This is a genomic window from Bradyrhizobium valentinum (assembly GCF_001440405.1).
In the GTDB taxonomy this organism is placed as follows: Bacteria; Pseudomonadota; Alphaproteobacteria; order Rhizobiales; family Xanthobacteraceae; genus Bradyrhizobium; species Bradyrhizobium valentinum.
Window position 1 is genome coordinate 101,040 of the sequence record NZ_LLXX01000029.1, and the last position, 54,005, is coordinate 155,044.

At 61.7% G+C, this 54,005-nt stretch carries 53 protein-coding genes and 3 tRNA genes; 25 read left to right on the forward strand and 31 right to left on the reverse strand.

Annotation, left to right across the window (positions count from 1 at the left end; genetic code table 11):
- Positions 1-109: 109 nt before the first annotated feature.
- Positions 110-1,069: a Bug family tripartite tricarboxylate transporter substrate binding protein gene (locus tag CP49_RS04985; protein ID WP_057849185.1), complete on the reverse strand. Its 960-nt coding sequence runs from the start codon at positions 1,067-1,069 to the stop codon at positions 110-112.
- Between the two features lie 123 nt (positions 1,070-1,192).
- Here CP49_RS04985 and CP49_RS04990 point away from each other — a divergent pair, with 123 nt between their 5' ends.
- A complete protein-coding gene (locus CP49_RS04990) occupies positions 1,193-2,152 on the forward strand; it encodes a LysR family transcriptional regulator (RefSeq protein ID WP_063791631.1) in 960 nt (319 codons plus the stop codon).
- Between the two features lie 22 nt (positions 2,153-2,174).
- Here CP49_RS04990 and CP49_RS48560 read toward each other — a convergent pair whose 3' ends face one another.
- Entirely contained in the window at positions 2,175-3,485 is a 1,311-nt protein-coding gene (locus CP49_RS48560) for a CAP domain-containing protein (protein ID WP_057849187.1), read from the reverse strand.
- A gap of 373 nt (positions 3,486-3,858) precedes the next feature.
- Here CP49_RS48560 and CP49_RS05000 point away from each other — a divergent pair, with 373 nt between their 5' ends.
- Positions 3,859-4,185, forward strand: coding sequence for an antibiotic biosynthesis monooxygenase family protein (locus tag CP49_RS05000; RefSeq protein ID WP_057849188.1), 327 nt, complete (start codon positions 3,859-3,861; stop codon positions 4,183-4,185).
- A gap of 190 nt (positions 4,186-4,375) precedes the next feature.
- On the opposite strand, the gene CP49_RS05005 is transcribed toward CP49_RS05000, so the two are convergent.
- The 4 genes from CP49_RS05005 to CP49_RS05020 form a co-directional block, all read right to left on the reverse strand.
- Positions 4,376-5,602 carry a CaiB/BaiF CoA transferase family protein gene (locus CP49_RS05005; protein WP_057849189.1) on the reverse strand — a complete coding sequence of 409 codons (1,227 nt, stop codon included), beginning with the start codon at positions 5,600-5,602 and terminating at the stop codon, positions 4,376-4,378.
- 270 nt (positions 5,603-5,872) lie between these two features.
- Entirely contained in the window at positions 5,873-8,191 is a 2,319-nt protein-coding gene (locus CP49_RS05010; protein ID WP_057849190.1) for an ABC transporter substrate-binding protein, read from the reverse strand.
- A 362-nt stretch (positions 8,192-8,553) separates the two neighbouring features.
- A tRNA-Gly gene (locus tag CP49_RS05015) sits at positions 8,554-8,627 on the reverse strand.
- 367 nt (positions 8,628-8,994) lie between these two features.
- The gene (locus CP49_RS05020) at positions 8,995-9,183 is read right to left on the reverse strand and encodes a hypothetical protein (protein ID WP_057849232.1); all 189 of its coding nucleotides are present in this window, start codon (positions 9,181-9,183) and stop codon (positions 8,995-8,997) included.
- A 190-nt stretch (positions 9,184-9,373) separates the two neighbouring features.
- Here CP49_RS05020 and CP49_RS05025 point away from each other — a divergent pair, with 190 nt between their 5' ends.
- Both CP49_RS05025 and CP49_RS05030 read left to right on the forward strand, forming a co-directional pair.
- Positions 9,374-9,769 (forward strand): YciI family protein, encoded by a 396-nt coding sequence (locus CP49_RS05025; protein WP_057849191.1) that lies wholly within the window; start codon positions 9,374-9,376, stop codon positions 9,767-9,769.
- Positions 9,770-10,107: 338 nt separating this feature from the next.
- The gene (locus tag CP49_RS05030; RefSeq protein WP_057849192.1) at positions 10,108-11,331 is read left to right on the forward strand and encodes an ABC transporter substrate-binding protein; all 1,224 of its coding nucleotides are present in this window, start codon (positions 10,108-10,110) and stop codon (positions 11,329-11,331) included.
- A 163-nt stretch (positions 11,332-11,494) separates the two neighbouring features.
- On the opposite strand, the gene CP49_RS05035 is transcribed toward CP49_RS05030, so the two are convergent.
- Positions 11,495-11,580 (reverse strand) — tRNA-Tyr (locus CP49_RS05035).
- A gap of 202 nt (positions 11,581-11,782) precedes the next feature.
- On the opposite strand from CP49_RS05035, the gene rlmB reads away from it, so the two are divergent.
- Positions 11,783-12,610, forward strand: a complete 828-nt coding sequence (rlmB, locus tag CP49_RS05040) for a 23S rRNA (guanosine(2251)-2'-O)-methyltransferase RlmB (protein WP_057849193.1) — start codon at positions 11,783-11,785, stop codon at positions 12,608-12,610.
- Positions 12,611-12,668: 58 nt separating this feature from the next.
- On the opposite strand, the gene CP49_RS05045 is transcribed toward rlmB, so the two are convergent.
- Together CP49_RS05045 and CP49_RS05050 are read right to left on the reverse strand one after the other, a co-directional pair.
- Entirely contained in the window at positions 12,669-13,040 is a 372-nt protein-coding gene (locus tag CP49_RS05045) for a hypothetical protein (RefSeq protein WP_063791627.1), read from the reverse strand.
- 31 nt (positions 13,041-13,071) lie between these two features.
- Positions 13,072-13,518 carry a hypothetical protein gene (locus tag CP49_RS05050; RefSeq protein ID WP_057849194.1) on the reverse strand — a complete coding sequence of 149 codons (447 nt, stop codon included), beginning with the start codon at positions 13,516-13,518 and terminating at the stop codon, positions 13,072-13,074.
- A 309-nt stretch (positions 13,519-13,827) separates the two neighbouring features.
- On the opposite strand from CP49_RS05050, the gene CP49_RS05055 reads away from it, so the two are divergent.
- From CP49_RS05055 to CP49_RS05065, 3 genes are all read left to right on the forward strand, one after another.
- A complete protein-coding gene (locus CP49_RS05055) occupies positions 13,828-15,465 on the forward strand; it encodes an alkaline phosphatase family protein (RefSeq protein ID WP_057849195.1) in 1,638 nt (545 codons plus the stop codon).
- Between the two features lie 149 nt (positions 15,466-15,614).
- Positions 15,615-16,367 carry a hypothetical protein gene (locus tag CP49_RS05060; protein WP_245310502.1) on the forward strand — a complete coding sequence of 251 codons (753 nt, stop codon included), beginning with the start codon at positions 15,615-15,617 and terminating at the stop codon, positions 16,365-16,367.
- 106 nt (positions 16,368-16,473) lie between these two features.
- A complete protein-coding gene (locus CP49_RS05065) occupies positions 16,474-17,463 on the forward strand; it encodes an alpha/beta fold hydrolase (RefSeq protein WP_245310504.1) in 990 nt (329 codons plus the stop codon).
- A 21-nt stretch (positions 17,464-17,484) separates the two neighbouring features.
- On the opposite strand, the gene CP49_RS05070 is transcribed toward CP49_RS05065, so the two are convergent.
- The 4 genes from CP49_RS05070 to CP49_RS05085 form a co-directional block, all read right to left on the reverse strand.
- The gene (locus CP49_RS05070) at positions 17,485-18,111 is read right to left on the reverse strand and encodes a methyltransferase family protein (protein ID WP_057849196.1); all 627 of its coding nucleotides are present in this window, start codon (positions 18,109-18,111) and stop codon (positions 17,485-17,487) included.
- A gap of 26 nt (positions 18,112-18,137) precedes the next feature.
- A complete protein-coding gene (locus CP49_RS05075; protein WP_063791628.1) occupies positions 18,138-19,187 on the reverse strand; it encodes an NAD-dependent epimerase/dehydratase family protein in 1,050 nt (349 codons plus the stop codon).
- Between the two features lie 33 nt (positions 19,188-19,220).
- Positions 19,221-19,733, reverse strand: a complete 513-nt coding sequence (locus tag CP49_RS05080; protein WP_057849197.1) for an Mpo1 family 2-hydroxy fatty acid dioxygenase — start codon at positions 19,731-19,733, stop codon at positions 19,221-19,223.
- Between the two features lie 437 nt (positions 19,734-20,170).
- Positions 20,171-21,148, reverse strand: a complete 978-nt coding sequence (locus CP49_RS05085; RefSeq protein WP_057849198.1) for an AraC family transcriptional regulator — start codon at positions 21,146-21,148, stop codon at positions 20,171-20,173.
- Positions 21,149-21,300: 152 nt separating this feature from the next.
- On the opposite strand from CP49_RS05085, the gene CP49_RS05090 reads away from it, so the two are divergent.
- The gene (locus CP49_RS05090) at positions 21,301-22,374 is read left to right on the forward strand and encodes a class I SAM-dependent methyltransferase (protein ID WP_082645872.1); all 1,074 of its coding nucleotides are present in this window, start codon (positions 21,301-21,303) and stop codon (positions 22,372-22,374) included.
- Positions 22,375-22,823: 449 nt separating this feature from the next.
- Here the strand turns inward: CP49_RS05090 and CP49_RS05095 are convergent, their stop codons facing one another.
- The 3 genes from CP49_RS05095 to CP49_RS05105 form a co-directional block, all read right to left on the reverse strand.
- A complete protein-coding gene (locus tag CP49_RS05095) occupies positions 22,824-23,801 on the reverse strand; it encodes a Bug family tripartite tricarboxylate transporter substrate binding protein (protein WP_057849200.1) in 978 nt (325 codons plus the stop codon).
- Positions 23,802-23,858: 57 nt separating this feature from the next.
- On the reverse strand, positions 23,859-24,554 hold the full coding sequence (locus CP49_RS05100) for a sulfite exporter TauE/SafE family protein (RefSeq protein ID WP_057849201.1): 696 nt from the start codon (positions 24,552-24,554) through the stop codon (positions 23,859-23,861).
- 147 nt (positions 24,555-24,701) lie between these two features.
- Complete coding sequence (locus tag CP49_RS05105; RefSeq protein ID WP_057849202.1) at positions 24,702-25,418, reverse strand: dienelactone hydrolase family protein; 717 nt, start codon at positions 25,416-25,418, stop codon at positions 24,702-24,704.
- 390 nt (positions 25,419-25,808) lie between these two features.
- On the opposite strand from CP49_RS05105, the gene CP49_RS05110 reads away from it, so the two are divergent.
- A tRNA-Thr gene (locus tag CP49_RS05110) sits at positions 25,809-25,883 on the forward strand.
- A gap of 51 nt (positions 25,884-25,934) precedes the next feature.
- On the opposite strand, the gene CP49_RS05115 is transcribed toward CP49_RS05110, so the two are convergent.
- The 3 genes from CP49_RS05115 to CP49_RS05125 form a co-directional block, all read right to left on the reverse strand.
- Entirely contained in the window at positions 25,935-26,621 is a 687-nt protein-coding gene (locus CP49_RS05115) for an addiction module antidote protein (protein ID WP_057849203.1), read from the reverse strand.
- 364 nt (positions 26,622-26,985) lie between these two features.
- Positions 26,986-27,630: a helix-turn-helix domain-containing protein gene (locus tag CP49_RS05120; RefSeq protein WP_057849204.1), complete on the reverse strand. Its 645-nt coding sequence runs from the start codon at positions 27,628-27,630 to the stop codon at positions 26,986-26,988.
- A 121-nt stretch (positions 27,631-27,751) separates the two neighbouring features.
- Complete coding sequence (locus CP49_RS05125) at positions 27,752-29,272, reverse strand: porin (RefSeq protein WP_057849205.1); 1,521 nt, start codon at positions 29,270-29,272, stop codon at positions 27,752-27,754.
- 373 nt (positions 29,273-29,645) lie between these two features.
- Here CP49_RS05125 and CP49_RS05130 point away from each other — a divergent pair, with 373 nt between their 5' ends.
- Complete coding sequence (locus CP49_RS05130; RefSeq protein WP_245310507.1) at positions 29,646-30,197, forward strand: MarR family winged helix-turn-helix transcriptional regulator; 552 nt, start codon at positions 29,646-29,648, stop codon at positions 30,195-30,197.
- Between the two features lie 17 nt (positions 30,198-30,214).
- Here the strand turns inward: CP49_RS05130 and CP49_RS05135 are convergent, their stop codons facing one another.
- A complete protein-coding gene (locus CP49_RS05135; RefSeq protein WP_057849206.1) occupies positions 30,215-31,324 on the reverse strand; it encodes an alpha/beta hydrolase family protein in 1,110 nt (369 codons plus the stop codon).
- 402 nt (positions 31,325-31,726) lie between these two features.
- On the opposite strand from CP49_RS05135, the gene CP49_RS05140 reads away from it, so the two are divergent.
- Entirely contained in the window at positions 31,727-31,978 is a 252-nt protein-coding gene (locus tag CP49_RS05140; protein WP_063791629.1) for a hypothetical protein, read from the forward strand.
- 183 nt (positions 31,979-32,161) lie between these two features.
- Positions 32,162-32,596 (forward strand): hypothetical protein, encoded by a 435-nt coding sequence (locus tag CP49_RS05145; RefSeq protein ID WP_063791630.1) that lies wholly within the window; start codon positions 32,162-32,164, stop codon positions 32,594-32,596.
- Positions 32,597-32,634: 38 nt separating this feature from the next.
- Here CP49_RS05145 and CP49_RS45765 read toward each other — a convergent pair whose 3' ends face one another.
- On the reverse strand, positions 32,635-32,742 hold the full coding sequence (locus CP49_RS45765; RefSeq protein ID WP_190241878.1) for a glucose transporter: 108 nt from the start codon (positions 32,740-32,742) through the stop codon (positions 32,635-32,637).
- Between the two features lie 206 nt (positions 32,743-32,948).
- Here CP49_RS45765 and CP49_RS05150 point away from each other — a divergent pair, with 206 nt between their 5' ends.
- Together CP49_RS05150 and CP49_RS05155 are read left to right on the forward strand one after the other, a co-directional pair.
- Positions 32,949-33,203 (forward strand): hypothetical protein, encoded by a 255-nt coding sequence (locus tag CP49_RS05150; protein ID WP_057849209.1) that lies wholly within the window; start codon positions 32,949-32,951, stop codon positions 33,201-33,203.
- 134 nt (positions 33,204-33,337) lie between these two features.
- The gene (locus CP49_RS05155) at positions 33,338-33,691 is read left to right on the forward strand and encodes a cupin domain-containing protein (RefSeq protein WP_057849210.1); all 354 of its coding nucleotides are present in this window, start codon (positions 33,338-33,340) and stop codon (positions 33,689-33,691) included.
- A 207-nt stretch (positions 33,692-33,898) separates the two neighbouring features.
- On the opposite strand, the gene CP49_RS05160 is transcribed toward CP49_RS05155, so the two are convergent.
- The 5 genes from CP49_RS05160 to CP49_RS05180 form a co-directional block, all read right to left on the reverse strand.
- On the reverse strand, positions 33,899-34,264 hold the full coding sequence (locus tag CP49_RS05160; RefSeq protein ID WP_245310508.1) for a hypothetical protein: 366 nt from the start codon (positions 34,262-34,264) through the stop codon (positions 33,899-33,901).
- Positions 34,265-34,318: 54 nt separating this feature from the next.
- Entirely contained in the window at positions 34,319-35,035 is a 717-nt protein-coding gene (locus CP49_RS05165) for an outer membrane protein (RefSeq protein WP_057849211.1), read from the reverse strand.
- Between the two features lie 324 nt (positions 35,036-35,359).
- Positions 35,360-36,406: an alpha/beta fold hydrolase gene (locus tag CP49_RS05170; RefSeq protein WP_057849238.1), complete on the reverse strand. Its 1,047-nt coding sequence runs from the start codon at positions 36,404-36,406 to the stop codon at positions 35,360-35,362.
- A 226-nt stretch (positions 36,407-36,632) separates the two neighbouring features.
- Positions 36,633-37,175: a hypothetical protein gene (locus CP49_RS05175; RefSeq protein WP_338060329.1), complete on the reverse strand. Its 543-nt coding sequence runs from the start codon at positions 37,173-37,175 to the stop codon at positions 36,633-36,635.
- Between the two features lie 84 nt (positions 37,176-37,259).
- Complete coding sequence (locus tag CP49_RS05180; RefSeq protein ID WP_063791633.1) at positions 37,260-37,514, reverse strand: His-rich protein BRANT; 255 nt, start codon at positions 37,512-37,514, stop codon at positions 37,260-37,262.
- 281 nt (positions 37,515-37,795) lie between these two features.
- On the opposite strand from CP49_RS05180, the gene CP49_RS05185 reads away from it, so the two are divergent.
- Positions 37,796-38,332, forward strand: coding sequence for a tetratricopeptide repeat protein (locus CP49_RS05185; RefSeq protein WP_057849214.1), 537 nt, complete (start codon positions 37,796-37,798; stop codon positions 38,330-38,332).
- Between the two features lie 157 nt (positions 38,333-38,489).
- Here the strand turns inward: CP49_RS05185 and CP49_RS05190 are convergent, their stop codons facing one another.
- Positions 38,490-40,073: a S10 family peptidase gene (locus tag CP49_RS05190; protein WP_082645873.1), complete on the reverse strand. Its 1,584-nt coding sequence runs from the start codon at positions 40,071-40,073 to the stop codon at positions 38,490-38,492.
- Between the two features lie 285 nt (positions 40,074-40,358).
- On the opposite strand from CP49_RS05190, the gene CP49_RS05195 reads away from it, so the two are divergent.
- From CP49_RS05195 to CP49_RS05215, 5 genes are all read left to right on the forward strand, one after another.
- Complete coding sequence (locus CP49_RS05195; protein ID WP_057849215.1) at positions 40,359-41,030, forward strand: hypothetical protein; 672 nt, start codon at positions 40,359-40,361, stop codon at positions 41,028-41,030.
- 49 nt (positions 41,031-41,079) lie between these two features.
- On the forward strand, positions 41,080-43,209 hold the full coding sequence (locus CP49_RS05200; RefSeq protein WP_197423017.1) for an adenylate/guanylate cyclase domain-containing protein: 2,130 nt from the start codon (positions 41,080-41,082) through the stop codon (positions 43,207-43,209).
- A 139-nt stretch (positions 43,210-43,348) separates the two neighbouring features.
- A complete protein-coding gene (locus tag CP49_RS05205; protein WP_057849216.1) occupies positions 43,349-44,128 on the forward strand; it encodes an NAD kinase in 780 nt (259 codons plus the stop codon).
- Positions 44,129-44,267: 139 nt separating this feature from the next.
- The gene (locus tag CP49_RS05210; RefSeq protein ID WP_057849217.1) at positions 44,268-44,813 is read left to right on the forward strand and encodes a response regulator; all 546 of its coding nucleotides are present in this window, start codon (positions 44,268-44,270) and stop codon (positions 44,811-44,813) included.
- 38 nt (positions 44,814-44,851) lie between these two features.
- Positions 44,852-45,430 (forward strand): Hpt domain-containing protein, encoded by a 579-nt coding sequence (locus CP49_RS05215; protein ID WP_057849218.1) that lies wholly within the window; start codon positions 44,852-44,854, stop codon positions 45,428-45,430.
- Between the two features lie 171 nt (positions 45,431-45,601).
- On the opposite strand, the gene CP49_RS05220 is transcribed toward CP49_RS05215, so the two are convergent.
- The gene (locus tag CP49_RS05220) at positions 45,602-46,777 is read right to left on the reverse strand and encodes a DUF2336 domain-containing protein (protein ID WP_057849219.1); all 1,176 of its coding nucleotides are present in this window, start codon (positions 46,775-46,777) and stop codon (positions 45,602-45,604) included.
- Between the two features lie 284 nt (positions 46,778-47,061).
- Positions 47,062-48,123: a transglycosylase SLT domain-containing protein gene (locus tag CP49_RS05225; protein ID WP_057849220.1), complete on the reverse strand. Its 1,062-nt coding sequence runs from the start codon at positions 48,121-48,123 to the stop codon at positions 47,062-47,064.
- A gap of 283 nt (positions 48,124-48,406) precedes the next feature.
- Here CP49_RS05225 and mddA point away from each other — a divergent pair, with 283 nt between their 5' ends.
- The 3 genes from mddA to CP49_RS05240 all read left to right on the forward strand — a co-directional run bounded on the left by mddA (position 48,407) and on the right by CP49_RS05240 (position 52,071).
- Positions 48,407-49,192, forward strand: coding sequence for a methanethiol S-methyltransferase (mddA, locus tag CP49_RS05230; RefSeq protein WP_057849221.1), 786 nt, complete (start codon positions 48,407-48,409; stop codon positions 49,190-49,192).
- Between the two features lie 139 nt (positions 49,193-49,331).
- Entirely contained in the window at positions 49,332-49,949 is a 618-nt protein-coding gene (locus CP49_RS05235) for a TetR/AcrR family transcriptional regulator (protein WP_057849222.1), read from the forward strand.
- A gap of 4 nt (positions 49,950-49,953) precedes the next feature.
- Positions 49,954-52,071 (forward strand): alpha/beta hydrolase, encoded by a 2,118-nt coding sequence (locus CP49_RS05240; protein WP_057849223.1) that lies wholly within the window; start codon positions 49,954-49,956, stop codon positions 52,069-52,071.
- Between the two features lie 18 nt (positions 52,072-52,089).
- Here the strand turns inward: CP49_RS05240 and hisI are convergent, their stop codons facing one another.
- Positions 52,090-52,503: a phosphoribosyl-AMP cyclohydrolase gene (gene hisI / locus CP49_RS05245; RefSeq protein WP_057849241.1), complete on the reverse strand. Its 414-nt coding sequence runs from the start codon at positions 52,501-52,503 to the stop codon at positions 52,090-52,092.
- Positions 52,504-52,536: 33 nt separating this feature from the next.
- Positions 52,537-53,259 (reverse strand): GTP cyclohydrolase I FolE, encoded by a 723-nt coding sequence (gene folE / locus CP49_RS05250; protein ID WP_057849224.1) that lies wholly within the window; start codon positions 53,257-53,259, stop codon positions 52,537-52,539.
- A 234-nt stretch (positions 53,260-53,493) separates the two neighbouring features.
- On the opposite strand from folE, the gene CP49_RS05255 reads away from it, so the two are divergent.
- Entirely contained in the window at positions 53,494-53,943 is a 450-nt protein-coding gene (locus CP49_RS05255; protein WP_057849225.1) for an iron-sulfur cluster assembly scaffold protein, read from the forward strand.
- The last annotated feature ends 62 nt before the right edge of the window (positions 53,944-54,005 follow it).

Here is a 54,005-nt window from a genome sequence, read left to right on the forward strand (position 1 = left end):
AAGATGCGCGCTTGACGATAGATGGTCGGCACGTCGCTACGCTCCTTTGCCGACCCTACGCTGCGGTGCGCATCGATTAGGAATCCCGCGAACCGTTTAGGCCCGTAAGTTATTCAGGCTTGAAGCCGGATGCCTTCACCACCGGTCCCCATAGTTCGGAGTCGGATTTCTGAATCCTTGAAAATTCCTCAGCAGAAGTGCCGGTCGGTTGAACGCCCAAGGCTGTCAGGCGCTTGCCGAACTCTGGAGTGTCTACCGCATGACGCACGGCCCGGTTCAATTGCGTGATCAGTGCGGCCGGTGTTGCGGCAGGAGCGTAGATGCCATACCAGCCCTCACCGCGAATGCCGTAGCCGCCTTCGGTAAACGTCGGCACTTCCGGCAGCACCGGTGATCGCGCCCGGCCCGACGTCGCAAGCACGCGGATACGTCCGGCCTTGTGGGCCTCGACGAGGTCCTGCGTCGAGGTAAAGAACAGCGGCAGGTGACCACCGATCAGGTCGGTGATGGCTTGCGGATTGCCTTTGTAGGCGACGTGACGAAGTTCGAGATTGGCTTGGCGCGCAAAGAGCACCGCAAAGAAGTGCGGCAACGATCCTGCGGCGGGCGTTCCATAAGCCGCCTGATCGGGATGACTCTTCAACCAGTCAACCAATTCCTGCAGGTTCTTGGCGGGCACGTTCGCGCCCACCGCGACGCCAAGGTCGAAGGTCCCAACCTGCGAGATCGGCTGAAAGTCCTGGACCGGATCATAGGCCAAATTGTCGTAGACGTGCGGGAAGAGCACCATCGGCGCGATCGGCGTGAACAGCAGGACCGTACCGTCAGCCGGCGCACCCTTCACCGACTGGATGCCGAGGCGTCCCGCCGCGCCAGGCCTGCTCTCGACGATGACCGTCCGATTGAGCTGCACGCGCATCGACTCCGCGATCATCCGCAAAGCCGTATCGCCGACACCGCCGGCCGGAAACGGCAGTACAATCCGGATCGGGGATTCGCCCGTCTGCGCCCCGGCATGATCCGCCATCAGGCCGAGCACCATTGCCAATGCAATTCGGATCATGCGCATGGACGCCCTCGCTGTTGGCAGATGGTCGTTATGATCTTGACCACTCGACCCTCTGCCTTGATGATCCATAAAGGAAGTCTTATTTTTCTTATATGGCGATAAAATCCATTGATGGAGGCTTACATGGACCGAAGCCCTGCTCTCGACGGACGCATCAAGCTTCGCGATCTTCATGTGCTTCAGACTGCGGCCCAAACCGGCAGCATGGCCAAAGCGGCGGCTCATCTGGCCATAACCCAGCCCGCCGTTTCCTATGCGATTTCAGAGCTGGAGCATGCCGTGGGCGTGCCGCTGCTCGAGCGTTCGTCGCAGGGCGTCACACCGACGGTCTATGGACGGGCGCTGCTGGCGCGCAGCGCCATCGTGTTCAACGAGTTGCGGCACGGCATCAGCGAGATTGCATCGCTCGCCGACCCCGAGGTCGGCGAATTGCGAATCGGCACGACCCCACCGATGTCGGCGGTCGCCTCGGCCGTGTTCAACCACCTGGTGCCGCGCTATCCGCGAATGCGGTTTGATCTGACCGTGGGCCCGACTGACGTGCTGCTCCGCCAGTTGCGCCAGCGCGATGTGGAGATCGTCATCAGCCGGCTCGCGTCGATGGCCGGCAACGATGATCTATGCGTCGAGACGTTGTTTCGCGACGAACTGGTGGTCCTCTGCAGCAAGCACAGCAAGTGGGCCCGGCGCCGCAACGTGTCCCTGGCCGAACTCGTCGGCGAGTCGTGGGTGCTCCCTCCCCCAACAGGCTTCCTCACCGGAATCATGCGCAGCGCATTCGAAGCGCAAGGCCTGGCCTTTCCCCGTGCGACGGTGACGACGTCGTGCACGTATTCGCTGAGCGTGCTGGTGGGCAACGGCAATTTCCTCGGCATTCATCCCCGAGCGATGTTGACGACGCCGAACGAACATCCGCAACTGACCGCGGTCGACGTGCGGTTGCCAACCACAAACGGCGCGATCGGCCTGATCGCGCTGAAGGATCGCTCGCTCAGTCCGGTGGCGAAACTGTTCGCACAGTCGGTCGCTCCGGTCGTGCAGAACATCGAGCCGAAGCGGACATCGAGCGCCATGCGCAGATAGTCCGTTTTCCGGGCGTTCCCGATCAGACGATCAGGAAATCCTGATTGGTGAGCGCCAGCTTGGTCGAGAGCTCCGCGAACTGGACTGCGGCCGCCGAGCCTGTCCCGTCCGGATCGTAGCTAAGAGCGCCGGTATCGCTGTTGTAGATAATCCGGTCGGTCGAATCATGGGCGGCCGCACCGATATGGAACGCCGAAGAGGACATCGTGCCGTTCCATCCAAACGCCGTGAATACCGCGTTGTCCAGCCGGACCGTGTCGTCCACGGCCGAGAAGTCCGTGATCTTGTCGATGTTCGAAGCACCGAGACTCGTATCGAAGACGAAGCTGTCCTGGTTCGCGCCGCCAGTCAGGACATCGCGGCCGGCTCCGCCATAGAGACGATCGTTTCCGTCGCCGCCGAGCAGTGTGTCGTCTCCCGTGCTGCCGTACAGGTAGTCTCTCCCGGAGCCGCCCTCGAGCCGGTCATTGCCATTCTGCCCGTAGAGCCGGTCGTCGCCGCCGAGGCCCTGGATCGTATCGGCGCCGGCCGTACCATTGAGGGTCTCGCTTGATGCCGTCCCGGCGATCACGTTCGACGAAGGCGGAGGTGGTTCGGACGGCGGCGGCTGGGAGCCGCCGCTTGTGGCGGGATCGATCAGGTCGAGCTTGACATTCTTGCTGCCGATCGTCGTCTGCATGGTGGTGCTTTGAATGCCCGCCCCTGAGAACGTGACCGTGTAGGTCGCCGGCGGCAGCACGAGATCATAGCCGCCGGAGCCGTATGTGGTCGTGGTGTAGGTTGCGCCGGTGCTGCTCACGGCGGTTAGCGTCAGACCGCCGAGCTCCTCGCCCACATCGTAGAAGCGGTCGCCATCCTTGTCGTCGAACGCTACGCCGGTGAGGAACACGCCCGAGCCGGACCGCGCGAAGTCTTCGGTAATGAACGCGCTGTCGCGGCCGCCGTAATCGCCTGTCTCGAAGCCAAGCCCGACTTCGCGATAATTGTCATTGAGGATGTTGGCCCGATGACCCGACGAATTCATCAGGTTCGTGTGCAGCAGCAGCACCTCGTCCTGCAGCCCGGCGGGCGATCGCGTCGTTGCCCACGCGATGTTCTCACCCCAGCTCCAGGAACCGCTAAACGCATAGCCCGCGGCAGCCATGCGCTGACCCGCGCTCGATCCGCCTGAGCCTGTATGCGAGAACGTGTCTGTTCCGATCATCCATTGGCTGTGGCCTTCACTGGCCTCGTTGAGATCTCCATCGAAGGCGAGCGGCTGAGCGCCCACCTTGGCACGCTCGACATTGATCAGTTCAAGCAAATACTGCTCATAGGTACTCGGCTGCGCCATGACGATGTCCTCGCAGGGTGATGACTGATGACGATGTGCTGAAGGACCATTCGCGATCGATCTGATTTGCTGCTATTGGCCGAGTGTGATCAGTCGTTGACCCAATCGTGACCATTTATGGGATAATGGTCATGCTCGATGGAGCGACCTTCGGAGTTCCAATCATCCGAGGCGCGGCGAGCGCGCGCCAATTTCTACTTCGCAAAGACAGCATGAGATCGTTCGACGAGGACCTCGTCACAACAGCGCTTCCATCTTCGGATCTTCGCCGCGGAACGCGCGGGCCGGCAATGCCGTTGTGGGTCAGGCCTTGCAAAAGTGCTGCAACACAAGACGACACTCTGGTCGAGGAACACACAGAACGGAGGAATCGATGCCGACCGAGCCGACGATTGCCCGCATCTGGCGCGGCCGTACGCGACCTGAAAATGCTGACAGCTATGAAGCCTATATCAAAGCGGAAGGAATCCCGCCGCTGGAGAAGACGGCGCTCGGCGTTCAGCTATTTCGGGAAGACCGTGAACAAGAGAGCTGGTTCACGACCATCTCCTATTGGAGCGACCTTCAGTCGATGACCGCCTTCACCAAGGGTGAGCCGACCAAGGTGCACCATCTCGATCGCGATCCAGAGTTTCTGATCGAGCTGCCCGCGTTCATCCAGATCCATCGGATCCTGATAAACCGTCAGGGCTTGCGCTGAACTGGAAGGCGCCTACGTCACCGCACTAATCCGACGTCGACCCAGTTGTCATTCCGGGGCTCGCGAAGCGAGAGCCCGGAATCTATCTCACCGCGGAAGATGCGGCCCAATGGATTCTCAGATGTGCAATTGCACATCATAGCTCGCGCCAAGTGGCGCGCCCCGGAATGACGGAGGGAGCATGTCGAGATCAGACGATCTTCTGCGCCTTCAACGCTTCGACCTTGGCATCGTCGTAGCCGATCGTCGCCAGCACATCCTTGGTATCCGCACCGAGCAGCGGTGGCGCGCGATAGTCCTTTACCGGGGTGCCGGAGAACGTGATGGCATTGCGGATCAGCGAAAGGTCATGCTCCAAGGGGTGGTCGACCTTGACCTGCATGCCGCGCGATTTGACATGCGGATCGTTGAACACCTGCGAGAAATCGTTGATCGGACCGGAGGGGACGCCGGCCTTCTCCAACTCTTCCAGCCAATAAGCGACGGGCTTCTTCAAGAACAGCCCGGCGAAGATCGCCATGATCTCCTTGCCGTGAACGACGCGGTCGTTGTTCTTGACGAAGCGCGGATCGGTCGCGAGCTCCGGCGCGCCGAGCACGGCGCAGGTGCGCTGAAACTGGCCGTCATTGCCGACCACCAGCATCAGTTCACCGTCGGTGCAGCGGAACACGCCGGCCGGCATGCCGCCATTGCCCCAGGTACCGCGCCGCGGCGGGGTCTGGCCGTTGACAAGAAAGATCTGCGCGTAATGCGACAGCGCGGCGATCACGGTGTCGAACAGGCAGACGTCGACATGCTGCCCCTCGCCACCATTGGCCTTGCGGTGATAGAGCGCGGCCAGAATGCCGATCGAAGAGTTCATGCCGGTCATGTAGTCGACGATGGAGGGGCCGACCTTCATCGGCCCCGCGCCCGGTTCACCGTCGATGTGGCCGGTGACGCTCATCAAGCCGCCCATCGCCTGCAGGATTGCATCATAACCGGCGCGCGGCGCGTAAGGCCCGGTCTGGCCGAAGCCGGTCACCGAGCAGTAGATGATGCCGGGGTTGATGTCCCTGATCGATTCGTAATCCAGCCGGTAACGCTTGAGATCGCCGACCTTGTAGTTCTCCATCATCACGTCGCAGCTTTTGGCGAGCTCGCGGACAATGTCCTGCCCTTCCGCCGTCGCGATATTGACGGTGACGGATTTCTTGTTGCGGTTGGCGCAGAGGTAGAACGAGTTGTTGTTGTTGTTCTTGCCCTCGGGGTCCTTCAGGTAAGGCGGGCCGAAGGCGCGGGCGTCGTCGCCGCCGCCGGGACGTTCGATCTTGATCACCTCGGCGCCTAGGTCGGCGAGCATCTGCGCCGACAGCGGGCCCGCGAGCACCCGCGTCAGGTCGAGAATCTTGATGCCCGAAAGTGGCAGAGCCGACATGAAACTTCCTCCGAAATCTTGATTCTGTGGCGCGGTCGCCGCGCCTGCCGCTGCGAAGCTTGCCGATACACTATTTTATGTGGCTGAGCCCTGCATTACCGGCATGACGCCATCCGTCCGCCGCCCCACTGATGCAAGGCGCCGCGAACAGGCCGGAGGTCTCGAAGTGAAGCGGATGGTGCGTTCCGCCAATCGGAACGGCCCCGGCATTTGCCGAAAAAGCAACGGCCCGCCGAAGCGGGCCGTCCTATCGTCAAACCGTGGTTGCCGTCACTGCCGGGGGCCGGCCTTGGCGCGGCTGGCGCGCCACTCCAGGAATTCGCGGTACAGCGGATCGCGCTCCTGCGGGGAGAACGCGGTAGCGGCGGGCGCGGCCACCGGGGCGGCGGCAGGCAGAACGGCGCCCGATGCTGCCGATACGGCCGAGCCCGGAGGCGGCGGCATGTTGCGGTCGAGCCACTCCTGTGCCGCCTTGAAGCGCGTCCACCCCGACACCGTCGCCCGCAACGCCATTTCCTTCCACTTCGGATGGAACGGCGGACGTTGCAACTGCGCGACCTTGTCGAACATGGTGTCCACCAGGAGCGCCAGCCGGCGGTAGCGGTCGCTGTTCGGCGCCCAATTATACGACGCCAGCACCGCCTCAGCCGAAATCGTCTCGACCGAGCCGCCCTCCGCCACGAGGCCCGGGTAGTCCGCCGACGAAAGCTTGGAAGGCAGATATTCCTCCTGGAGAGGCTTGGCGTAGTCGACCGGGACCAGATGCAGGTTGCGATCGTTGACCTGGTTCAGCCATTGCAACGGCTTGCCTTCAATCGCCACGATGGCGTCGATTTCGCCCTTGCGCAGCATGTCCACCGCCAGCCGCGGCTCCTGATAGATCAGGTGCGGCCTGATCCCGAGCCGGTCGAACACGTTAATCGCGGTCACGAAGGTGGAGCTGTCGGGCAAATCGACCACCACGGTCTTGCCGTCGAGCTCCCTCATGCTGGTGATCGTCCTCGGCGCCAGGACGTGCATCTCTTCATTGAACATCTTGGCCACGTAGACAAACTGGTTGCGGATGTCCTTGGCGAAGTCCTTGCGGTCGAGATAGGACAGCGTGTCCTTGCGCACGATGCCGGCGTCCACGCCCCTCAAGAGCAGAATGTCGGCCACCGCCTGAACAGACCCGCGGCCCATCACGGGCAAGATCCGCAAATTGGTCCCGCTGTCGAGCACGGAAGCGAGATCCGCGCCGACCTGGGCATAGGTGGAGCCGAACGAGCCCGTCATCAGGCTCACGGTATTGGCGTTGAGCTGGTTGGCCAGATCGCGCTTGGTGGCGGTGCCGTACTTGAAGATCGTCTTGAAGGAATCGCTGACGGCGCCCGGATCGATGCCGCTTCGTACCGGGCCGAAATGCTGCCATTGGCCGTTCGTGAAGCGCATCATCCGCATCTGCTCGATCGGCGCATGATCAGCGGCACTGGTGTTGAGCAAGATGCCCTGCACCATCATGGGAAGCTGGATACCCTTGATCGAGCGGGCCTGCTTCATGATGTTTTCACGTGAGAGGTCGTCGCCGCAGTTCTTCAGGACCTCGTGCAGTGTCTTGCTGACGAGATAGCCGAGAACGGCCTGGCCGTTGGTCTTGCTCACGCTCGGCACATAGCGCTGCATGAAGGCGCTCCATTCGCGGAACGCCGCATCGCCGGCTGCCGCCGAGTCTTCGCCCTCCAGGCGGTATGCCGCCGACAAAATGCCTTCCGCATTTTGCGCGCCCGCCGGCTGAATCACGGCCGAGTAGGAGTTGGCGATCGACGCGACGAAATGGTTCGGCCTCCAGCCGAGTTCGGCGCTTCGCCGGATCGCCATGATCGCGAATTTCGGCGTGGTGAACTCGATGAAGACGTCGGCGCCCGAGGCCTTCAGCTTGGCCATCTGGGCGTCGATATTGGTGTCCGTCACCTTGTACGGGGCCTCGGCCACGATCGCAATCTTGCCGCCCAGGCCGTCCTTCAGGCCCTTCAGGTATTCCTTGCCCATCCCGTCCTCCTGATAGAGGACGGCGATCCTGCTGCGGGGATGGTTCTCCAGGATATACTGCGCAAAGATTTGAGCTTCAGCCGTGTAGGTCGGCAGGAAGCCCATGGTCCACGGAAAATCGCGCGGCTGGTCCCAGGCTGCCGCGCCCGACAAGGCAAAAAGCTGCGGGACTTTTTTTGAGTTCAAATAGGGCTGGATCGTCGCGTTTGTGTTCGTACCGATGGTCCCCAAGGTGAAGAGAACCTGGTCCTCCTCGACAAGCTTGCGGGTCATCTCCATGGTTTTGGTGGGCTCGTAGGCGTCGTCATAGGTGATCATATTGACCTTGCGGCCGTTGATCCCACCTTCGGCGTTGACCTTGTCCAGATAGGCCGCGATGACCTTGGCGATGACGCCATAGGCGGAGGCCGGACCGGTATAGGGAGCGGTGTTGCCAATCCGGATTTCGTTGCTGCCCGGAGGCGCCGCGTATACCTGATCGCTGATCGCCGAGCCGGCCATCGCAGCCAGCACCAGCGCCGTCACAGCGCTGCGTCGAGGCGCGGTGAAAAGCCGGCGCATGGTCGTTCCGGCCCGAGACCGGAACAATTGCTCCATACGCCAACGAGGATCGATCTTAGCCCGCATTGCAGCCCCCCTGTGAGCCCATAACTGTGCAATTTACTAAATGCGCGTGATGCGAGCGGGCACCGTTTCAACCCTACTCGCCGACATTGTGTCTCAATCGGATTGATTTTGTGGCAAGTCCAGGCGTTCCGTAAGGCATGGTTAGCAAGCGCGTATTTTCGCCCTCAGAAATGCACGAAATCGACGTTTACGCGTCGCCTTGCAATCGGAACGTGTTCGTGTGCGCAACCGCAGGTGCCTGCGGCGTATCACATTGCGACACGATATCAGGAAAATCTTGAATAAATTTTGAACGATGGAGCGGGTGAAGGGAATCGAACCCTCGTATTCAGCTTGGAAGGCTGCTGCTCTACCATTGAGCTACACCCGCGCTGGCGTTGAACTAACACGCCGTGCAGGCGGCCTCAACCCGCCGCTGATGGCCCGATCAGAACATCCTGTGGCAGCACATGAACCGGTCCGGGCCCTTAACAGGGGCTGATTCGCCGCCTATATTGATGTTTCCATCAACAATGAAAGGAGGTGATCCAGTGTCTTATACCAAGCGCTGTCACCTCGCTGGGATCGCCCGCTAGGCTCTATTTATAGCCTGGCATCGGGGCGCTCTCAGCCCTGGACCAGCGAGCACAACAATTGGGGCGCGACGGGAGCCATCCCGCCGCGCCTTTTGTTTGCCGGCTTTATGGTTGGCTGCCTGTGGCTGATCACGGTCATGTGCCGGCAGCCTCGGTGTGCGATCAAAATCCGCAGAGATTGACGAAGCGAGGGCGCCGGCCGCGGCGGACTTCGACAATACGCTCGCCACCGTTCATGGCGGAACTGCCGTAGTAGCGGTGGTGGCCGGTGACGTCGTGCCAATCGCCTGCCTGCGACGGTGCGCGCCACTTCGTGGCATCGCAGATGATCGTGGCTGGCTGGCGTCGCATGACCGTCTCCTTGAATGGCACGTTGGCTCGCGTTCTGCTCATCAGTCGAGAGCCTGCCGGGCCGCGTTCAAGGGCAAGGCGATATATCGTGTTTCCGGAATGTTTCGTCGCGGTCGATATGTCGGGATGATCCGGACCGAATCGTCCTTTAAGGGGCAGCCAGTCCGGCCAGCCCATCAAGGAGAATCCGATGCTCTATGCCATTCTCGCCTATCACGTCGAAGCCGAGGTGATGTCCTGGAAGCCGGAAGAGGATGCGGCACTGATGACCAACCTCTTGGCGGTGCACGACCGGCTTAACGCGAAGAAACTGCTCGGACCGGCGGCGCGGCTCGGCGCGACCGCGGAAGCCCGCACCCTGCGCGGACCGGGCGCCGGCATGGTCATCGACGGGCCGTTTGCCGAGACCAAGGAGCAGCTATTGGGATTGTATGTGGTGAACTGCGACAACGCGGACGCCGCGCTCGATGTCGCGCGCGACCTGCGCCGCGTCAATCCGTCCGCCGTCTACGAGATCCGCCCGATCAGGCTTTATCTGCCTGGCGAAGCGTTGCCGGAAACCGCTCAGGAAGGCGGTCAGGGCTGAGGCTTCGAGCCGACGATACGCTCTCCTCGCCGCCTGCTCGCGGCGGGGCGCGGGAGAGTTCATGGGAGTGGCTTGGTTGCCTCCAGGGGAACAAGAGCGATCTCGTTGACACAACCGATCGATGGCGTACGCTTGTCGCATCACGTTTTGCGGGAACTTGCCTGTTTTCGGTATGAGCCGGTCGAGGACATAGGCTCATCCATTTTTATCAAAGAAAATGACGATCACGTTGCCGCCAATCTCTCGGCGCTTGATCTGGAACAGGCTACGCGCCTCCCGTAGGTCTCGAAATCTGGGGTCTCGAAATCTGGCTGCATTCTTGTAACGGAGTTCATCCGATGCAAACCAGGGTCCGAACGCTGATTGCCCTTGTCCTGGCGTTTTTCTTGGCGCTTACATCATTGAGCGCGATCACCGAGCGAGTGCGCGACCCAGGCGTGACCGATACCGAAATTCGCATCGGGAACGTTATGCCCTATAGCGGCAGCTTGCAGGTCTTCGGAGCGATTGGAAAAGCCGAAGCGGCGTATTTCGAGATGATCAACGAGCGCGGCGGGATCAACGGCCGCAAAGTGCGCTTTATCTCATATGATGACAAATCCGATCCATCGACGGCTCTAAGCCTCACGCGCGATCTCATCGAGAAAGACGACGTCCTCCTGATGTTCGGGTCGTTCGGAACGCCGGGGAATTTTGCCGTTCGCGCATACATGAATGAAAAACAAATTCCGCAGCTCTTTGTCGCCTCCGGAGACGATCATCTGAGCGATCCATCGTTGTTTCCGTGGACGATGGGCTGGCAGCCCTCCATTCGGGAAGAGGGACGCATCTACGCCAACTACATACAGGCGTTCTACCCCGGAAAAAGGATCGTTGCTCTCTGGCAGAACGATCATTTCGGTCGAGAACTGTTCAAGGGGTTGGAAGACGGGCTCGGCGACGTTGCCCGGATGATCAGGGTCGATATCGCCTACGATATCGCAGATCAGCATCTGGACACGCACATATCGATCTTGAAGCGATCAGGAGCTGAAATTTTTGTCTTTGCAGGGGTGCCTGCAAACGCAGCGAAAGCCGTCCGAATAGCGGCGGATCTCAATTGGCACCCGGTGTTCATCTTGAACCATATGGCTTCATCGATCGCGACGGCGCAGCCCGCGGACAACGCCTTGAGCGCTATTACGGCCGCCTTCCTGAAGGATGCGAATGATCCGGCCTGGAAGGACGAACAAGCCAGCAAGGACTGGCAGGCATTTGTTGAGAAATACAATCGGGCCGGAGGCAAGGACGACAATGCCGCCGTCTTCGGCTACGCCGCCGCCGAGACATTGGCCCAAGTGCTCAAACAATGCGGCGACGACCTGTCTCGCGAGAACGTCATGAAACAGGCCGCGGCCCTCAAAGACTACCAAAGCTCGATGCTGCTACCTGGGATCAAGATCAGCACCGGACCCGGGAATTTTCGGCCGATCAAACACCTGCGACTCATTCAATTCGACGGCCGCACCTGGCAGCCGATTGGCGAAGTGCTCGAAACGGCTTTCGCCAACGCCCAGAAGTAGGTCGTGCGCGTTTGAGCGGGCGGCTGGCGTGAGAGTTCAAAGGTGGATGGCTTGGCTGGCCTTGGATCGCAGATACAGCCCGCCTACGCCCGTTGGGCTTCGGCGCGGCAGCCTTCGCTACGATGGGGCTTGCCGAGCCGTAGCTCGCGGAGCGAGCGAAGGCTGGTGGGGAAGGAAGGACTCGAACCTTCGAAGCCATACGGCGGCTGATTTACAGTCAGCTCCCTTTGCCACTCGGGACACTTCCCCGTCCGCCAGCGTCAGGAACCGACCGCCCGAGTGGCGGAGGACCGGACCATGGATGACGCTGAGGCCGAAAGCGCGGTCGAACCGGCTGCGGCCGGCGCGTTTATGGGCGAAGGGGGATGGCAAAGTCAACCAATGCGGCCCACCAAAACGCGCTTCCATGGGGCAAATTGCCATATTCATGCCTCCGTGACACAAGCTCCCCATGAGCGATCGCGACCGAAAACCGCCGTTCCGCCGCGGCGGCGGCAAACCCTTCGAAAAAGGGCGGAAATTCGCGCGTCCGCCGGGCCGCCGGGACCGGGACGCGAGCCCTGACGGGCCGATGATTCTTTATGGCTGGCACACGGTTTCGGCGGCCCTCGCCAACCCGGAACGGGGAATCCGAAAGCTGTTTCTGACCGAAAACGCCGCCCGGCGGCTGGCGGACGAGAATATCGAGACCCGCGTTCCCCCGGAAATCGTCCGACCGAACGTAATCGACCAGCGGCTCGGCCCCGACGCCGTGCATCAGGGCGTGTTGGCGGAGGTCGATCCCCTGCCCTCGCCCGATATCGATACGCTGCCGCAGGAAGGCATCGTGCTGGTGCTCGACCAGATCACCGACCCGCACAATGTCGGCGCGATCATGCGCTCGGCAGCCGCGTTTGCGGTCAAGGCGATCGTCACTACCGCCCGCCACAGCCCAGAGGCCACCGGCGTGCTGGCAAAATCCGCGTCCGGCGCGCTGGAACTGGTGCCGCTGGTGACTGTACAGAATCTCGCCCGCGCGCTCACCGAACTGAACGACCGCGGCTTCATGACCGTCGGGCTCGATAGCGAGGGGACGGAGGATCTCGGCGCGGTGACCTTGCAGCAGCCATTGGCGCTCGTGCTGGGCGCCGAGGGCAAGGGGTTGCGGCAACTGACCCGCGAGACCTGTAGCGTGGTGGCGCGGCTCGACATGCCCGGCGAGATCAAGAGCCTGAACGTGTCGAACGCCGCGGTGCTGGCGCTCTATATCGGCGCTGTCAGGCTTGGCTTGATGAAATGAAGAGCGCCCGCTCGCGGCACGCAAACGGGCGCTGAAATCGTTCACTGATGGCGACAGATCAGTAGTAGCGGCGCAGTACGGGCCGACCGTGGTAATAACGGCCCGTGTAACGGTAACCGTGCCGGTGATAGCCGTACGAACGGTTATAGCCATAGCCGTAGTCGGAGATCGCGCCTTCGCGATAGACCGGACGCGGCGCCCAGTTGCCGGGACCGGTATAGGTCGGGCCCTGGTTGACGTAATAATACTGCTGCTCCGGATCGGGCAGACGCTCTCGGACCCAGCCGCCGCAGGGGTTGCAGCCCGCATAGCCATAAGCGACCGGCGCGACATAGACCGGCGCTGCGCAGGCGGTGTAACCGCACGCCATCGCGGGTGCAGCGGCCATGACGGCGACTGCCGCGACCAATCCTTTAAGTATCTGACGCATTACTCTCTCCTGTTCGTATTTTCTCTAGGTCTTAGCGTGGAAGGTTGTGCGGCCCTCGCCTGTAATCCTGCGGCGCGTAAATGATCTCGGGTGGATCGACCGGCACGTTGGACTGCGCCGGCAGCGGCGCCGATTGCGCCGACCAGGACTGATGATAGCTCTCGGCCGGCTGCGGCAATCTTCGGTTCGCCGGCGGCTCGATTTCCAGGCGCCCGTAACCGGGCATGCGGCCGGCGCTCGGATAGTAATGACCGACACGCGGAACCGGATCGATATAGCGGCCGCCGTAAATGGTCGGCTCGACATGGGTGCCCTTGCCCAAACCCCAATCGCCCTCGACCACCGCATAGGATGCATCGACGCCGTTAATGATGATGGGTACGCCGGGACGGCCCGGAATCACGATCTCGAAGCCGCCGCCGGCAAAGGCCGCCGACGTCATCGCCGCCAAAATTGCCAGTGTCGCGGCAACGCGCATCGCTTGGGATCCCGTTTTCCTGGAGTCCCAATTTAATCCAACGCGCCGGTCCGTGTGTTAAGGCGGCCGGCCAAACTGCCGGTAAGGCTAACGCGCAAGGCTGGATCGCCGCTCAATTGCGAGAAATGGCGCTATCCAAACGTTAACGCCGCTGGGGATCGCAAGGCCGACCCCGGGGATCGCAAGGCCGACCCTGGGGATCGGAAGGCCACCCCGGGACCGGTGGCCCGCTCGATTGTCATTTGCGCGGCAATATCGCACGATCCCGCCTTCTCCCACTTCCTCCTGACTCCAGCCGAAATGCCTGAAATGACAACCAAAACGCCTGTGAAGAATGTGCTCTGGATCATGTGCGACCAGCTTCGCTACGACTATCTCGGCTGCACCGGACACCCCGTGCTGAAGACGCCGAACATCGACGCGATGGCGAGGCGCGGCGTGCTGTTCTCTAACGCCTATGTGCAGTCGCCGATCTGCGGCCCGTCGCGGATGTCGTTCTATACCGGCCGCTACATGCGCTCGCACGGCTCGCACTGGAACGGCTGGCCGCTGCGCGTTGGGGAGCCTACGCTCGGCGATCACTTGAAGAAGATCGGCGTGCGCAACGTGCTGGTCGGCAAGACGCATATGGCGCCGGATCTCGAGGGACTGAAGAGCCTCGGCATCCCTGCCGACTCGATCATCGGCGTGCACGTATCCGAATGCGGGTTCGAGCCTTATGAGCGCGACGACGGCCTGCATCCGACGGGACGGCCGCGGCCGGCCTACGACAATTATCTGCGCCAGCATGGCTATGACGCGCCCAATCCCTGGGAGCATTGGGCCAATTCCGGCGCTGCCGAGGACGGTAGCCTGCAGAACGGCTGGCTATTGGTTCACGCCGACAAGGCCGCCCGCGTGCCCGACGAGCATTCCGAGACGCCCTACATGACGCGGCGCGCGATGGAGTTCATCGCGGAAGCCGAGGACGACGGAAGACCATGGTGCCTGCATCTGTCCTACATCAAGCCGCACTGGCCCTACATCGCGCCGGAGCCCTACGCCAGCATGTACGGGCCGCAGGACGTGCAGCCAGTGATCCGCTCGCAGGAGGAACGCGCCAACGCCCATCCGGTGTTCGCCGCCTATATGGACATGCGCTATTCCCGGAACATGTCGCGCAACGAAGCGCGCGAGAAAGTCATTCCGACCTATATGGGCCTGATCAAGCAGATCGACGACCAGATGGGCGTGTTGATGCAATTTCTCGAAGCGCGCGGCCTGCTCGACAGCACCATGATCGTGTTCACGTCCGACCATGGCGACTATCTCGGCGATCACTGGATGGGTGAGAAGGATCTGTTCCACGAGCAGTCGGCCAAAATCCCGTTGATCGTGATCGATCCCTCGTCTGCCGCAGACGGCACGCGCGGCACCGTCAGCGACGCGCTGGTCGAGGCGATTGACCTGGCGCCGACCTTCATCGACTATTTCGGCGCCACGCCGCCGGATCACATTCTGGAGGGACGCTCGCTAAAGCCGCTGCTGCATGGCGAACGGCCCGCCGACTGGCGCAAGGTAGTGTTTTCCGAATACGACTACGCCATGCAGGACGTTCGCGTGATGCTGAACCAGCCGATCGAGCGCTGCCGCCTGTTCATGGTGTTCGACGGCCGCTGGAAATTCATCCACGCATCCGGCTTCCGGCCGATGCTCTACGACCTCGAAGCCGATCCGCAGGAGTTTGACGATCGCGGCGCCGATCCTGCCTGCGCCGAGGTGGTAGCGCGGCTGCAATCGGAGTTGTTCGACTGGGCGCTGCATCCGAAAATGCACATCACCACGCCGAATGCGAAGATCGCCGCCTATGCCGCCCAGCAATTGCAAGTGAAGAACGGCGTGCTGATCGGCGTCTGGGACGAGGCGGAACTCGGTGCGATCAGGGAGAAGATCGGGATGAAACCGTAAGTGCCGCGCCCTGCACGCATGATTGGTGTTGCGGCGGAGCCACGTCGTGTTGGTAAATTGCGGCTGCTCACGCCGCGTTTATTGCAGTTTCGAGCATGCGGGCGCTACGGTCGCCCGGCGAAACACTTTGCAGCCCTTCGAGGAGAGCCATGAAGCCATATCGCGGCGACATCGGATTTGTCGGCTGGCCATCCTTTTTCCGGCGGGCATCGTGGCGCCGACTGCAAACGATCGCGATCGCGGTCTTGTTGCTCCTGCCTATCGGCGCAGGTTCCGCGCTGGCAGCGCCGAATTCCCCGTCGGCGGCTTCAACTGCTCATGTCTATCTGCTCCGCGGCGTGCTCAATATTTTTTCTCTGGGGCTCGATGATATCGCGGTAAAGCTGCGTGCGCAGGGCATCCCGGTCACTGTCGCGAACTTCGCCTCTTGGTCGTCGCTCGCCGACGAAGCCGCCGCCGGATACAAGAGCGGCAGGATCAAGACGATCATTCTGGTCGGGCATTCCTCGGGCGCGACTGCGCTGCCCGATATGGTCGCCAAGCTGGATCAGCTTGGCGCTCCCGTGAAGCTGGCAATCGGCCTGGATTCGGTGTTTCGCACCAGCCTCTCGGGGCGCGTGGGACGTTATATAAACTTTTACATCGCCAACGGCGCCGGCACGCCGGTCGCGAAAACCGGACAATTCCAGGGCAAGCTCGAGAATGTGAATGTGCAGGGCGTGCCTGGCGTCGGGCACATGTCCATCGAAAAGAACCAGATCATGCAACAGAAGGTGATAAGCGAGATCGACGCCGTCGTCTTCGGCCGATCTGCACCAGCTTCGGGGACACAGAAACCGCGGCAGCCTCGAGCGGCAAGCGCAGCAGGACCCGGCTCGGCAAGCACCGCAGCGGTACGCTAGTAGTTCGGTTCGCTCGCGCAGGCGGCTATCATCGAACTGACGAGCGCCGCAATTCTGCCAATTCCTCGACGATAGATCATCCGCAAGAAGCGCAAGGTGGCGTCGCATGCCGGCATTCATGCTCCGGCGCGCCTTTACAACTGGAATCACGGACGGAAAGCGCATGAGCAGTCCGACGCAGGTTGCGGCCGTGGTGATCCGTGCGGCCCTTTCCGTCTGCATATTTTCGGCCATTTGCAATCTGGCACTCGCCGGGCCGGTCGCCCGCTCGACCAATGCTACCGCGACAATCGCTCCCGACGCGCCGCCAACCGCGACCCAGCCGCAGGCGCGCGTCTACCTGTTCCGGGGCGCGCTCGGTCCGATCTTTTCGCGCGGGATGGACCGCCTGACCAAGCGCCTCGAAGAAGCCGGCATCCGGGCTGACGTCTACGAGTTCACCATTTGCCGGCTGATCGCGGATCAGGCCATCCGCGATTTCCGTAACGATCCCGCTCCGATCGTCCTGATCGGTCATTCGATGGGCGGACTTTGTGCATTGACGTTTGCCGGGATTCTGAAGTCCGAAAACATCCAGGTTAGCCTAGTGGTCACCATTGATCCGGCCCAAGCAAGCCCGAAAGTGCCGCTGAACGTCGAGCGTTACATCAATATTTTTCTGTCCGACAGCATATTGGGCGGCGGCGATGTGGTGGCCGAGCAAGGTTACCAGGGTCATTACGCGAGCTTCGATTTGAAGGAGCACGGGGAAATCACCCACATCAACATCGAGAAGCAGGATTCCATCCACGACCAAGTGGTGACGGCAGTTGCGCAACTTGCGATGACGCCAGCCAAAGGAGAGGCGGCGCCGCTGCGCTACGTCGTTCCTTCCGACGCCCCGATTGAGCTGTGGGACAGCGGCACGCAGCAACTCGCCCGTTCGGGCGATACCTTGCAGAGGCTGGCGGCACTTAACGGTGTACCGCTGTGGTCGCTTACCCAGGCCAATCAGTATTCCGAGAGTGCACCGCTGCCAGTTGGCCAACGCGTCCTGGTTCCGCGCCGTCTTGCTCCACCTGCCGCGACATCGGCGGCGCCGAAACCCAAACGATAGCGCGCAAAATGTACTGCAGCGTCAGTTAGGCCGCAGGAACGGAATCAGCATCGGAACGCGACGGCAATACGATCCATAGGCATCCGCACCGAGTTCTTCCGTGAGGAAGCCCTCCTCCATGCGGGCCTTCAACCCCATCCCGACCGAGATCAGCACCGCACCCAGCATCGCGGTCACCGTGCCGACCGCAATACCCGTCACCAGCATCCCCGCGATAAGCCCCGTATAGATCGGGTGGCGCACAAGCCCGTACGGGCCGGTGTCGATGACCTGATGGCCTTCCTTGTGCGTGATCGCGTTCGACCAGAAACGTCCGAGATGAATTCTCGCCCACCATGTGAACGAGATCCCTGCAAGGACAAGACACGCCAGCACGTAGATGCCAAGACTGCTAAATTGCCAGAGCGGCTTTTCTCCCAAGACCTTGCCAGTCAATGGCAGGAAAAGAACGGCCCCTGCGAGAATCGGCAAGCGGTATTTGAGCGAGTCCCAGGTCATCACGTGTTTCTTGGTTTGACCGGACCAGAACGACGCCACCACCCAACTGATAACCCACAAAATCCAGATGATGGCGAGCAACTGTGTGGGCCAGGTAGTGGTCCAGCCACTCAAGGCGAAAGCCAACCATTGACCAGGATCGTTCAGCATGTCGCGGACCGCCTCAATCGCTTGGATCAGCCGCCAAGCCGTCGCTCGACGTGAAACGGTCGAGGGTGAGCACTCGGCGTTGGACCCCATTCAGGTTGATTGTGGCCGGCATCAAGCAGATGCGCAATGGTTTCCCGTAACACAGGTTCGATGGGGCCTGGCGCATAGCCCAGCTCTCGTTGCGCTTTTTCGATCGACAAGGCCCCTGCTCGCAAAGCGATACGAACGCCTTCGGCCGTACCGGACGGGGGCCGGCGCGTCACGTGATCGGCAATGAACTCAAGCGTCGCAGTGACCATTTCGGCGACCTTGCCGTTCACGTTAATGCACCGGATGCGACGTCCGCTGATATCAGCCATGAGTTCGAGAACCTCTCTCAGCCCCATGCTTTCGCCGCCGAGAACGTAGCGATGTCCAGCGCGTCCGCGCTCCATGGCAAGGATCAGCCCTTCGGCGGCGTCGCGCACATCGACGAGGTTCGCGACAAAATCAAGATGCAATTGAAGGCGCCGGCTGAGAAAATACCGGAGCATCGCCGTCGGCGGCGTAACGTTGTGATCGTAAGGCCCGACCGGCATGGTGGGACAGCCGATCACCACCGGGTATCCCGATGCGGCCGCCTGCATGGCGAACCGGTCGGCGAGCATTTTCGAGCGCGTATATGGACCCGGCATGTCGTCCGGCAAGAACGCATCATCAGCGACAGGAACCATCGATGGCGAGGCACGGAACAGAATGGATTCTGTCGAGCAGTGCAGGAAGCGCTTTATGCCGCGCTTTCGCGCCGTCTCAATGACGATTTCGGTGCCACCGTAATTGACAGTGTAAAAATCAGCTTTCCGCGGCAGCCACATCCCGGGCAGGCCAGCCAGATGATAGACCTCATCGACGCCGTCCATCGCCCGGTTCACCAGGTCTCGATCAAGCACCGACCCCCTGACATACTGAACCTGCGGCAAAGCGTGGGGCGGCGGCTGAAGATCGAGAACCCTCACCTGCCGGCCTCGCGCTATCAGCGCGCAGACGAGGTGCTTTCCGATGAACCCACTGCCGCCTGTGACCAGTATGCGCGTCATGCTGCCGATGGACTCAAGCTGAACTGTTTGAGATCAAGATGCAGCACCTTGCGGATGCTGTTGGATAATGATGGCGAGATCGCGCCGAAAGCCCAGCGCGATAAACAGCTTCGCCATGACAAACATTGGTCCGAGCAACAGGTGGGTCGGGTTGTCGACCAGCGCCGGCTGCTGTCGCTCGAACACGCGGTGCCCGACAATCTGTGATGCGACCCCAACGACAATCAGGATCGCCGTAAGTGACCACATGCCAGCAGTCGTCGCATGACTAACGATCACGGCAGCGACTGAGAGCAAGACGATTGCGGCCCCAAGGATCGCGGCTCCGAGCGCGAAGTCGAGCAGGAACCAGTAGATGAGCACCGGTACGACGGCGATGGTCGCCGCGCTGGTCTGGAACCCGAATACGGTGACGGACCACAGGCTGAGCGGAAGAACAGCAGCCAGGAACAAGAACGCGATGCCGAAGACATGCATCGCGCAATTCCAGGGGTCACGATGGTACTCGACGTAATCCGCAAGCTGCCGCCGAAAATATGAACCCATGCGGTGCTATCCCCCTGCTGTCGGCAGACGCGGCTAGGCGGCAACCAAAAATCCGGCACACCTGCTTCGATGCCCAATTCCCATCCGAGACGTAATGGTAGTTAAACTTGGGAATCATCATCAAGTCAAAGCGCGGACGCGGAACGTTTCACAGCCATCGAGCGCGCGAAGGCGCTCCCAACGTTGAATCATGCAGTAATTCAGGCGACTAACAGGGGTACACGGGTCTCGGGAACCGCCACGCGTTGGGATAATTTTTCCCGCAGGTGTTGCCGCTCAGCCAAGCAGTCATGACCTTTTCGTGAGTACGCGCTCTACCCCCCGCGACGCTGAGCATCAGCATAATCGCTCCGACGAGAATGAGGCTAACGGCCCAAACTCCGCTGTCAGAGCGAAGATCGGGATGGAACCATAAGGAGCGCATGCTGGCTGGCGCCTTACTCCGGCGAAATATGCGCCTGTCGCCAGGCGGCCGGTGGCGTCCCTACCGTCCTGCGAAACGCTCGATTGAAGGCAGCCTCGGAATCGTAACCAACCGCCACTGCGACGCGTGCGATCGGGTCGCGCCCGGAAGCCAGCAGACCGGCAGCGAGTTGCATGCGCCAGCGCGTCAGGTACTGCATCGGCGGCTGACCAATGAGATGAGTGAAGCGCTGCGCGAGCGTCGACCGCGACAGCCCCACCGCTTTCGCGAGCTCATCCAATGTCCAATCCGCCGCCGGTTCGCCATGCAAGAGGTTCAGCGCCTGACCGACGTGTCGATCGGCCAAGCCGGCAAGCCACCCGGTCTGTTCGGGGCCTAGTGCTTCGATATGGCATCTGATTGCTTCGACAAAGAGCAGTTCGCCCAGCCGGGCCAGCACGCCCTCGCCGCCCGTCCGGCGCCGTTCCGATTCGGCCCTTGCAGCACTGATCAGATAGGCAAGGCCCGAATTCTCGCGATATGAACTTCCCCGCAAGTGCAGGACCGCGGGCAGTGCTTCCACCAGCGGATTGAAAGGACGCGTGTCGCAGCCGAGAAATCCGCACAGGATGCGCGCGTCGGCGGGTCCGTTCTCACCCAGGCGCATCATGAGAGGAAGCCGACCGGCCCTCGCCTGACCGTAGACGCTCAGATCAGGGATCGACCGCATGCCCGGAGCGCTGGAAAGGACATGTGCTGAGCCCTGCGGAAAGGCGATGATATCGCCCGCCTCGAGCCGTACGGATGGTGCATCGATCAGCCCGCCCCAGCAGCAGCCATCGATCACCACGTGATACTCGATGACGTGCTGAGCCCCCGGCAAAACGGCTGAAGCGCAGGCAGCCGATGTCGGCGCCTCGGCCACCCAGGGTGCGCGGACGTCCAGATGGAAGAACATCGCGCTACTGAGCCGTACGGCGCGCAGCACATCGGACAGAGCATCCGCGCCCATAGTCCAAGCTCCAGTCGGACGCTCGATCATGCTTCTCGGACGAAAGGCAAAAAATAGGAAGGATTTAGACGCTCAGTCAAGTCATCCGGCAGTCCGGTCATTTGCCGCACCCTCGCGAGGACCTATGTCCCATCGCGCCAAAGGAGGCAGCAATGAACATGATAGTTAGAGAATTAGATCAGCAGAAGCTGGAAGGATTTGTTACACGGATATTGGACGATCTCGGCGCCGCCATGATTGCGCCGCTGGTGCGCATCGGCGACGAACTTGGGTTCTATGCCGCGCTTGCCGAGTCAGGACCGGTGACGCCGCAAGAACTGGCGCGCCGTACCGGAACGGTCGAGCGCCTCGTGCGCGAATGGCTCAGCGCCCACGCCGCCGCCGGTTATCTGGACTATGACGCCACGACCAAGCGCTTTGCCATGAATCCCGAGCAGGCCATGGTCTTCGGAAATCCGGAAAGTCCGGTCTACATGCTGGGCTCGTTCGAGGTTTGCCAAGCGGTGATGCTTGACCAACCCAAGGTGAGCAAGGCTTTCCGCAACGGCGGCGCCGCCGGCTATCACGAACGATGCAGCTGTCTGTTCAGCGGAATGTCACGCTTCTTCGGCGTGAGCTACAAAGCCCATCTGGTGCAGGAATGGCTTCCCGCATTGGACGGTGTGATCGAAAAGCTCAATAACGGTGCGCGGGTCGCCGATATCGGCTGCGGCCATGGCATCTCCACCATTCTGATGACGAAGGCCTTCGAAAGATCCAGATTTTTCGGGGTCGACAACCACGAAGATTCGATCGCCTGCGCCCGCGACGCCGCGAAACGCGACGGCGTAGCAGCCAGGACGGAATTTGATGTCGCCACAGCCAAGAATTTTGTGGGCGGCAATTTCGACCTGATCTGTTGTTTCGACGCGCTGCACGACCTTGGCGATCCCGTCGGCGCGGCGGGCCGGATTCTGGAGGCTCTGGCCCCCGACGGCACATTCATGGCGGTGGAGCCACGTGCAGGAGACCGGTTGGAGGACAATATCAATCCAGTCGGCCGGCTCTATTATGCCGGCTCCACCATGATCTGTACGCCGGTTTCGCTGGCACAGGAGGTCGGGCTCGCCCTCGGCGGACAGGCCGGGCCGGCACGGTTGGAAGCGGTTCTGCGCGAAGCCGGATTTGGCCGCGTGCGGATCGCAGCCGAGACGCCCTTCAACATCGTTCTCGAAGCGCGGCGATAAGACGTGGGCGAACGGGCTGTAAACTTCTTGAGCGGCCGAGAGCACTTGCTCGCCGGCGGCAAGGGTACCTGGTCATGACGCAGGCATTACGAGCGAAACAAAGCAATCGAGAACTTGGCCAAGCCGGCTGGATCCTTGATTATTGGGTCGCCTCTTTGATCGCAACGGTGGAGCGCGCCATACGTCATCGACGCGCGAAGCATCGCGGCAGGATGCAGGCCGATTGCCCTGCTCCGCGACGCGAGAAAGTTGGGATGAAGTCCTAGGTGTGAGAGCAGAGACCCTCATGGTGAGGAGCGCGCAGCGCGTCTCCGGACGATGCTGCGCATCGCCGGGCGAACCATGAGGCCACAGACGGGCCTTCATCCTTCGAGACGCCGCGGAGCCTGTCATCGGGCCGCGCTACGCGCGGACCCGTTGGCGGCTCCTCAGGATGAGGTTCAAGATCCTCAGTTCGTGATCTTGTATCCCGTCGCCTTGACGATCGGCTGCCAGAATGCGGTGTTGGCGGCGAGCTCCCTCGTCAGGCCTTCAGGCGTCGAGCCGACCGGGATCAGGCCGATCGCCGAAAGCTTTTCCTTTACTTCGGGCTTGGCGAGCGCTGTGGCGACCGCTTCGCTCAGCTTCTTCGCGAAGTCGGGCGAAGCGCCGGCCGGCAGCCACATGCCGTACCAGGCGTCCGCCACCAGATCGATGCCGCTTTCCTTCAGTGTCGGGGCATCGGGCAGGAACGGCGAACGGGCCGCACTGCCCACCGCGAGAATCCGGATGTTGCCCGCACGATGCTGCGGAATGGCGTCGGTCAACGTCGAAATGGCGAACGGCAGATGACCGCCGACGAGGTCGTTGATGATGGGCGCGCTGCCGCGATAGGCAACGCGCGTCAGCTTGACGCCCAGCGCCTGCTCGAGCCGCGATCCCGTGAAATGCGGAATGGTGCCGTTGCTGGGCACGCCGAACGTCGCCTTGTCCGGATTGGCTTTCAGCCAGGCAACCAGTTGCGTGAAGTCCTTGACATCGGCGGCCGGGACAGCCGGGCCGGCGAAGACACAAAACTCAAAGCGCACGAGTTGCGAGACCGGAACGAAGTCCTTGGCCGAATCGAAACTCGGCGTCGTCTCGACCATCGGCAGCAGATACATGGTCGGCCCCGTGGTCACGAGGATAGTCGCGCCATCGGGATTGGCCCCCTTGACCGCCTTGATGCCGATCAGGCCGTCACCGCCGGTGCGGTTTTCGACGATGATGTTGCGATCGAGCAAGGGAGCTATGTGTTGCGCCAGCAAGCGGCAAAGCGCGTCGCCGCCGCCGCCGGCCGCAAAGGGAAAGATGATTTTGGTCAGCGGGCCCGACTGCGCCAGCGCTTGGCCCGTCCATGCGGCCAGTGAACATGCGGCGCTTCCGGCCAGAAAATCTCGGCGTTTCATCCTATCCTCCCCGAACGCTTTATTATTGTTCATTCCCGCAGCACTGAGGCGGCCACGTCAAGCCAGCACCATCTCGACTACGGTCATAATTCCGATCGCGATGGTGGCAAGACCCACAGCCCCCTGCAGAATGCGATTGGCCCAGGTGAGCGAGCGGGCCGAGACCGCGAGCGGCACCGCGATCACCGTCGACAGCGCGCCCATGCCGATCATCGAGCCGATCCCGAACAACGCAACGTAACCGAGGCCGACGGCAGGGCTGGAGGCCTGCGTGACCGCAAGCACCAGCAGCGCGGCCGAGCCCGCCATGCCGTGCATCAGGCCGACCAGCAGGGTACGCCAGCGGAAGCCATGGTCATGCGCGTGAGCCATACGGGCATGCGGCGTGGTTTCGCCGGCATGGCTATGGGCATGGAAATGCACCGTGCCGTCGCCATGGCCGTGCTGGTGAAAATGCACGCGGTCGCGCCACAGCCGCCACAGCACATGGGCGCCGAGGCCGACCAGCATCAGGCCGACGGCCGTCTCAATTGGGTGGGCAACGTTGTCCGGGATCGCATGGCCGAGCAGGATCGCAGCGCCGGCAAAGACGAACAAAGTGAGCGTGTGGCCGAGCCCCCAGGTCAGCCCGTGCTTGACGATATCGGCCACATGGCTGCGGCGCACGGCGATGCTGGAGACAGCGGCGATATGATCGGCCTCGAGCGCATGCTGCATGCCCAGCAAAAACCCCAGCCCAAGAATTCCGAACATACGCCCCCTACCCGCCGTATCAGTTGAAGTTCGCCTCAAAGATGAACTTCTGATCTTGATTTGACGCGTTTACTTTACGCGAACCGCTGCCGACCCCGGATCAGGCTTCGCTGGAAAACGCCATGAAATACCAGTTGGAAGCCTTTGTCAGGTCAAGACTTCATCGAACAGGCTTTTCATCGACGCCCACGAGCGGCGGTCGGCCTGTTCGTTGTACAGCGCGGTGCGCATCATCGAGCCGTCGGCAGCGGGATTGGTGAAACCGTGCAGCGCGTTGCCGTAGACGATGACCTGCCAGTCCTTCACCCCGCCCGCCCGCATCTCGTTCTCGAAATCGGCGAGTTGTTCCGGCGGCGCCAAGGGATCGTCGACGCCGGTACAGACCAGCACGCTGGCTTTCATTTGTCCCGGTTGCGCCGGCATCTTGGTCGCCAGCACGCCGTGAAAACTGACCACCGCCTTCAGGTCGGCCCCCTCGCGCGCCAGCTCCAGCACGACTGACCCGCCAAAGCAGAACCCGATTGCCGCCAACCTGGCGACATCGACCTCCGGCAGCGCGGCGAGCGCAGCCAGCGCGGCGCGGCCCCGGGCGCGGAGTTTTTCCGGCTCGGCGCGAAGCCCGCCGACCAGGGTAGCGACTTCCTGCAGATTGGAGGCCTGCCGCCGATCGCCGAACATGTCCGCGGCCAGCGCCACATAGCCAAGACCGGCGAGCCGGCGCGCGCGCTCCATCGCGAATTCGCCAAGCCCCAGCCCTTCGTGAAACACCAGCACGCCTGGCCGCTTTCCGATCCCCTCATCAAGCGCGAGATAGCCGCGCAAATTGACTTCGCCACAGCGGTAATCGACGTCGCGCGCCTGCATGAAATTCCGTGATCCTTCAAACGATTAGGAGCCGGAACTTCACATCTGTTTCGAGATCGCACAACCGGAATCGGAAGTCTCGGCCTGCTCACTCTTTCGGCATCACGTCTGTTTGACGCGCGCAAAAAAGGACCGCATCGGAACAGCGGCAGCTACGGTTTTGTCTGCCCGGCACCTGGTTCCGCGGCGAGGACGGCCGCAGGCATCTCTGCCAGTCGGGGCTGGGCGAATCGAATTCGGAAATGGCGGCTGGAAAGGCCGCTTTTTCTATGTGGGAGCGATGAAAGCGGTCCTTGAGGTTCTGGCCCTTTGCGACCAAGTCTGATATTCGAGCCGCCGAAGATCGGACCAGGTGGCGGGATGTTTCACCCTCGCCGATCGCTTCAATTTGCCGGTTTAGCTCAGCGGTAGAGCAGCGGTTTTGTAAACCGAAGGTCGGGAGTTCAATCCTCTCAACCGGCACCACTTCAACGAGCGTCAGGCGGACGAAAACTCTTCGGCCGAGCCAAGACCCGTTCAGGCCTCCACCATTGCTGGGAATTCCACGGGAAGCGGTTGGGGGAACACCAGCTCTGCCGATTTCCCAAGGCCCGCCGTTGAATAGGAATCGAGCGACGCGTTCCGTTTGCTTACCCGCTCTACGCGTAGCTGTAATCCGAACGCCCCGAGAATCGTCAGGACAGTCGTAAATTCGGGAGAACGATCGCCCATGAACGAGCGGTAGAGCCGTGTTCGGCCAATCTGTATTCGTCGCGCGAACTCCGCAACATTCTCCTGGGCTCGGATGATCTCACCAAAGGTAGAGCAAATGGCACGAAGATTGGATGTTGCAAGGGCAGGATTCAAGAGCCCGGCAACTCCCGCCGGAGTGCTGTAACGTAAGTGGCCATGCACTGGCTGTTGAGAACCATATCTTTCGAGCGTGGATGCGGACGGTTGCACTGTAACGAGCCTCAGGCGTAGTGCCGTAATCACCTTCGTCACTGTGGAAAGCCGCGGCCCCCTCTCCGATACAAATGCCCCGTAGAGGTGTGCCCGCTCTATTCCTGATGCGATAGCGATCGTCGTGACATTTTGGGCCCGGACTGCTTCGCCGAGAGCCAGGCAAACCTGACGGCTATCGGTGGTTTGAAACGCTTGATTCAGGAATTTTTCAAGCTGAGCCGTACTGGCGTATTGAGAGCGACGCGCCGTCTTGGCCATCTGGTGCCATCCGAATCTGCACTCACCGGCGAATCAGAAATAGCCCTCAAGAGGCCGAAAAACCTCTGACCGGGCATGGTCAGAGGTTTCGGAGGTATTTCTGAAGATGCTGGTGCGCTTCTCCATGAGAGGCCGCCAACCTATTCGACGGCTACGCATGATTATAATACATGAGTTACTCATATTATTACAATAGATATTTTTGCTTTATACTCGGCGTGTTCGGCGGAGGGCCTTCGCTAGTTTTGCATCGGCGTGCGGGCAGAGGTTTTTCCCTGACGCTTAACGCAGGATGCGCGTTCAGGCGCCTGGCCGCGGGCGGAACGACTGCATCGGCAATGGCCAAATCCCGGGCGCTGAGCAGTCAGCGCCCGATCGCCAGCGGGCGGTTTTTATCCCCCGTTTGAGCTCCAATTGCCGTCGCCAATGGACTTCGAGGGGATCGTGTTGAAAGCTTGTAACGAGGTACCCTGCGTATAGAAAATGAGAGGCCCAGTGCATCCAGGAGAGTCAGGGCGGTGCTGAACCGAGGCACGCGAGGATAAACAAAGGCTCTATAGAATGTTTCGCGGCATCTGATTGTCTTTTTCGATAAGCTGGCGATGTTATCTTGCGTCCGCAATATCTCCGCGAACACTCCGATGACAGGACGCGCTTCCGAGCTGTTGAGCGCTGCAGTAAGTTTGCGCGCCATTCCTTCGCCAGGCGAAGTCTTCTCAAGAATGTTTCGCTCGGATGTCGAAGCGTCAGCCTTCGCCGTTCTATCGACTTGCCCCTTGGCTGTCACAGCAAGGCGAAATCCCAACACTTCGAGCACTCTTATCATCGTCTCCAGCCCTGTTCCCTGCCGGCGACGAAAGGCGCGAAAAAGCGTGGTCCGGTTCACCTTCGCGAGTTGAGAAAATTCCGCGATGCTCGACTGCCTCGATATTTCGTCATCGATCGCCCTGCAAATAGTACGCAGATTGTTTGTGGCGAATGCGTTCTGTAACAGACCGAGGTTGCTCAACGCCTGACCTTCTTAAAATTGGGTGGAGTTTGAGAACGCTGCGCTGGCGTGGAGCTCGCCAAAAAAAGAGACCCCCGGCGGTGAAAACTGCCGGGGGTCATTTCGATAGTTCAGTTCAGGATCAGAAGTTGCGCTGAACGCGAACGTTGAGCGAAACGGCGTCCTGATCCTTGTACTCGTACCGCGTGGCCGGTTTCGGAGCGGACGGGCCCAAGTTGGCAGCACCGCTGAACTTCTGGTCGAGGTGGAACCACATCACTTCCGCCGAGAACGTCAGGTTCGCAACGGGGGTCCAACGGGTGACCACACCGAGCTGCGAGACGTTGAAGTCGGGGTTGCAGGAGTAGTCTGCGCTTACCACCCTGCCGGCGTTGTAGTTGGAGCACCACTGACCTTTCGCCGTGGTGAGGTCGGTGTTGCTGCCACCATAACGAACCGCAGAGTAGGAGCCGAACAGGCTGCTCGACCAGTACGGATCCCAGTTGTGGTTGAACGCACCACGAATACCGTACGCTTCAACCAGCTTGATATCGCCGCCGGGCAGGTAGACACCGTCGGCAGTCTGGCCGAAGCCGATGCTCTGGTAAGAGTCCGCACGGCCCGTGTCGCCGAACATCGCGAAGCTGGCCGAATTGAAGATCACGTTCCTCGTGTTACCCTTGGCATAGGTCACATCAACCTTGATGTCGTCGCCGGGGCCGGTGGGCAGGTTCTTGAGCTGCAACGCAGCCATCACCGAACCGCCCCACTTGGAATCGGGGTGGCCAGAGATTTCCGACAGGGGGTTCACAGCACCGGCGGTCAGGAGGTTGTAGGAAGGAGTGACTTCGTGCAAGGCGCCCGAAATCTGGAACAGACCCCATGCCTGGTCGACGCGGATATTGCCGACGATGTCCGGAGCATGCGCACCGCTGTAGGCCTGATTACCTGCCGTGATGGCAGTGGCCGGGTTGGCAACACCCAGGTTCAGCAGCGAAGTGCGGCCGTAGTACGGGTCGTCCAGGCCGATGGTGCCGGACACGCCGTTGCCGAACTGCGCGGTGTACTGGATGTTGTTGGTGCCGGTGACGTCGTCATGGCCGCCAATCAGATGCGAGGAGTTGTTGCCCGGATAACCCTGCCAAGGCGTCGCAAAGGCCGAAGCAGACTTACCGAAAGTGAACCCAGCGAACTGGATGAACACCAAATCCACGCCCAGGGACTGCGAGCCAGCCGCAATGGTCGAGCCAGCCACAGCGCCAGGCGTACCATAACCTTCGCCGGTAGACGAGTTCAGGTTGAAGTTGGCCTGAGCGAAGCTACGAACGACACCGTACGCCGTGGCAGTGCGCGTATCTACGCTGAGCGCCAAACGCGAACGGGCAGCATAGTAATCGCGCACGCGATTCTGCTGACCAAGATTGGCGTTCCACGCCGGCTGATGGAAAATGCCGCCGTTGAACGTGGTGTCAACGCGCACATAGCCACCGATCTTCATGCAGGTGTCGGAGCCCGGGATGTAGTAGAAACCCGCGCCGTAAAGCGAGCAGATCTTTACGTACTCGACCGCTTTGGCCTTGACGGGAAGATCGGCAGCCTGCGCTCCGCTCACGGCGATAAGACCCGCCGCTGAGCCGAGAATAAGGCCCTTGATCATATTCATGTTAAACCTCCAAGTTGCGCTGCTAGGACAAGGACCGGACCTGTGGCTGTTCCCCCAGGAAAAGGTCCGCCCTCGCCTTTTGAAAACCGCTCAGTCGTTTCGCGTCTTCGGACACACCCGCATGAACGCGAGGGACTTAAGCGAACCACCTAGAACGGAACGATCCAGGATCCCCCGACCGCCGCAGGAACTATGCATGCGCTAATTATCTAATCAAAATACTTTATGAACTCAGCTATCTCTATCCTGCCCAACTGTGTCGCGACAGCAACACCGGTAGCTCGCGAAATCTTGTTCAGAAACCGGCAGCAAAAGGCATGCAATCAGATGATTTTGTTATTAAATTAGGTAAGCAGCTTCAGGGTGAGTCGGGATGAAACAAGCCATGGGACGGGAACTCCGCCACGGATCAGATTCGTCAGGCCGCGCGAAACGCGGAGCGCCGAATGAGTTCGGCGAGAAGAATCAGGACGTCGCCCGGCAATTTGCCTGGGAGATCGCCGCCATTAACGTGCACCTCCAGGAGATTCGCTATTTCTGGGCAAAAACGCTGGGCATCAGCGGCCCGCAATGGCTGATCCTGATGGCATTGGCCGATCTGGATCAGGGTGAAGGCGTCCCGGTGAAGGTCGTGTCCAAGATGCTCCACGTTGACCCGTCCTTCGTAACGACTCAGTCGAAAATGCTCGAGAAAAAGGGCTTCATGCGCCGTAAGACCTCAGGGGAGGATGCCAGGATCGTGCAGATGTCCTTGACGGACAAGACCTACAAGCACATCGCAGGTTTGGCTTCCGAGCAGGCGGCGCTCAACGAATTCATCTTTGCCGAGTTCAGCGAACGCGAGCTCGGCGAGTTCACCGCCAAGCTCGCGGCATTGAGGAATCGCCTTGAGAAGGCCAGCCTGAAAGTCGCGATGGGCATATGACTTGTGCTGCGGCTGGGCTAGGCCGATATCGAGTTGAGGCGATCGGCCATCCAGTCAAAAATGAACTCGCTGGCAAGCGTAGGGTTGTCGCGGTGTCCCTGCGCGGCAGCGGTTTCAGAGCTTTCGAAAATCTTCAGTGAAATGTCGGAATTGGCGATCTTGAGCCGCTCGAACAGATCGGTCACACAGTCGCGTTCGAGCCAGCCCTGCTCACCCATGGTGATCAGGACCGGGCAATGGAATTTTCGCCCGACCAAGCCGCCATCAACTCCATTACTTCCGGGACTATTCAGCGAGAGGCGATTCATCAAGAACGAGCGCTCATGCATGTCCCAGATTCCGCCATCACAAACCGCGGCGGCGAAGCGATTGTCGAGAGCAACGCCGCGCGCCACAAAGGACGACCCCGAACCGTCGCCGAGAATTGCGATCCTGCGTTCGTCGACATCGTCTCTTGTCGTGAGGTAATCCATCACGTGACCCACCGATGTTTCCAGATCGGAACGGCCGACGACTTCATCGAATTTGGCGCAGGTGCCGGATCCAAGCAGATCTACCGCCAGCATCGACATTCCCCGATCGCGGGCATAGCGTGCCGCCTTGTGGAGATATTCCTCCTTCCGATGGCCGGGTTCGCCCATGCACACGACAACAGGCGCTCGACCAGAAGCGGCGGGAGCAGGCAAAAAATAGCCTTCCAGCGCATAGCCGTTCAGCCAGGGAATCTCGACGACCTCGCCAGCGGGCGTCAAATGCGCAACGTAGCGGCGGGCGCAGGCTCGCATGGTTCGGAGCGCATGCTCCTGTTTCTTGTCGGCAGCATCGAAATCAGACGCTGATGCCTGATAGTAATTGATGGCGCGAAGCCAGTTACTCTGTGCGGTCAGCACATGACCGCGCTTGAAGGCGGCATTGGCGCGCTCATTGCTGATGTCGGCCATCCTTATCCATTCCCGATACCAGGAATCGCCGCCATCCGTTGGGTCTATCCGGCTTGCGGCAAGCAAGCATTCGGAGACCATCGAACCGCCTTCCTGCGCCGCGCCGAGCAGCCTCATGAACTCGATCGAGAACTCTTCGCTGTCTGGCCATTGAACCCAGCCCCCCGGGCCAAAATGAATTTTCATGTCGAAAACAATCGGATCCGCTTATTTGATAAAATTAGTTATATTGCATAATATAGCCTTTCTCAGAAAGACAAGCTCCATGCAAGGCCCGGCAAATACGGGTAGTGCGGTAGGGTTACTCCACCGCAGGCGGCTCCGATAATGAGCAGGCCAATATCTGGAAACTCCGGAATGGTATGGCATCCACCCGCGATGCGCGAAAAGAGCTTCCCGGCCCATACTAGCGGCTACGCTTGCTGATTTTTCGTGCTACTTGCCTGTAAAGACTGCAGTTATCCGTAGTTTTACGGTACAAACAGTTACCCGTAGTTTTACGGTACAAAACCACAACCGACCAACCCCGCCGCGCCCATCTCTCTCTTCGGAGCCGGAACCACCCCTCCTCTTCCACGTTTTTCTCGCATGAGAATTCGCGAAGAAAACTGCAACATGGTTTTGTTGGCTGTGGTCACCTCGATCAGCGTGGCCATTGCAGGCGGCGCCAGTCTGCTGGGGGTCGGCGACAGCAAGCCGGTACGGTTCGCCGATCAGACAGCCGGTCGTGTCGAGCAGGCGCCCGCACCCGACAAGCGGATCATCAACGTCAGCGAGCAGCCGCCGGTGCGCGTGATCGGCGCGCCGTTCGTCCCGAATACGAATCCCCGCGAGCGCTGACATCCCTTTCGTGAGACCTCGGTTGAACCTGGACCACACCTGACCGTCATGTGCACTGTCGGTCAGGACTGTCACCGTTTTGTCACCTCGCGCGCAAAAGCGCGGCAGTTATCCACTGTTACCTCCCCACCCGCTTGATTCCACAAAAGGCCTTTGATGGAGTGACTTGCGCCGAGGTGTTTCATGAAATGGATGAGGGAACGCGATCTCCTGATCGCGCAAACGATGGCGTTTGTTCAATCGGTGACCGGCAAGATGCCGGAGGCCGAGAAGACGGTCGCGACCTCGATCACCCAGCTCTCCGTCGAGACATCCGAATTGACCCGCGCGGCCACGCCGCTCCCTGACGTCGAGGCTTTGCTGGCGGAGACGACGCCCGCCGCCCAGGCGCCAACGGAAGCATCGAGGGAAATACCGAGGGAGTTCTCAAGGCTGGCCTCTCTCATGCGTCCCGACCTGAGGGAAGACTTCCAGGCTGAGATCAAGGCGCGGGTTGCGACTTTCCGTGCTCATCAGGAGCGGTTCAACCGCGAGCGCGAGGCGTATTGCAGCGCGACCATGGCAAAGGTCCATGCGGCTATCAAGGAAGGCGGGCAGCCGCCGCGGCCGGGGAAGTAGAGACACTAAGCGACGTTGGCGCGATATTCAGGGCAGATTCAGAGCCAGGCGTAGACCAGCGCCACGTTGGCCGCGCAGGCGACCAAGAGGCAGACGGTCAGCGTGAGTTGGACACGCTCGCAGGAGGTCTGGAGGCTCGTTCTCATGGCGGGAACATCCGGCGATTCTGGCGGCGGAGTCTCGGGGATTCTTTTTTTCGGAATTTACGGCTCGTTAAAGACTCAGAGACTCCACGAAAATGGGCCGAAACGAGCCAATTTGCTCCCGAAACAACCTGTGGAATGGCGGCATGGCAGCCAAGCCTGAAACCCGGCCCCCGCTTCCGCGTTGACCGTTTTTACCGGAGCTATCCATGCCCTACGCGCTGTTCTCAAACGATGCCAAGCTGAGCAAGGCCTATCCCACCGCAGCCGATGTCTGGAAGATCGCTCAGAAGAGCGGTCTCGTGGTCGATGTCGTCGCCGGACAGGACAACACCGGCCCCCGTCCGGTGCTGGACCATGACTACGAGATCAAGCCGTGCCAGCTCGAGCCGCATGAAGACCCCGCCCGCAACAAGGCCGAAGCCGAGCGGGAAGCCCAGACGGATTTGCAGTTGGCGTCGTGAGGGCGGCGCCATTTGCCAGCTTACGCCAAAGCGCGATATCTCGCCCGTGCGCCCTGTTCCGACGCAACTGCCCTCCGCCGCCATTGACGCAGTCGAACCTGACTGAGGGGTCTCCAGCCAAGGAAGAAAAGGCAATGAAGGCACCCGCCAATCTTGTCGAAAAGCTCGCGACGTTTACGGATCGTTTCTCCCCGCGTACAGTTGCGACATACAACAACAACGACATCATGGTGGCCAAGCTGGAAGGGCCGTTCCACTGGCACAAGCATGACGAGACGGACGATTTTTTCCTTGTGCTCGAGGGGACGCTGGACATCGAGCTGCGGGATCGCACGGTCACCCTTAATGCCGGCGAGGTGTTTGTCGTGCCCAAGGGCATTGAGCATCGGCCCGTAGCCCGCGGGGAAGTGCACATCCTGCTGATTGAGCCGACGGGTACGCCGAATACGGGTGATCAGGCCACTGCGGCGCCGCGGATCCTCGCCTGAAGAACGAGGAAACCCGTAGCATAGGATCGCAGGCCGTCGCAGATTAGCTGATCGGAGCGTCCAACGGGCCGCTGCGTCATAGTCCCACGGCGAAGCAATAGTGCCCATCTTCATCGGCCGTGGCGGGGCCGGGTTGGCGAACGACACCGCTCGGCGTATGGGTCCGTGGCATCAGCCGGGACGACATCCGAGGTGAAAAATCGGGTTCTACGGCGTTGCCGAGATCAGCGATGCCTGCTCCGAAGACAGGGTGACACAAGCCTTGCGCCGCTGCAGCCCCCTGATCGCACCGGTTACCTTGCGCACCTTGCCGGCCCCGCACGAGGGGTCCTGCACGAAGGCGATTTCATAGGGAGCAAGGATAAGCGGTTCGGATTTCAGGACAGTTTGGGCAAGGCACGGATACGCTGCTGCGGAAAAGATCAGCCCTAACGCAAAAACACGCATGTTCGTTGTCCCACCAGCCGGCCGGAACCATAATATCGGATCGTGACGAAAAGTTGCATGCAGCGCGAAATTTTTTTCGCGCCCGCCAAAAAATCCCCGGCGCACGCTCGCTTCGACATTCTCCAAACAAAAAGGCCGGCGTGAAGCCGGCCTTTGCGCGTGTCGATACCGAAGTCGGTATCAATATTTTCCAGCAGTGGGCCCACCCCAACCGAACCGGTAGTTCACGCCGACCTTGGCGGTGTGCTCGTCGTTGCGGAAGCTGCGGCCGGTGATCTCGGGAGGACCGGACGTGAAGGTGGTGTCGCCGAAATTGTAATACTGGTACTCGGCCTTGGCCGACCAGTTCGGGGCGAACATGTATTCGAGGCCGCCGCCGACGGTGTAGCCGTCCTTGTGATTGCCGTCGGTGGTGAAGGCGGCCGGCGCGCCGGCCGCCGTCGTTACCCCGAGATTGTTGCCGTCGCGCCAGGCGTAACCGCCCTTGGCGTAGAGCAGCGCCGGACCCCAGGTGTAGCCGAGCCGGCCGGTCACCGAGCCGATCTGGTCGGTGTTGGAGGTTACGAGGGTGCCGCCCGGAAACAGGACGCCGTCATTATTGGAGCTGGGCAGCCAGCTATACTGGGCTTCGGCACCCAGCACCCAGTTCGGTGCGAACTGATAGTCGAAGCCGCCCTGCACTCCGCCGAGGAAGCGGGCGTCGCTGCCCTGCAGGGAGTCGTTGCCTGCAAAGGCGCCGCCGGCATGGCCGCCGATGTAGAAGCCGGTCCAGTTATAGACGACGGCCGGGGCGGTATACGCAGGCGCCTTGGTATAAGGCCGCGGCGGCATGTCAGCCGCAAAAGCTGGAGCCGCCATGGCGGCCAGCGCGGCTGCGCCGAGCAGGATCTTCTTCATTTCACTTTCCCCGTTACGGACGTCGGATACCAAGCCAAACAACGTGACTTCATTTAGGTTGCTTTGCGGCAAGTGCCCGCGACCCGATGGCGCGCCACTGTGACGGCACAGCAACAAAATGTTTTAGTTCCCTCGCATGTAAGGCTTTTTTCTCTGTTAAGGAGGTAGCTTCCCGCTTAGTTGATGTCCGCGATGACTAAAGCAAGGTTCAACCCTCGCCGAAAAGTGATCCGAATTTGTTCAGGTTCTGTCCCGGGAACGCCGGAAGACACGGCAGCGCCGGCAAGCCTTTGTGGCCGCCGGCGGCCGGGTCTTCCGCGCTCATTAGCGAGCGACTTCGATGACGGCGTCGGCAAAGGCCTGCGGCGCCTCCTGCGGCAGATTATGTCCGATCCCGCCGGTGATGAGGCGGTGGGCATATTTGCCGGAAAACTTCCTGGCATAGACTTTGGGGTCCGGATGCGGCGCGCCGTTCGCGTCACCTTCAAGGGTGATGGTGGGCACTGCGATGACCGGAAATTCGGCCAGCTGCTTTTCCAGCTCGTCATACTTCGATTCGCCCGGGGCAAGACCGAGCCGCCAGCGATAATTGTGGATCACGATGGCCACATGGTCGGGGTTGTCGAAGGACGCAGCGCTGCGCTCAAAGGTAGCGTCATCGAAATTCCACTTCGGCGAGGCGAGCTGCCAGATCAGCTTGGAAAACTCGCGCCGGTACTTCTCGTAGCCCAGCCGACCGCGCTCGGTCGCAAAATAGTACTGGTACCACCATTGCAGTTCGGCCGACGGCGGCAGCGGCTTCGCGTTGGCCTGCTGGCTGCCGATCAGGTAACCGCTGACCGAGACCAGCGCCTTGACCCGCTGCGGCCAGATCGCCGCGACGATGTCGGCGGTCCGGGCGCCCCAGTCGAAGCCGGCCACGACCGCCTTGTCGATCTTCAGCGCATCCATGAGGGCGATGACATCGGTGGCGAGCGCGCCCTGCTGGCCGTTGCGCGGCGTCTCGCCTGAGAGGAAGCGCGTCGTGCCATAGCCGCGCAGATAGGGCGCTATCACCCGAAACCCTGCCGACGCCAGCAACGGGACGACGTCGACGAAAGCGTAGATGTCGTAGGGCCAGCCGTGCAGGAGAAGGACGACGGGGCCATCGGCGGGTCCGGCTTCGGCGTAACCGATATTGAGGACGCCGGCCTCGATCTGTTTCAGCGCGGCGAACGAGGTATGGGTGCCCGGCCTGATTGCTCCCGCCCCGGGTTTTGCGTCGCCGGACTCCGCAAATAGCTTGCCGTTCAAGGCAAACGGTGCGGCCGCAAGTGTTACGGCGGCGGTGCCGAGGAACCGGCGGCGGTCAGGGCTGACGTGCTGGGACATGGCTTTCACTCCAAGTGCTTTATCTTATGCGATTAAATCGTATCCGATGTATTGGCTCACCAAAGCCCAATGTCAACCCTTCCGATTTAATCGCATGCGATATATGCATCACACTCTCGTGTGGAGAGACGAGGAGATCCTGCCAAGGAAACTGCGAAGACGAACCCGGCCAACCGAACCCGGCTAACCCCAGGCGCTCCGCACTTCCACGCAATCACGCCTGGAATTAGCGCGTCATTTTCTCCAGTTCCGCGAATGGCGCATACGCCACCCCCGCACAGGGCTCGACGGCATTTTCGATAATGCGATCGAACCGGCCGTCGACAAAAAGCATGGCGCGTTCGCGCGGCTCGCGGTAGCCGCCGTCGGATTCGCGCGCGCTGAATCGCAGACAGACGACGTAGCGCAGCCGTCCCCCGACCACGCGCTCGACCGGCTCGGCCATGACGGCGTCGCGCACGCCAACGGGATTGTTGAGATAGGTCTTCAGAAACGACTGCACTTCGGTGCGGTAGTTTTTCGGAAAGGGTTGGCTGGAGACGCCGCGATCCTCGGTAAACGTGATCGGCTTGCTGTCATCGATGGCGGCACAAGCCGAGAGCGCGATCGGCAACAACACCACCGCCGCGATTTTGATCGAACGCTCCAAGCGAACTTTCCCCTGCTCTTTGCCGTCTCTTAGACCGCCTCGCAGTGGAATGGAATTCGCAACTTGGCTATCGGCGTGCGTCGCTCTCGAAAAGTTGAGTACGCGCCAGCCCACCGCCATTAGCAAAGCAAATGGCGTGTGGGCTGGCCTGACATTCGCAGGCGCGGGGGCAATGGGGGCGAAACGCGCGCCGGCGAATCAGAGCTAGCTGCGTTTTGCGGCCGGCTTCACATGCTTGACCGCGACGTGCGGTTTCGCGTGCGTCTTGTTCGAGCCGGTTTGCTTGTGATCGCGCGCCGTCCGCGCATTGGCCTTCAATGCCTTCGTTTTATCCTGCTCCGCCTTCACCGCGGGCGCCTGTGCGGTCGGTGCCTGAACGGTCTTGCCCGGCGTGCCGGCAAGCGCGGGCGCGGCGATAACGGAAACGGCAACGAGCGCTGCGGAAATGGTCTTGAGCATGGTTGTCTCCTTTTCCATGGGGACCCGCGGGCATTTCCGGTCGAAAGGCCGGGCTCGCCGATCGTGCAGGCGACGCTAGCGGCCGTGCACTGAACCTCTTCTGAACCGAACTTTCGGGCGCCGTTCATCTGAATGACATCTTCGTCATGTCCGTTGACGGCGGACCGCTGATGAAAATTGGCGGAATCGAGGTAAAGGGCGCGGGAATGTTGTTAGGCGCCAGGGGTTCAACTCAACGGGCTTCGGTGTAGGATCGCCGAACCGGCCATCAGGAGAATTGCATGAATAAATTAGCGATCAGGCTTTTGACTCTCGCGATGCTGTCGCTCACGCTTGCGGCAGCCCCTGTCGTTTCCGTCGTCTACGCCGCGGCCGACAACGATCCGCCTCCGCCACCGAAGAAGAAAAAGAAATCCAGCGAAGCCCGTCCCGGCAGCGAACAAACCGCATTCGCCGACGGCTATCGCGCCGCCTATGCAGCGATCTACGAGCGCCACGACTACGCGTCGGCGATCGCACAGCTCAAGGCGCTCGGCCGCGACGACACAGCCGCCGTCGCCAATCTGATCGGCTACTCCTATCGCCAGCTCGGCGACTACAAGATCTCGCAGATCTGGTACGAGCGTGCGCTCAAGGCCGATCCGAACCACGTCAAGACCTGGCAGTATTACGGCCTGTGGCAGGTCGAACAGGGCAACCGCGATCAGGCGCAATATCACCTGAACCGGATTGCTCAGCTTAGCGGCACGAATAGCGAGGAATATCGCTCGCTCGCCGCGGCGCTGGAGAAGCCGCCGGGCACCGGACTCGTCTATTGAGGCAGTGACGCCTCCCCGTCATTGCGAGCGAAGCGAAGCAATCCATTTTCCCGTTCTGTCGCGGTATGGATTGCTTGGTCGCTTCTCTCCTCGCAATGACGAAGAAAAAGCCGGCGCAGTTGCAAGGACTGCGCCGGCTTTTTGTTGTTTTTCGAATTTACTTCACCAGCGCCTCGACTTCCGCGCGGAATGCCTGACGCGCGCCGTCGCGTGAATAGAACATGTGGCCGCCGGGATAGACGACGAGCTTGACGCGGTCCGGGCTGGCAAAGGCCGGCAACTGGTCGAGGATCACCTTCGAGGCGAAATAGGGCGTTGCGAGGTCGAACAACCCATGGCCGACCAGCAATTTCGTTTTCGGGTCGAGCGCGAGAATCTGGCGAAGCTGTGAAACCGACTCGGCCGGCCCGCGGCCGAAATCCCACGAGCGGTTCACGCTCTCGCTGAGCAGGTGGTACGAGCCATCCGGCCGCCAGTTGAGTTTGCGCGTGGTGAGCTCGACGGCGGCACTGGTCAGCGGCGCCTTCAGCGGATCGCCGGAAGGATCGCCGAAATGCGCGGAATTCGAATCCGGATATGGATCGAAACCGATGACCGAGGCGTCATAGCGTCCGGTCACCCTGCCGTTGCGGCGATCGAACTCCCGGCGGAATTCGCTGACTTCAAGACGGCCGGCGAGCCTGCGGCTCACGGCCTGATCGATGCCGGTCAGCGCGGCTACCTTGTCGGCAAGCCGGGTGGTGGCCTGTGTGTCCACCTGCCCCTTGATGAGGTCGGTGAGAAATTCGCCCTGCGCGTAGCGTTCGACGTCGGCGAGATCGGCGCGCGTCAGTGGCGCCTTGCCGGTTTCCCTCACCTCACGCGCCACCGCAGCCATGGTCGGGAGCGTGTTCATGTATTGCAGCAGACTCGAGCCGGAGAAATCGCGAAAGTCGAGCAAGGGCGATACCAGAATCAACCCGCGCACGCCGACGCCCTGCTGGGTCTGCAGGTTGCGGACGATCTTAGGCCCGCGAATGCCGCCATAGCTCTCGCCGGCGACGAATTTCGGCGATGAAAGCCGGTCGTATTTTTCCAGCCAGCGACGGATCACGAGTGCAATCGAACTGACATCGCCATCGACCGAAAGGAAGCGCTTGCGCACGTCCTCGCCGGACGCGACGAAGCGGCTGTAGCCGGTGCCGACAGGATCGATGAAAACCAGATCGGTGAAGTCGAGCCATGTCTCGGCATTGGGCAACAGATCGGGAGTTGCCGACGACACCGCGCCATCGCCGCCGATCTGCAGCCGCCACGGCCCGGCCGCGCCCAATTGCAGCCAGGCGGAGGATGCGCCCGGTCCGCCGTTGAACAGAAACGTCACCGGCCGGCGCGCATGATCGGTGCCGTCGAGCTGGTAGGAGGTATAGGCGATATCGGCCTGCGGTTCGCCCTTGTCGTCGAACAAGCGGATCGAACCCGCGGTGGCGGAGAAATCGAGCGTGCGTCCGGGCAGCGTCACCGTCTGTTTGGTCGTGGAATCCGGCGGCAGGCGATGTTGTTCGGCAGCGGGCGGCGGCGCGGCGCTGCCCCGCCCTGCCCCACCTCTCTCGCCGGATGGAGACGGCGACGGCGTTGCCGCCGGCTGCCGCTGCGAAGACGGGGCGATGGTGTCCTGGGCGTACGCGTCGGCCATACAGCACAGGGCCAGAAGCGTAACGGCTAAGCGCATCTGACGCTGCGCCGTGAAACGAAAAGACATGCGGTTCGCTCCTTGCGTCCTGCGATCCAGAAGCCCCTCGGATTCTGCCGCAACACTGCGACAATGAGGCGGTGGTGCACAACAAGGAGGAACCTTGCCGAAATCACAATCCCGACAGCATCCCGTGAGAAAACGGCCGGCACGTCCAATGGTTGTCCCCGCCGACCGTTAGGTGCTATCGGTCGGTTCCGCCGGCGTACCGGCCGAGTATTTTTGATCCATCCATGAAACCATTTGCGCGCTGGCGCGACTAATGAACCTGCGCTTTTCAATGGGGTTTTAAATATGAAACGTACGATTGCTGTTTGTCTCGGCCTGCTGGCGCTGGTTTCTCCGGCAGCCGCAGATTCGCCGGCCGCGGTGGTCGAGGACGTTCAGGGCAAGGTCACCGGCGCGGAATTCATGGACTATGTGACGCCCAAAGCGGTCATCAAGATCGGCGACGGCGGCTCCATCATTCTCAGCTACCTGAAGTCATGCCGGCGCGAGACGATCAGCGGCGCCGGCACAGTCATCGTCGGCGCCGAGGAAAGCGCCGTTCATCTCGCCGAGGTGAAGGCCGAGAAGACGAATTGCGATTCCAATCAGGCAAACGCGACCACACGCGAAACCAGCGGCGTCGCCGCTACCGTGCTGCGCAGCGTCGACAACAGCAAAGCGGCTTCCTCGGTCCAGGCGCAGCTCACCCTTTACGGTGCATCGCCGCTGGTGGAGGCCAAGGGACGCGGCAAGCTGATCATTCGGCGCCTCGACGTGCCGGGCGAGCGTCAGGAGATCAGTCTGGGCGGCACCCAGCTCAAGGGACGGTTCCTCGATTTTGCCAGCGAAAATGTCGCGCTGGCTCCCGGCGGCCTTTACGCCGCCACGTTCAAATCATCGCAGATCGTGTTCCGGGTGGATGCGCAGGCCAAACCCGGCGCGACGCCGATCGTCGGCCGGCTGCTGCGGATGCAATAGGCGTAACGGGCCGTCCCGCTTGAGAATCAGGCGCAGCACGCGCGACAGGATGGTGGTTGCCGCCATCGCGCTGGTCTGCGCCGCGGCTTCGGTTTCTCCGGCGGCCAGACCGATCCGCGGGCTATCGCTCGATATCCTCACCGCACTGCGCTGGGAGACGTTCGGCCGCAGACAGGATCCGGCCGCTTCGCCGGCGGTCGTCGTAGCGATCGACGAGGAAAGCCTGCGCACCGCGCCGTTGAAGGGTGCGCCGATGCTGACCTGGACCGGGGAGATCGGCCGCGTGCTGTCAGCGACACTCGAAGGCGGCGCCAAGGTGGCCGGCTTCGACATTGTGATCCAAACCTCGATCGAACAGTCGGAGATTCCTTTCGGCGAGGGCATGCTCGGCGAGAAAGTCCGTGGCTTCGACCGCGACTTCCTTCGTGCGCTCGCCGGCGCGGCGGCGAGCGGCAAGGTGGTACTGGGAGAAAGCCTGGGTGGCAACCAGGCGGTCAGGCCATCGCCGGGACAGCGCGTCGCCGTACGCCAGCAGCAGAACATCCGCCCGCTCAACGTTCATATCGACAGCGACGACATCGTGCGGCGCCTGCCGCTGAGCTTTACCGTCAACGGGGCAAGGGTGCCCTCGATGGCGGTCGAACTGGCCTCGCGGGCGCTGGGAGCTACACCCGAGTTCGATGACCGCGGCAGGCTGACGCTTGCCGGTTACCAGGTTCCCGGCCGGGTGCCGAACACGATGACGCTGAATTTCGAGGGCGGCGCCGACGACGTTCCGACCTTCTCATTTGCCGATCTGCGCGCATGCGCCGTCAAGAACGACAAGGATTATTTCCGGCGCTGGTTTGCCGGAAAGGTCGTCATTTTCGGCAGCGTTCTCGATATCGAAGACCGCCGGCAGACCTCCAAGCGCTTTGCGACCGGCATCGAAGGCGCGCGCGCACCACGCTGCGCGGCCGAGAGCACGCCGGTAACCGCAGGCTACAGGATCAGCACGATCGCGGGCGTCTATATCCATGCTACCGCAGTCAACAATCTGATCCAGCGCAATGCCTTGGTCGAGCCGGGCCCGCTGTCGCGCTTCCTGATCTCTGCCCTGTTTGCCGCGCTGGCCGCTATCGCGGCATGGCGCTTGAGACCGCTCAGCGCGGCGCTGGCCTGGACCGCCATGATTGTGCTCGGCGTTGCCGGCGCCACGATCGCCTTCAACCAGGCGCTGGCGCTGCCGATCGCCGAGCCGTTCCTGGCAAGCCTTTTCGCGCTCGCCGCCACGATCGGCTTCCGCTTCGTCGTTGCCGACAAGGACCGCCGGTTGCTGCAGAAGAGCTTTGCGCTCTATCTCGCCCCGCACGTCATCAACCGGATGCTGTCATCGAGCAAATTGCCCGAGCTCGGCGGCGAGACCCGCAACGTGACGGTATTCTTCTCCGATATCGAAGGGTTTTCGCTGATCGCGGAAAAGATGTCGCCCGACAGCCTGATGGAGCTGATGAACGAGTATCTTTCGGCGATGACCGACGTCATCGAGAGCCATGGCGGATATGTCGATAAATATATCGGCGACTCCATCGTGGCGGTGTTCGGCGCACCTGCCGACGATCCCGACCATGCCGCCAATGCGGCGCGCGCCGCGCTGGATTGTTGCACGCAACTGGCGGAACTGAACGATTCCTCCGCCCTCTTCCGCGAATGCAAGCTGGCGCAGCGGATCGGCATCAATTCCGGCGAGGCGCTGGTCGGCAATTTCGGATCGCGGCGGCGCTTCAACTACTCGGTGATGAGCGACGCGGTGAACCTGGCTTCGCGGCTCGAGGGCGCCAACAAGTTCTACGGCACCACCGTCATCGCTTCCGAGACCACTGTCGCGCTGGCCGGCGAGGCCTTCGCCTGGCGCGAACTCGACGCTATCCGGGTCAAGGGGCGAACCCAGGCGCTGAAGATCTACGAGTTGCTGGCGCTGTCGGCCGGGCTGACGTCCTCGCAAGCGACATTGATCGCCAACTACGCCGACGGGCTTGCGCACTGGCGGGCCCGCGAGTTCGGGCGCGCTGCGCAGTGTTTCGGCCGCTCGGCCGATATCGACCGGCCGGCGTCGTTATTTGCCGAGCGGGCCCGGGTATTGGCCCAAAACCCGCCGGGCGAGGATTGGGACCCGATCCGGACGTTGCAGGAAAAATGACGCCCCGATGACCGCCGGTTTACGTTACCGGCGCGAAAGGCCGGTTCGGCCATCTCGACAAGCCCCGACAAGGTGTATAGACGAGCGCGGCGCAATCCGGCGCCCCCAGTCCTGGCGTTACCCAAGAGTTCGTCGTCCGATGGCCACCCCCAAGCGATACGACCGGATCGCCTTTGTCGCGAGCGCAGGCACCGAGGCGCAGACCGCGCTGACGCAGCTCACCAAGCTCTACGGCAATCATGATGCCGACGACGCCGACGTCGTGGTGGCGCTTGGCGGCGACGGATTGATGCTGCAGACGCTGCACCGGCATATGCGCTCGGGCAAGCCGATATACGGCATGCATCGCGGCACCATCGGCTTCTTGATGAACGAGTTCACCACGCACGATCTGCATACGCGGCTGGCGGCGGCGCGGGAGTCGCTGATCAACCCGCTCCTGATGCGCGCCACCGACGTCCACGGCGCGGTGCATCTGCATCACGCCATCAACGAGGTCGCGCTGTTTCGCCAGACCAACCAGGCCGCGCATCTGCGCATCCTGATCGACGAGCACGAGCGCATGGCGGAATTGATCGCCGACGGCATCCTGGTGGCGACGCCCGCTGGCTCGACTGCCTATAATTTGTCGGCGCAGGGACCGATCCTGCCGATCAACGCCGCGCTGTTGGCGCTGACACCGATCAGCGCATTCCGCCCGCGTCGCTGGCGCGGCGCCCTGCTCCCCAACTCCGCTTTCGTGGTGATCGAGGTGCTCGAGGGCGAAAAGCGCCCGGTCGCAGCGGCCGCCGACCATGACGACGTGCGCGATGTCCGCCGCGTCGAGGTGCTGTCCGACAAGACGATCTCGATGCGGATGCTGTTCGACCCCGGTCACAGCCTTGAGGAACGCATCCTGCGCGAGCAGTTCGGATACTGACGCCATCGTCCCTGCGCGACCGTTGAGAGAAAAATCGCTGTCCGACCTCTATCAGGAGGCCGGCTTCGCAACCATTCCTTAACGGGCGCCGCGATATGGTTAACGCCAGTATACCGTTTTGCTTGGGCCGGGCTGTTCCATGTATCGCATCGACTTCAACAAGCTGCGATTTCTGATTTGCGACGACAATCCGCATATGCGCCGCATCCTGCGGACGCTTTTGCATTCGTTCGGCGCACGCGAGGTCTATGAGGCCGAAGACGGCGCGACCGCGCTGGAAATGTACAGCCACTATGTGCCCGACATCGTCATCACCGACTGGGCGATGCCGATCTTCGACGGCCTCGAACTCGCGCAGATGATCCGGCAGCCGGAATCGAAGGGCAATCCCTACGCCCCGATCATCATGCTGACCGGGCATTCGGAGAAACGACGCGTGACGGTTGCGCGCGATGCCGGCGTCACCGAGTTTTTGGCCAAACCGATCTCGGCCAAGGGACTCTACCAGCGCATTCTCAACGTCGTCGCCAGCCCGCGCCCCTTCATCAAGACCAAGACCTATTTCGGACCGGACCGGCGGCGTAACACCAACAACGCCTATATCGGCCCCGAGCGCCGGGTCGGCGGCGAGATGGAAGTGATGCAGCAGCCGTCGCTGCTCGACAAGGCGCGGTCGAACATCTAAACGCGGCCCTCATCCAAGCGCAGCCTGGAGATACCATCATGGCAAAAGAGAAGCCCGGGACGCTGCAGATCAAGTCGTTTGCCGATCACCACGTGATCACGCAGCCCAATCCGTTGCGCAAGGTATTGCTGCGCGTCCCCGAATCCGATCTCGACGATCCCGTCGGGCGCGCCGAAAAGGCCCTGGCCGGATTGTCCGGCGAATTCAAGAACTGGATGACGATCGAGGCGGACCGGCTCTCGGCCGCGCACGCGGTCGTTCTCCGCGACGGCTTCACCATCGACAACCGCGAAGAGCTGTTTCGCGCCGCACATGACATCAAGGGCGACGCCGCCACGTTCGGCTTCCCTTCCGCGGGCGCCGCCGCCGAAAGCCTGTGCCGCATCATCGAACATGCGCCTGACCTCGACCTGGTCCCGGCCGAGCTGATCACCCATCACATCAACGCCATTCAGGCGATCGTGCGCGAGCGCACCAAGCTCGACACCGCCGTGATGGCGAGCAAACTGAGCAAGCAGCTCCGCGGAGTCGCCGACGAATTCCTGCTCAAGGTCAACCGCGATCGCCCCGAGCATCTCGAAGCGATTCTGGCGCCGAGCATCGTTCCGGCGGAGTAGGATCTAGCGCGGCTATCTCCACAGGTCGTCCCTGCGAACGCAGGGACCCATACGCCGCGGCTTATCGATCTAAAACACGCTGGTCGATGACTTTCATCGTAACCACAAGCCGCTGTGGTTATGGGTCCCTGCGTTCGCAGGGACGACCTGGATATGTGGCGACAGCTTCGATTACGCCGCGATCAGATCGCGCACTGGCGGCACGAACGCTTCGTCGGCGACCAGTTCGTCGCAGAACATGCGGGCTTCTTCGCGCGCGGACTCGGTTGCGAAGCGCCGCAGCAGGATCAAGAGCGGCTCGGCGGCCTTGCGGTCGGTCTCGCAATGGGTCAGCACGCGCTCGACCATGCGGCGGCGCAGTCGCGCGGCTCCACCGATCGTATCGACATAGCCGGTTTCCTGGCTGACCTCGAGCGCCACGCGAAACGCCGCGAAGGTCGATTCGGGAAAGCCTGCGCGGATCAGCAGCGCCTGCAGGCTAGCGCCGCCGCGGTCATGCAGCAGCGCTGTCACGCGCGCCAGCGGCAGATCGGCCAATTCGGCGAGCGCGGAATCGAACAGTTCGAGATTGCCCGACAATAGCGCGCGCAGGATCAGGCCGGCGGTCAATTGCCCGGTCGCGCGCAGGTGCCGCACCAGGCCAGCCATGTCCTCGCCGCGCGAACGCGCCGCGATGTTCACGGTCGAGCGCTCGCGCGCTTCGCTCGCCAGCCGCCCTGCCCGGTCCGCGCTCAGCCAGTTGCGCGCGACGACGAACTGCGCCAGCGTTTCGGAGAGCTTGGCGACCAGCGCCACGCGGGTGGCGGCGGGCAAGCCTTCCAGCACCAGCATCGCTTCCCTGATAGCGGCGAGATGGCCGTGACGTTCGACGATGCGATCCCAGGAAAACGGCGCCAGTTCAGCGTAGGCGTTTTCGATCAGTTCGAGCGCCGCGGCCGCCGAGCCGACTTCGGCAATCGCGGCGGAAACCGAGGGCGGCAGATTGATGCGGCGAGCTATGGCGCATTGCGTATCGCTGTTGCCGGTCGCGACGATGTCGACGAGATCGGCATCGATAAGAAGCGGTGAATGTTCGAGCACCGGCAGCGCTATCGAGGGCTGATCGAGCGAGAGCGCCTGCACGATGGCCGCCGGCGCTTCGGCACTGCGCGAAAATACTTCCGCCATGGCCTGGCGGACCAGTGGCGAGGGATCATCGAGCAGCATCAGCAGCGCGCCTTCGGCGGCGATGCGATCGTCCTCGGAAAGATCTGAAATCAACCAGGCCCGCGCCAACGCCCGCGTCGCCTCTGCCCGCTCGCCTGCCGGAGCGGTACGAATCCAACTGATGAACTGCCGAACGATCATGGTCCTGGCTTACGCAACGTGAGACGACACCGTGACGCGGTGCCACTATTAGAAAAAATAAACCATGACGCTTAACAAAGGGTTCACCATAAACGGCTGGTTTTATTGACGTTTTGTTAAGGGTGGGAGGACTGGCGATCTTCATTCTGAGGAGCGGCCACTTGGCCACGTCTCGAAGGATGAAGGCCCGGATGGGGCCGCATGGTTCGCCCGGCGATGCGAGCATCGTCCGGAGACGGCGCTAACGCGCCTCCTCACCATGAGGCCGAACATGCCGCTGCAATTCAGCTACTGAACGTGCCGAAGCGGTCGCTGAAGAGATCGAGCCGGCTAGGTGCGCGGACCTCGGGCGTATGTCCCGACAATACGGTGCTCGCTGAGGCAACTGAGGCTGCCGGCGCAACCGAGATTGCTGGCGCAACCGAGGTTGGCGACGAATTACTACCCCACAATTCCTGAACCGCCGGCGAGATCGGCTGCGTGCGTTCGCCGGCCTGAAACAGCGAACGGAACATCGGCTCCGACTGTGATGAAGCGGTCCGCGACGTTGCCGCAACCGGCGTCACGCTGCGCTGATCCGGGAAGCTCGAGAGATAGGCCGCGTTGTCGATCGCCATCGTCGCCGGCGCGGCGCTCGCGACGTTGATGCGCCTTGGCAGATCGCCGCCGACGGCCGCCATCGCCGTGCGCGTCACCGGCGAATTGGCGGCGGCGGCGTAGCGCGTGCTCAGCACTGAATAAACTTGCGAGACGCTGCGCGCCTGCCCCGAGCGGTCGTAGAAGATCGACTGGTTCGCGGCCGCGGCGTTCGGAAACATCCGCGCTGCTGATACGTTTGGATTGTCTTCGGCGCTCTGGATCAACTTGCCGGCGCCGCCGACGCCCATGAAATGCGCCATATAGAGTTCAGCATCGGTCGGACGACGGCCGATCTTGCCGGTCAGTTTGAAACTGTTGGATTGGGTCAGCACCGCCGCCATCGACGAGGCGGCATCAGGATCGTCGCGCAATCGCATGATTGCGGCGCGCGCCGCGGGATCGTCGACCGAATAGCTGCCGGAGAGATTTTTGGTGATGGCGTCGGCATATTGGCTATAGCCGAGATGGGCTCCTGCCTCTTTCACCGTGCCGAGCCAGGTCTGGTCGATGAACTGAAACAGCCCCCGCGCCGACGAGGTGGTGGCGGCGGCCTTCGGGTTGAAGTTGGATTCCATCTTCGCGGTGGCGAGCAGATATTCGAAGCTGGCGCCGGTGGTCGAAGCGGCCTGCCTGATCGAGCCCGCAATCTTCAGACGCGCGGGATCGACACCTGCCGCAGCCGTGGCGCTTGTTGTGTCGACCGCCATGTCTCTGGTGCCCCGCTCCTCGCGAAACCTCGCGCGGGCTCTCACGGCACCGGCAATCAGTGCCTATACGAGGCCGAGACTGCCGCAATTATGGTTAATGGCCCGTTAAGGGCTCCTGCCAAAAAAAAGCCGCAGCGCGGGTTGAACATTTCGGTCGATCGACCGACCTAATACTGAGCGGTCATGCGCCGCTTGAACGACGGGAAATGCCTGGGGGCGACGGGTTCCCGACGACGAATATTGAAAGGGCATCCCTTCAACTTTCCAGAAACAGGATCGACTCATGAGTGATCAAGCCATCCATTCCCCTTCTGCGAAGTCCACAGCCGGCGGCCTGGTTGCGATGCTCTATGGCATCGTCACTTACCTATTGTTTCTGGCCACCTTCCTCTATGCGATTGCCTTCGTGGGCAACCTGCCGGTGCCGAAAACCATCGACAGCGGCCGGCCGGAGCCGTTCATTCCATCACTGATCATCAATGTCCTGCTGCTCGGCATGTTCGCGGTCCAGCACAGCGTGATGGCGCGCCCCGCCTTCAAGCGCTGGTGGACGCGCGTCGTACCGCCATCGGTCGAGCGCACGACCTATGTGCTGTTTGCCAGCGTCGCATTGCTGCTGCTCTACTGGCAATGGCGGCCGATGACAGGCATCGTCTGGTCGGCGACCGATCCGGTTGCGGCAATTGTCCTTCAGACGATTTCCTGGATCGGCTGGACGGTGGTGCTCGCCAGCACCTTCATGATCAACCATTTCGAGCTGTTCGGCTTGCGCCAGGTGCTGGCGCGCCTTCTCGGGCGCGAGTTGCCTCCGGCCGAGTTCAAAACGCCAATGTTTTACAAGGTCGTTCGGCATCCGATCTATCTTGGCTTCTTGCTTGCGTTCTGGGCGACGCCGACGATGACGGTCGGTCATCTGGCGTTCGCCATCGCCACCACCGGCTACATCCTGGTCGGCATATGGCTGGAGGAGCGCGACCTGATAGCGCTATTCGGCGACCAGTACCGACGCTACCGGCAGCAGGTGTCCATGCTGATCCCGCTGCCACGACATAAGGCGAAAGTAGGGTGACATGCATTGGTTGTTTCACGGTGCCCGGCTTGACGCCGGGCATCGGTCTTCCGCGGCTGGAGGGCAAAACGGCGAGCCTGGCCATTTCGAGCGGATTTCATGTAGCGTCTTGGCTACTTCCATCGCATCACGAGGCACCATGGCGCGCGCGGCAGTGAAGAAGATTGAGACCAGCACCAGCTTGCTCGAAGCTGCCAAGAGGGTGTTGCGTCGCGCCGGCTATGCCGGACTGTCGACCCGTGAAGTCGCTGCAGAGGCGGCGGTGCCCTTGAGCCAGATTCATTATCACTTCGGGTCCAAGCAAAACATGGTCCTCGAGCTGTTCGAATATCTCAACGCTCAGCTCCTGGACCGGCAGAACAAATTGTTCGGTGACACGTCACTGAAACTGTCCGAGCAGTGGGACCGCGCCTGCGACTACCTGGATGAGGACATCGCCTCAGGCTACGTGCCGGTGCTGCAGGAGCTGATCGCCGTGAGCTGGCATGATGCGGAAGTCGCCAAGGTGATCCGCGCCGGCCTTATGGGTTGGGTCGATCTGATCGTGGGAGTGGTCCGGGCGGCTGAACGGAAGATCGGTCCCCTCGGCCCCTTCTCGGCCGAGGAAGTCGGCGCGATCGCCGCCTCCTGCTTCATCGGGGGCGAAAGCCTGTTCCTGCTCGGCTTGGAAAAGAAGGGTTCACCGATCCGCGCATCGCTTCGTCGCGTCGGTGACCTCATCCGGATTGCTGAAGGATCCTCGTCAGACAAGAGGTGATGCCATGCGGGCAAAATTGCCTGATAGCGCAGGTTTCGTCACCCGCGACGGCGTAAATCTCGCCTACGAAATCTATGGTGACGCCCCGGACACCATGCTGTTCATCCCGCCCTGGAGCATCGTTCACTCGCGAATCTACAAGGCGCAGCTACCCTGTTTCAGCGAGCGCTTCCGCTGCGTCACCTATGACGGCCGCGGCAATGGCAAATCCGATCGCCCCAAGGATGTCGCCGCCTACACGCTGGACAATTATCTGGCCGACGCCCTCGCGGTGATGGATGCTCTCGACGTCGGCCAAACGATCCTGGTCGGGCTCTCGTTCGGCGGCCTGCTCGCCTCCGTTCTCGCGGCGTATCATCCCGAGCGCGTCAGGGCAGCGATTCTTGCCGGTACGGTCTCGACTATCGGACCTGCACACTACGAAAGGTTGGCCGCATCGCACTTTTTGGCCGCGCGCGACCATTGCGAAGGCTGGGATAAGTTCAACCGCGATTACTGGCTGAAGAACTATCCCGACTTCGCCGAGTTCTTCATTCGCAACATCTGCAGCGAGCCGCATTCGACCAAGCAGATCGAGGACGGAATCGGCTGGGCCGCTGAGACCAGCGGGCCTACGCTGGTCAGCACAGTGGAAGCGCGCAGCATTCCTCCCGGCTTCGACGTCAGCGAGGAAATGTATCGCAAGATTCGCTGTCCGGTGCTGTTCATCCACGGCGACAACGACCAGATCCAACCTCTCGAGCGCGCGAAGGCCGCGCACGCCGAAGTGAGCGGCTCGGAGTTTGTCACGATCGGAGGCGGCGGACATAACCCGCTCGGGCGGTATCCGGCAAAGACGAATACGCTGATCAACGACTTCGTCGGTCGAAGGCTCGGCGTCGCGGTGCCGGCGCGCGGTACCGTCCGACGCAACGGGGCCGGAAAACGTGCCCTCTACCTTTCCTCGCCGATCGGCCTCGGGCATGGCCGCCGCGATATTGCCGTCGCGCGCGAGCTGCGCAGGCTCCATCCCGATCTCGGCGTGGACTGGCTGGCGCAGGATCCGGTCACACGTCTGCTCGAAGCCAGCAACGAGCAGGTTCATCCGCTAAGCGCGCGGCTTGCCAGCGAGACGCGGCATATCGAACTCGAAAGCGGCGAGCATGAATTGCACTGCTTTCAGGCGCTCCGCCGCATGGACGAGGTACTGATCAAGAACTTCATGATCTTCCAGGAGGCGGTCGAGCAAGGCGCCTACGACCTGGTGATCGCGGACGAGGCCTGGGACATCGACCATTACTGGCACGAGCACCCCGAACTGAAGAAAGCGAAGCTTGCCTGGCTGACGGACTTTGTCGGTTACGTCCCGATGGCATCCGGCGGCGAACATGAGGCGTTCCTGACGAGTGACTATAATGCGGAGATGATCGAGCATGTCGAACGGCATCCGACGGTGCGCGATCGCTCGATTTTCGTGGGCACACCTGAAGACATCGTGCCGCTGTCGTTCGGCGCAGATCTGCCTCCGATGCGCGACTGGATACCGAAGCATTTCGATTTTACCGGCTACATTATCGGCGAGCATCCGCAGGGCTTCGGTAGCCGGGAAGTCCTTCGCGAAAGACTGGGTTACCGCGACGACGAGCAGATCTGCATTGTCACCGTCGGCGGCTCGGGCATCGGTGCGCACCTGATACGGCGCATCCTGCAGGCCTATCCCATGGTGAAGGCAAAGCTTCCGGACCTGCGCATGATCGTCGTCGCTGGCCCGCGCATCGACGCGGCATCGCTGGACGCGCCTGCGGGCGTCGAGGTGCGGGCGTTCGTCGCCAATCTCGACCGCCATCTTGCGGCCTGTGATCTTGCGTTGGTGCAGGGCGGGCTGACCACCTGCATGGAACTTGCTGCCGCCGGCACGCCGTTTGTCTATTTTCCGCTGCGAAATCATTTTGAGCAGACCTTTCACGTTGCTCATCGCCTTCGCCGCTACGGCGCAGGCATTCAAATGGATTTCGCCGCCTCCACGCCGGACATGATTGCCGATGCGATGATGCTGGCTTTATCGAGGTCGGATAAGCCGAAACCTGTCGAGGCCGATGGGGCAAGACGTGCAGCGCGCATGATCGCCGAGCTGCTGGAATGACGGTCAGACAATCCGAAGCTATTCGCGGTAGACCGCCTTCGGATCGAACAGGCGGTCGGCGGCGACGAACGACAATCGCGCACCGCTATCGACCTTTCGGTAGAAACAGGACCGCCGGCCGGTGTGACAGGCAGCGCCGATCTGCTCAACCCTGATCCAGACCGCGTCCTGATCGCAATCCATCCGCATCTCGACCACGCGCTGTGTCTGACCCGAAGTCTCGCCTTTTCGCCACAACGCATTGCGTGACCGGCTGAAATACCAGGCCTCGCCGCTTTCAATCGTCTTGCGCAGCGCTTCGTCGTTCATGTGCGCGACCATCAGGACGTCCCCGGTCGCGGCGTCAGTCGCCACGCAGGTCACGAGCCCGGACGCGTCGAATTTGGGCTGGAATTCCAGCCCTTCTTCGCGGTCATGGTCATGTTTTGAAATGGGCACGGCTGGCCTCGCAAACCGTAAGCGAGGCTACCGGTTCGGTCCTCGCACCAGGGACAGGAAACGCTGCTGCTCCGCCGGATTGTCGCGGAACATGCCGGTGAACCGGCTGGTGAACGTCATGGCGCCATGCTTGGCAACGCCCCGCACCGACATGCAGGTATGCTCCGCCTCGATCAGCACGGCAACGCCGCGGGGTTTTAGGACCTCGTCGATTGCAGCCGCGATCTGGGCGGTCAGGTGCTCCTGGGTCTGCAGGCGGCGGGCGAAGATGTCAGTCAGCCGCGCCAGCTTCGACAGGCCGACCACCCGCTCCACCGGCGTATAGGCGATATGCGCCCTGCCGTAGAACGGCATCATGTGATGCTCGCATTGCGAGGTGAACTCGATGTCGCGAACCAGGACGAAATCGTCGTAGCCCGCGGTTTCGCCAAAGGTGCGGTCCAGCACCTCGGCCGGGCACTGGTGGTAGCCCTGATAGAGTTCGTCGAAGGCCTCGACCACGCGGCGCGGCGTATCCAAAAGACCCTCGCGGCCGGGGTTCTCCCCGATATAGCTGAGCAGCGTATGCACGGCCTGTTCGGCCTCCGCGCGCGACGGGCGCGGCAGGTCGGCCCGCACGGCGGCGGCGAGGAACTCGGCCGGGTCGAGCTCGGCCGGGCGAGTTTCCGGGGCCATGTCGGGCGATTTAACTTCGGAAGGCTTTACTTCAGAGGGCTTGCCGGGCCGGATGGATTTGATCAATGCGTCCATGTCTTCTCCGTTCGACCGGCCCACAAAGACCGGAGTGTCACCGGGCAGACGGGGCAGCTTTGCCGCCGGGCGCCTGAGTCCCATCCACAAAAACGCTCGCGGCCGAACCGGTTTCCATGTCGGGCCGTCTTCGGCGAACGGCCGGGCTGTTTTTCCGCCGTTCCTGTCCATATATAGGACGATGAAACCCAGCCGCCAAGGGCGCCCGCACCGCCGCCCGGGACACCGATTCTCATGCTGAACGACATCTACAACAAGCGGATCATCGAACTGGCGGGCAATATCCCCCGCATCGGCCGCCTCCCCGACCCCCACGCCAGCGCCACCGCCCACTCCAAACTGTGCGGCTCGACCGTCAAGGTCGACCTCAAGATGGACGGGCCCGTGGTCACCGACTTCGCCCACGACGTGAAGGCCTGCGCGCTCGGCCAGGCCTCCTCCTCGATCATGGCAAGCCATGTGATCGGCTCGACGGCTAGCGAGTTACGTGAGTTGCGAGAAATCGTCCGCAAGATGCTGAAGGAAAATGGCGGTCCCCCGCAAGGCAAATGGGCCGACATCGCCTTGCTTGAACCGGTGCGCGACTACAAGGCGCGGCACGCCTCGACCCTGCTGACCTTCGACGCCGTAGTCGACGCAATCGGCCAGATCGAAGCCAAGGCCAAGCAGCCGGCGTCGGCGTAAAGCTGGCCGTCATTCCGGGATGGTCCGAAGGACCAGACCCGGAATCTCGAGATTCCGGGTTC

Coding starts and splice junctions, on each gene's coding strand:
- CP49_RS05165 (WP_057849211.1), bottom strand. CDS start 35,035: ATGAAGAAGATCCTGCTCGGCGCAGCCGCGCTGGCCGCCATGGCGGCT.
- CP49_RS05070 (WP_057849196.1), bottom strand. CDS start 18,111: ATGCTGAACGATCCTGGTCAATGGTTGGCTTTCGCCTTGAGTGGCTGG.
- CP49_RS05115 (WP_057849203.1), bottom strand. CDS start 26,621: ATGGCCAAGACGGCGCGTCGCTCTCAATACGCCAGTACGGCTCAGCTT.
- CP49_RS05240 (WP_057849223.1), top strand. CDS start 49,954: ATGCGGGCAAAATTGCCTGATAGCGCAGGTTTCGTCACCCGCGACGGC.
- CP49_RS05010 (WP_057849190.1), bottom strand. CDS start 8,191: ATGCGCCGGCTTTTCACCGCGCCTCGACGCAGCGCTGTGACGGCGCTG.
- CP49_RS05020 (WP_057849232.1), bottom strand. CDS start 9,183: ATGCGACGCCAGCCAGCCACGATCATCTGCGATGCCACGAAGTGGCGC.
- CP49_RS05255 (WP_057849225.1), top strand. CDS start 53,494: ATGCTGAACGACATCTACAACAAGCGGATCATCGAACTGGCGGGCAAT.
- CP49_RS48560 (WP_057849187.1), bottom strand. CDS start 3,485: ATGGCGCAGCCGAGTACCTATGAGCAGTATTTGCTTGAACTGATCAAT.
- CP49_RS05065 (WP_245310504.1), top strand. CDS start 16,474: ATGCCGGCATTCATGCTCCGGCGCGCCTTTACAACTGGAATCACGGAC.
- CP49_RS05000 (WP_057849188.1), top strand. CDS start 3,859: ATGCCGACCGAGCCGACGATTGCCCGCATCTGGCGCGGCCGTACGCGA.
- CP49_RS05190 (WP_082645873.1), bottom strand. CDS start 40,073: ATGTCTTTTCGTTTCACGGCGCAGCGTCAGATGCGCTTAGCCGTTACG.
- CP49_RS05205 (WP_057849216.1), top strand. CDS start 43,349: ATGGCCACCCCCAAGCGATACGACCGGATCGCCTTTGTCGCGAGCGCA.
- CP49_RS05130 (WP_245310507.1), top strand. CDS start 29,646: ATGAAACAAGCCATGGGACGGGAACTCCGCCACGGATCAGATTCGTCA.
- CP49_RS05225 (WP_057849220.1), bottom strand. CDS start 48,123: ATGGCGGTCGACACAACAAGCGCCACGGCTGCGGCAGGTGTCGATCCC.
- CP49_RS05135 (WP_057849206.1), bottom strand. CDS start 31,324: ATGAAAATTCATTTTGGCCCGGGGGGCTGGGTTCAATGGCCAGACAGC.
- CP49_RS05060 (WP_245310502.1), top strand. CDS start 15,615: ATGAAGCCATATCGCGGCGACATCGGATTTGTCGGCTGGCCATCCTTT.
- CP49_RS05125 (WP_057849205.1), bottom strand. CDS start 29,272: ATGAATATGATCAAGGGCCTTATTCTCGGCTCAGCGGCGGGTCTTATC.
- CP49_RS05085 (WP_057849198.1), bottom strand. CDS start 21,148: ATGGGCGCGGATGCTCTGTCCGATGTGCTGCGCGCCGTACGGCTCAGT.
- CP49_RS05100 (WP_057849201.1), bottom strand. CDS start 24,554: ATGTTCGGAATTCTTGGGCTGGGGTTTTTGCTGGGCATGCAGCATGCG.
- CP49_RS05025 (WP_057849191.1), top strand. CDS start 9,374: ATGCTCTATGCCATTCTCGCCTATCACGTCGAAGCCGAGGTGATGTCC.
- CP49_RS05210 (WP_057849217.1), top strand. CDS start 44,268: ATGTATCGCATCGACTTCAACAAGCTGCGATTTCTGATTTGCGACGAC.
- rlmB (WP_057849193.1), top strand. CDS start 11,783: ATGAGCGATCGCGACCGAAAACCGCCGTTCCGCCGCGGCGGCGGCAAA.
- CP49_RS05170 (WP_057849238.1), bottom strand. CDS start 36,406: ATGTCCCAGCACGTCAGCCCTGACCGCCGCCGGTTCCTCGGCACCGCC.
- CP49_RS05215 (WP_057849218.1), top strand. CDS start 44,852: ATGGCAAAAGAGAAGCCCGGGACGCTGCAGATCAAGTCGTTTGCCGAT.
- CP49_RS45765 (WP_190241878.1), bottom strand. CDS start 32,742: ATGAGAACGAGCCTCCAGACCTCCTGCGAGCGTGTCCAACTCACGCTG.
- CP49_RS05075 (WP_063791628.1), bottom strand. CDS start 19,187: ATGACGCGCATACTGGTCACAGGCGGCAGTGGGTTCATCGGAAAGCAC.
- CP49_RS04990 (WP_063791631.1), top strand. CDS start 1,193: ATGGACCGAAGCCCTGCTCTCGACGGACGCATCAAGCTTCGCGATCTT.
- CP49_RS04985 (WP_057849185.1), bottom strand. CDS start 1,069: ATGCGCATGATCCGAATTGCATTGGCAATGGTGCTCGGCCTGATGGCG.
- CP49_RS05030 (WP_057849192.1), top strand. CDS start 10,108: ATGCAAACCAGGGTCCGAACGCTGATTGCCCTTGTCCTGGCGTTTTTC.
- CP49_RS05145 (WP_063791630.1), top strand. CDS start 32,162: ATGAAATGGATGAGGGAACGCGATCTCCTGATCGCGCAAACGATGGCG.
- CP49_RS05195 (WP_057849215.1), top strand. CDS start 40,359: ATGAAACGTACGATTGCTGTTTGTCTCGGCCTGCTGGCGCTGGTTTCT.
- CP49_RS05150 (WP_057849209.1), top strand. CDS start 32,949: ATGCCCTACGCGCTGTTCTCAAACGATGCCAAGCTGAGCAAGGCCTAT.
- CP49_RS05005 (WP_057849189.1), bottom strand. CDS start 5,602: ATGTCGGCTCTGCCACTTTCGGGCATCAAGATTCTCGACCTGACGCGG.
- CP49_RS05080 (WP_057849197.1), bottom strand. CDS start 19,733: ATGGGTTCATATTTTCGGCGGCAGCTTGCGGATTACGTCGAGTACCAT.
- CP49_RS05155 (WP_057849210.1), top strand. CDS start 33,338: ATGAAGGCACCCGCCAATCTTGTCGAAAAGCTCGCGACGTTTACGGAT.
- CP49_RS05105 (WP_057849202.1), bottom strand. CDS start 25,418: ATGCAGGCGCGCGACGTCGATTACCGCTGTGGCGAAGTCAATTTGCGC.
- CP49_RS05235 (WP_057849222.1), top strand. CDS start 49,332: ATGGCGCGCGCGGCAGTGAAGAAGATTGAGACCAGCACCAGCTTGCTC.
- mddA (WP_057849221.1), top strand. CDS start 48,407: ATGAGTGATCAAGCCATCCATTCCCCTTCTGCGAAGTCCACAGCCGGC.
- CP49_RS05050 (WP_057849194.1), bottom strand. CDS start 13,518: ATGCGCGTTGCCGCGACACTGGCAATTTTGGCGGCGATGACGTCGGCG.
- CP49_RS05220 (WP_057849219.1), bottom strand. CDS start 46,777: ATGATCGTTCGGCAGTTCATCAGTTGGATTCGTACCGCTCCGGCAGGC.
- CP49_RS05095 (WP_057849200.1), bottom strand. CDS start 23,801: ATGAAACGCCGAGATTTTCTGGCCGGAAGCGCCGCATGTTCACTGGCC.
- CP49_RS05180 (WP_063791633.1), bottom strand. CDS start 37,514: ATGCTCAAGACCATTTCCGCAGCGCTCGTTGCCGTTTCCGTTATCGCC.
- CP49_RS05200 (WP_197423017.1), top strand. CDS start 41,080: ATGGTGGTTGCCGCCATCGCGCTGGTCTGCGCCGCGGCTTCGGTTTCT.
- CP49_RS05140 (WP_063791629.1), top strand. CDS start 31,727: ATGAGAATTCGCGAAGAAAACTGCAACATGGTTTTGTTGGCTGTGGTC.
- folE (WP_057849224.1), bottom strand. CDS start 53,259: ATGGACGCATTGATCAAATCCATCCGGCCCGGCAAGCCCTCTGAAGTA.
- CP49_RS05090 (WP_082645872.1), top strand. CDS start 21,301: ATGAACATGATAGTTAGAGAATTAGATCAGCAGAAGCTGGAAGGATTT.
- CP49_RS05175 (WP_338060329.1), bottom strand. CDS start 37,175: ATGGCGGTGGGCTGGCGCGTACTCAACTTTTCGAGAGCGACGCACGCC.
- CP49_RS05055 (WP_057849195.1), top strand. CDS start 13,828: ATGACAACCAAAACGCCTGTGAAGAATGTGCTCTGGATCATGTGCGAC.
- CP49_RS05045 (WP_063791627.1), bottom strand. CDS start 13,040: ATGCGTCAGATACTTAAAGGATTGGTCGCGGCAGTCGCCGTCATGGCC.
- CP49_RS05185 (WP_057849214.1), top strand. CDS start 37,796: ATGAATAAATTAGCGATCAGGCTTTTGACTCTCGCGATGCTGTCGCTC.